Below are 57,671 nucleotides of genomic sequence, written 5' to 3' on the forward strand. Positions count from 1 at the left end.
CCGACACAACACCTACTAGTTCAAAGCTGACTGCCCCAACAGCGAGCTTCCATGAGGTTGCATCTTTTCGAGCAAGAAAAATAGTTGCCACAATATACACCACCGCAGAAATAGCAGAAAGTGTAATAGACACCGGAGCTTGGTCAAACTTACGAATCAGCTGGTATCCAGCTCGGGCAGTTGCAGACAAAGAAAACACCCAATAAATCACGATGAGTAGTCTGCCAAAGCCACGAGACTTTGTTGCGGGGAGATTAGACATATTCTCTTTTTCTCTTCTTATCTTTCGGAAAGAACCCGAGCACCATTATCAGGTGCATGGTAGTGTGACACCCCATCCGCCCTGCACTATAGAGCAGAAACGCTTCGGCCTAATAGTAGTACCAGAGCATATTCATCCGGTGCACCATCACAATCAGAACCGCGCCAGCTAACGCCAACACTAAAGTAGACCAACGGGTGCGTTCTGACAGTGACCAGAAAAAAGTTCCGGCAGGAATGAGCATCGCGGTGATGAGATAACCATAGTATTCTAACCAGTCTCCGCGAGGACCGTCAGTAGTTAGTTGCATGATCACTGAACCGATGAGATATATCACCAGCCATAGCTCAAGGATAAGAACAGAACCTTGAGACCAGTCATCGGGAACACGGCCTCGCAAAAACTGCCAACAACAGATGAGAGAAGATACCCCACCTAAAAGTGCAGTCCCCCAAAACCATAGGTCTAAACCAGCAAACATCATGCTTCTGGATCCTCAAATATTTTTCCTGATTCCCACACCAATAATGGAAAGCTCAAGACCTTTCCACGCTTCTTCTGGTTTTTTACCAACGCCACCAAGGTACCGTCAGGAGCAAAAACGGCTTCTACACCTTCAGTACGGGGGTGCTCATTCGGCTCTTGAGGGGCCACGTATAAAGCGACGTCCTCAGAGCGAGCTTTAATGGCTCGACCAAAAGAAATGTCTGTCGCTTCTTCTGCTAAGAGGGTACGAGAAGGGAAAATAGCTCGAACAGAATCTTCCAAAGAAATCAGCTGTATCTTCCCGTCAGTCTCTTCTTGGGCAGCCAGTTCTTCTAAAGGCACCGATTGTTCTAAGTTCACACTGCCAATGCGGGTACGACGTAATTCTGTCAAATACCCTCCGGTACCAAGACTCTTCCCTAAATCACGAGCCAAAGCACGTACGTACGTACCAGAAGAAACAGACACGTCAACACGTACATCAATGACAGGAACGATTGTATCGTCAGCATATTCTGATACGACATCATCAGATAGTTCACGGGACATCTGTCCGATATGTACCATCTGATGAGATATATCAAGTACCTCAAACGCCGCCACATGCACGGCACGCCCAGCAAGCTCAACGTCTTCACCTTGGTGGGCACGTGCATAAGAACGCACACCATCGACCTTAATAGCAGAAACTGATGAAGGTACTTGAATAATGTCTCCGGTCAGTTTCTGTGTCTGCTGAACAATATCTTCATCACGTATGGTCTTGAGATGTTCAGAAGAACATAACCAACGAAGCTGACCATCAAAATCGTCGCTATGAGTCGTACCACCCAGACGAATGGTTGCCGTATAGCTCTTCGACTCCCCCGTAATCCACGTCAACAGCTTAGTTGCTTTATTAACGCCTACGATGAGAACGCCCGTTGCCATAGGGTCTAAAGTTCCGGCATGTCCAACCCGTCGGGTCTGCGCTAAACGGCGCACTTTCCCAACGACATCATGACTCGTTAGACCTGCAGGTTTATCAATAACAACAATTCCCGAAGGTCCGTTAGGTGCTCGGCGTGCCACCGATTATGCTTCTTCGTCTTCGGTATCTTCAGCAGGTTTTTTATAAGGGTCAGCTTCACCTGCATATTGAGCTTGAGCAGATTCTTGTGCCAGAGCCTCATCACGGCTGCGTGCCTGACGCAACAACTCCTCAATATGAGAAGCATTGACCGGCACCTCGTCAGGAACAAAAGTTAATGTCGGAGTCAGACGAGCAGTAATATTTTTTCCTACCTCAGAACGCAAGATACCACGAGCTGATTCTAAAGCCGCTTTTGTTGATTCTTGTTCTTCGGGGGTGCCGTATACGGTGTAGTACACGGTTGCATGTTGCAAATCGTTGGTAACGCGAGCATCTGTTACTGTCACGAACCCTAGACGAGGGTCTTTAATGCGACGTTCTAGTGCCTGAGCCACAATCACTTTGATACGATCTGCCAAGCGTGCGGCGCGAGCTGCATCAGCCATCAGTCTCTCCTTGAAAAATAGTTTTAATATACCGGTTCTTATCTCAGTCTACCGGTTAAAGGTCAACGCACTCAAAAACTATCAAGGGTGAGAGCACAGATTCCCCTGCACTCTCACCCTTGATAGATTAGCGGAGTGAACCGCCACATCTATCTAACGTAGTGTTCACCCTAGCATCATATGTTTTTTAGACGCGTGGCTTTTCTCGGAGTTCCCACGTCTCAATGATGTCGCCTTCGTGAATATCGTTGAAGGATCCAAGTCCGATACCACACTCGTAGCCTTCACGAACTTCAGTAGCGTCATCTTTGAATCGTCGCAATGACTCGATGTTGAGGTTATCTGCAACAACGGAGCCATCACGAACCAGACGAGCCTTAGCGTTACGCTTGATAATTCCGTCTTTAACAATAGAACCAGCGATGTTACCCCACTTGGAAGAACGGAATACTTCGCGAATCTCAGCAGAACCAAGCTCCACTTCTTCGTATTCAGGTTTGAGCATGCCCTTGACAGCAAGCTCAATTTCTTCGATTGCACGGTAAATCACGGAGTAGAACTTCATTTCTACGCCTTCGCGTTCTGCCAGTTCTGCCACGCGTTCGGCCGGACGAACGTTGAAGCCAATAATCACAGCGTTATCAACGGTTGCAAGGTTCACGTCATTTTGAGTGATAGCACCAACACCACGGTGAATGATACGGAGCTGAACTTCATCTCCGCCAGCTTCAATCTTCATCAAGGACTCTTCAAGAGCTTCAACAGCACCTGAGACGTCACCCTTAATGATGAGGTTCAAGGTGTCCATCTTGCCTTCAGCAACTGCGTCATCGAAGGATTCCAAGGTGACGCGTTTACGACGGCTCGCAAGCTGTGCGTTACGGTCTGCAGCTTCACGCTTTTCAGCAATTTGACGTGCAGTACGTTCTTCTTCGGTGGAGATGAACGTATCGCCTGCACGAGGAACGGTAGAAAGACCAAGTACCTGAACTGGACGTGAAGGCCCAGCTTCTGTAAGGGCTTGACCGTTCTCATCGAACATTGCACGAACACGACCATAAGCCACACCGGCAACAATCGCATCACCAATATGCAAGGTACCGGACTGTACCAGCACAGTGGACACAGCGCCGCGTCCCTTGTCGAGGTTTGCTTCAATAGCAACGCCACGAGCTTCTTTATGGGGGTTCGCTTTAAGGACCATGGTGTTGTCTGCAGTGAGGCAGACAGCTTCCAAGAGAGCATCAATGTTGAGGTTATCGCGTGCTGAGACATCCACAAACATGGTGTCTCCACCGTATTCTTCAGGGATGAGGTCGTATTCAGTGAGCTGTCCACGAACCTTATCAGGTGAAGCGCCCTCTTTATCAATCTTGTTGACAGCCACAATCATAGGAACCTTAGCGGCCTGTGCGTGACGGATAGCTTCAACAGTCTGAGGCATTACGCCGTCGTCTGCTGCAACCACCAAAATTGCGATGTCAGTGACTTTAGCACCACGGGCACGCATTGCGGTGAACGCTTCGTGACCGGGAGTATCAATAAAGGTGATGGCTCGCTTTTCGCCTTCAACAGTCGTGTGAATCTGGTACGCGCCGATGTGCTGGGTAATACCGCCGGCTTCTCCCTCAATCACGTTCGTATTACGGATAGCGTCAAGCAAACGGGTTTTACCGTGGTCGACGTGACCCATAACAGTTACCACTGGAGGACGAACCTCTAGGACATCGTCATCTTCTGCAGCAGTTTCTGCTTCAAGGTTGATGTCGAAGGATTCAAAGAGTTCGCGTTCTTCGTCTTCAGGGGAAACGATTTTAACAACGTAACCGAGTTCTGCGCCGAGCAGTTCAAAGGTTTCTTCATCCAATGACTGAGTTTGCGTTGCCATTTCGCCAAGACGGAATAGCACGGTAATCAACGATGCAGGATTTGCATTGATTTTCTCAGCAAAGTCGGTAATAGATGCACCACGGCGAAGACGAACGAGAGTGTTTCCGTCACCGCGAGGAATCTGAACACCTGCCAAGTGCGGTAGTAGAATCTCTTCAAGGTCACGATTGATGCGTGCACGCTTCTTGCTCTTGCGTTTAGAGCCGGCACCTCCGCGGCCGAAAGCACCCTGCGCATTTCCACGTCCACCACCGGGGCCACCACGTCCTGGTCCGCGGTTGAATCCGCCACCGGAATTGCCGCCACGGCGAGAGTTGCCACCAGCGCCGCCACCACGAGGGCTAGCACCAGGGGTCATCTTCGTCGGCATCATATTAGGTGATGGACGGTTTGCTCCGCTACCTGCGTTAGCTGCAGGACGAGGAGCGTTATTACCCGCTGGGCGAGGAGCATTTGCACCACCGGAGCGAGGAGCATTATTACCTGCGGGGCGAGGAGCACCATTTCCGGCAGGACGTGGATTACGTCCACCACCGGGGCGTGCTCCAGCGTTTGCGCCACCGGGGCGAGGAGCGTTGTTGCCACCACGCTGGTTGCGTCCGCCACGAGCAGAAGCATTACCGCCACGTTCGGGGCGTCCACCGCGTTCAGAGCTCTTGCCCATTCCCTGTTGTGTAGAGAAGGGGTTGTTGCCGGGGCGAGGGCCAGGTTTAGGCCCAGGCTTAGCAGAGACAGCACCTGGTTTAGGGGTATTAGCCGGTGTGGGTGCCTGCTGAGCCATTCCCTGTTGCGTAGAGAAGGGGTTGTTGCCGGGGCGAGGACCAGAGGGCTTTGCAGAGCTCTTAGGCTGAGCGGGTTTCTCTGGCTGCGCTGCAGGCTTAGCAACAGGTGAAGGCTGAGAAGTTTTAGCTTCCGCAACTGGTGCTTTAGCTGGAGGTTTAGGTCCAGGTTTAACAGCTGAGCTGGTAGAAGGTTTAGGCGCAGGCTTCGCTGCACCTGTTGTTTTAGGGGAAGAACTCTTCTGCGGAGCTTTTTCAGCTTTTTCTGCAGAGTTTTCTTTCTTGGGGAACGCTGCACGTAGTTTTTTCTCTACGGGAGGTTCAACGGTCGAAGACGCACTTTTGACGAATTCGCCGAGTTCTTGAAGCTTTGCGACGGCTTCTTTAGAGGTGATACCGAGATCTTTCGCGATCTCGTGTACGCGGGGTTTAGCCACTTTTCTCCTGTCCTGGCTCACGCCGAGGACGGCGCGAACCTTCAGTACTTGAGATAAACGGGTGTATTACGGTTGTAACCACCCATCGTTTTGCCAGTGTCAGAGCACGTAATAGTACTCATCGTGCGGCACTCATAGGGTTTCCATCAGTTTTCTGACTCGCTTTCGAATAAGAAGTCGTCAAACTAGTTGACTTACATTAGTTCGCCACCCGACTCGCCTGATGACGAGCCGAGGAGAGCATCGCTGACGTTGATGTTTCGACAACGAGTTCTACGGCATTGACCCGTGTGCGGAACGCTCGATTGAAAGCCCCTTTTTTCTGGGCTTTATTCAAACATTCATGGTTATGGTGTAACCATGCTCCACGTCCGGGTAGTCGTCGTCGCATATCCCATACCACGCGAGGCGGTTGCCCCACGATGATATTGTCTAAAGCGACTCGGACCAATTCTTCTTGTGCTGTTACTTCACGGCATCCGATACAGGTTCGTTGGGGTTTCACGAGTATGGGCTCATCCCTTCTTGCTATATTCGGATATTCCATACCGTTTTCTAGTGTTAATAACTCACGAAAACGGTTGCGCCGATGGCGCATATTTTTAGTAACACCACTATCAGTCTATCGTTCTTCGTCGATAGAACTGAAACTTTGTTAGTTAACTCGCATTCTGCGTGTTATTCTTCGTCTTCTCCGATGGCTTGGTTATAACGGGATTCTGAAAGAATATCGATACGCCAACCAGTAAGTTTCGCAGCAAGACGAGCATTCTGACCTTCTTTACCAATAGCCAAAGAAAGCTGATCGTCAGGAACTACCGCACGCGCGGAGAAGGTTTTAGGGTCAATCACCGTTACATGTTTAACTCTTGCCGGTGAAAGGGCCGCAGAAATAAATTCTGTGGGGTCTTCAGAATAATCAACAATGTCGATTTTTTCATCGTTCAGTTCGGACATCACAGCACGTACGCGAGCGCCCATTTCTCCGATGCAAGAACCTTTGGGGTTGATACCAGGTTTGGTGGCGCGAACAGCAATTTTTGTGCGGTGTCCGGCTTCGCGGGCAACTTCCATGATTTCGACGAGGCCTTCTTGAATTTCTGGTACTTCGTGTTCAAAAAGTCCGCGCACAAAGTTGGGGTGTGTTCGAGAAAGTACGATAGAGGGGCCTTTAGGTCCACGTCGGGCTTCAAGAATATATGAGCGGAAGCGTAAACCGTGCGGGTAGCGTTCACCGGGGACTTGTTCGGAGGTCGGAAGAACTGCTTCGATAGTTCCTAAATCGACGTGTACCATGCGAGGGTTCGGGCCTTGTTGAACGATGCCAGAAACAATCTCTCCTTCTCGGTCACGGAATACACCGAGAACTTGAGAGTCTTGAGCGTCGCGGAGGCGTTGCTGAATAATCTGTCGAGCGGTAGAGGAAGCGATACGTCCGAAGTTATTGGGGGTATCGTCAAATTCCCCAATTTTTTCGTCGTTTTCGTCTAGTTCTGGTGCCCAGATAGTGACGGTTCCTGTGGTGAGGTCAATTTCTGCTCGTGATTCGCGAATGGCTCCAGGCTGTTTGTGATACGCCAGAAGTAGTGCGTTCTCGATCATGGGAATAACCTCGTCGAGGACGATATCCCCTTCTTTTTCGAGCTTTCGCAGGATGCTCAAATCAATATCCATGGCAGGCCTTTCCTTCTACAACAGACCGGGGCACGCGTGTACCCCGGCTCCGCCTTCTCTTACATTCAGGCGGAAGATACCGCATGAACCTTCGTGTTTAACGTTTTCTCTACTTAGTGATTCTAGCGAATTTTCCCACTAGTGATTGAATTCAATTTCTACTTTTGCGGCAGAAATTGCCTCCCATAGGAGTTTTTCGCTCTCTTTGTACGATTCTTTTTGACCTTTTTTCGTCTGTTTTTTACGGCGGATCACGGCTCCGTCTTCTTCGATGTCGTCGAGTCGAGCTAAAAATTGTTCGCCGGAGTCAAGAGTTATTTCGAGGAGACGGCCTCGAGCACGTTTCCAGTGTCGGAGTTCGGTGAGTGCACGTGTTGCACCAGGAGAGGAAACTTCTAGAGAGTATGGGACGTTTCCGTCTTCTGCTTCGTCGAGTGCACTCGAAAGAGCTCCAGAAATTTCAGCTAGGGTGTCTAAGGAGAGCATATCGGTGCGGTCTTCAGTGTAGTCAACGACAACTTCTAGAGTGCGGTGAGCACCAGAACCTTGAGCTTTAAGACTTTCAAGTACGCAGTCAAATTGTGCAACGACTGATTCGATTGTCTCTTTGACATCCTCGACATTGAGAAATGCGCCGTGTTGTTCGGGTGTAGATACTCGAGCTAAAGCACGTTCAGCTGCGCGACGCTCTCTAGCATTCATAGTATTCTTTTGAGAAGGTTGTACCATCAGCTACTTTCTTTTTCAGATTAAATCGAACTAGCGGTTAAGCCTACCGTCTATGGCGCTACTTTTTCTATGAGAACACCCCTAATACAGTGGTGTGTGAGAGCTAACGCAAAAAGAGAAGGTAGATTGGGCAGGTCGTACACTCTCAACACCAGTTATGACAGGAAAAGGTTGATACCACGATGAAATCTTCTACTTTAGCGAGCGCGTTAACAGGCAGTTCCCTTGCCATAGTTTTAGCGCTCGGGGTGTGGTCTCAGGTTGAGGAGCGTCATCAGGCAGAGTCTTTGGCACCGTACACTCGCATATCTACCGCTCTCATTGAGGTACAAGATTCTTTAGCTTCACAGCAAACTCCCGTATCTGATGAGCTAAAATCTTTGGTTCAACAACAACTAGATTCGTTACCTCATTCGGCAAATATTCTAGCGAGCAAGGATCGCCCCAAGGATGATTCTCCCTCGTGGGAGAAGATCTTTGATTCTTCTGTACAAAAGCTATATCACGAGGTTTTTATCAATGCAGATCAACAATCCGAAGCTCAAAATTTTGTTCGTTCTGAACCGTTAGAGTTTGTTCAGCAGTTACAAGATTTTGCTCAAGAACATCAGATTAAGCTTTCTGAGCTGAAAGCTCCAAAGACAGTTGCTTGCCGTCCTCTTTCAGAGCGTACTCCTGCCCCTGAGAGTATTACGCGTCTTCTGCAGACAAGCTATGCGTATCGTTATGCTAGTGAGGTCATTGGGGCAAGAACTGATGTTGAAGAGTTTTCTGCCCAAGAAATATCAGGTATTGAGCGTTTACAGCAGCAGGCGAAGGTCTTAGAGCAGCGTCTTGTTCAGGCGGTGTCTTGTCAGTATCAGTTACCGGCACAACAGGTTACGTATCCGGTTGATGTTGCACAAGGGTACACCTTTTTAGAAGAGCATTCTGATGCGGTGCAGAAGAATGCTTTGGCAGTTGTTGCTGATAGCACTGTACCTAGTGATGTTCCAGTTTTTCTTCTATCAACTCGTATTTTCTTAGAAGATTAGTTCTTCTGCTATTTTTAGGCGATGGCATAGATAAGGGTGTTCGTGCGGTTGTTATACCGTACGAACACCCTTATTCTAGTGCGTTTTATGCTCATGCACAGAGGTCTTCGGCCGTTATTTCGTGTTGTACTTGTGCAACGGCTTCATCAAGGTTTACTTCACGAGAGGAGCCGGTTCGGCGGTCACGAATTTCGATTTTTCCGTCTGCGTATCCGCGTCCAACAACAATGATGGTCGGTACACCGAGCAGTTCAGAGTCTTTAAATTTAACGCCGGGTGATACCTTCGGGCGGTCGTCAAAGATGACTTCGATTCCTGCAGCTTCAAGCTCATCAACAAGTTTCTGAGCGCCAGCAAGGATTTCTTCACCTTTTCCGGTTGCCACAACGTGTACGTCTGCTGGTGCGATGTTTCGAGGCCAGATAAGGCCCTTCTCATCATTATTTTTTTCTGCGATAGCAGCTAGTGCACGAGTGACGCCGACGCCGTAGGAGCCCATCGTAACGGTTTGTAGTTTTCCATCGTGGTCAAGGACTTTGAGCTCAAGTGCTTCAGCGTATTTACGGCCTAGCTGGAAAATATGTCCCATTTCGATGCCTCGTGCGGTGTATAGTTCGCCAGAGCCATCGGGCGCCATATCGCCTTCGCGTACTTCGCATGCTTCGATGACGGCATCTGCAACGAAGTCACGGCCTACAACAGCGTCATATACGTGGTGTTCAGCTTGGTTAGCGCCAGCAATCCAAGCACTTCCTTCTACGATACGTGGGTCAACATAGAAAGGAATACCTGTAGCAGATTCTTCACCTAAGAGTTGTTGCTCTCGTGATACACCTGGGCCAATATATCCCTTGACCAGTTGTGGAAAGTCTTTGAGGTCGTTCTCGTTTGCTGGTTCTACCTCAACTTCACCGCCAACACCTAGTAGCGTACCAATGTTCACCTCCACACGAGAAAGATCTACGTTACGGTCTCCGGGGATGCCGATAGCAGCCAGACGACGCTCTCCATCAGGCAAAATAACCGCAACAATCAGGGTTTTGAGGGTATCTTTTGCTTCCCATGGGCGGTTCTCACGAGGGTAAAGCTCGTTTGATACCTGCACTAGAGATTCAATGGTGGTCGCTTGAGGTGTTTGGCGGACGCTTGCTGCCGGTGTGTTACTCGCATCTACAGTTTCTAGCGGGTAAGTAGTGACAGCTTCAACGTTTGCAGCATACCCGCCAGCAGAACGTACGAAGGTATCTTCACCGATGGGTGTTGGGTGCAAGAATTCTTCGGAGCGAGAGCCACCCATAGCACCAGATTGTGCTTGGACAATGACGATTTCTAGTCCGAGTCGTTCAAAGATACGCTGATAGGCGCCACGGTGTGCGTTATAGGCTTCTTCGAGTCCGCTGTCGTCAAGGTTGAAAGAATAGGAGTCTTTCATGACGAATTCGCGGCCACGCAAAAGTCCAGCACGTGGGCGTGCTTCGTCACGGTATTTTGTTTGGATTTGGTAGAGGTAGACGGGGAGGTCTTTGTACGAGGTGTAGAGGTCTTTGACGAGGAGTGTGAACATTTCCTCGTGGGTGGGGGCAAGGAGCATATCTGCACCTTTGCGGTCTTTGAGTCGGAAGAGGTTATCTCCGTATTCATCCCAACGGTTCGTGGCTTCGTAGGGTTCGCGTGGGAGCAGTGCTGGAAAATGTACTTCTTGGGCGCCGATAGCGTTCATTTCTTCGCGGACGATGTTCTGTACTTTGTTGAGCACCGAGAGCCCTAGTGGTAGCCATGTGTAAATACCTGGTGCGGCACGGCGAATGTATCCGGCACGAACTAGGAGTTTATGGCTGATAACTTCTGCATCGGAGGGGTCATCGCGCAGGGTGCGCAAAAAGAGTTGTGAAAGGCGAATAGCCACCAAAATCATCCATTCTTATTGTGGGGTGCTCATGAGTGTTTATGACACTTGTTGAGGAATATTTGTACTTATTTTAGCGTAGATGCTCTGTTGATGATGTTCCTTAACGGGGCAAGGCACCGACGATGTTGCGGGATAAGAAACGATAGTTTTTTAGAACGTGATGGTAGCGAAGGTACCATATTGTTCCATACCAAGGCTTTGATATAAGCGGTATGCAGGCTGGTTATGGTTATTGACGTACAAGCTAATATGAGGGAATCGTGGGCGGATTAGTTCAATAGCTTGAGCGAGTAAAGGTGCAGAAAGCCCTACCCCACGATAAGCAGGGTGTAACCAGACCCCTTGTATTTGGCAGAGGTCTGAGTACGCTAACCCAAGGTCTGCTTTGAAGATGACAACACCGTCATCGTTTGTAGCGACGAGACTTCTCCCTGTTCTGATGTATTCTTCAACTCGTTGAGCGTATCCGATGGCGTCTCTGTCCATCGGGTCGTAGCCGATTTCTTCGATGAACATTGCAACGGAGGCTTTGAGCAGTGAGTCTCGGTCGGAGGTGCGCGCCCAGCGGACGGGGTTCTCTGCAATGGGTGGGACGTCAAGAGTTACCTGGAGAGGTTGAATTTTTTGTGTGGTGAGTGTTTCTAAAGATTTTTGTGGGTCGAGGTACAGTAGCGGTTGATTTTCACATACCGAATGTGGTGTTCCTGTTTTAGATTGAAGCAGTGACCATAGCCCCAGTGCATCTTCTGCTTCTCCGATGATGCAAGCAATGTATTTGAGCGAACGAGCAATAACAGTGCTGACGTGTTTACGGTACTCCTTGGGGATTAGGATGGGTACGCAGTTTGACCCTAGCCAGAAGGCTCCAACCATGGTGAAAAAAGTTGCGGGTTGTTCTTGAGAGCCTTTTTCTGCAGAGTCAAGAATCTCGTTGGGTAAAGGAATGGGGCGTAATAGTTCTGGAGTAATTTTTTCGACGAGTTTTCCGGTGATTCTTTTGACGGTATGCCCGATTTTTTCACTACCGCCTAGTGGTTTCCGGTCTTCTTCTGACGTGCCGTAGGTGAGTTCTACACCGTGCTGAGCTAATGGTGCGTTCTCGTAGACGGGGAGGAAGATTCCCATAAACCCATAGTTGTGGCGGTATCCGCTCAGTGCTGAGGGTGTTGGCAGTCCGAAGCGTTCTAGATGTTCTGAGGCATATAGGTTTTTAATGGGGTCAAGGGCTATCATCTTTTCGAGTTCGTCCCAGTCATCGGTGGTCAGTGGACGAATCAAGACATCGTCTGTGTTGCGTTGAAAAAATGAGAGCACTGTAACAGCAGCTTTCTTCGGGTTGGGCGTACAACACTGGTCAGGGTTTTAGTATTTCCCTGACCAGTAGTTGCGGTGTTATTTAACGATGACTTGTGCGCCAGGCCCGTCTTCTGGGATGTATTCGCCGTTAGCTTCCATTTCTTCGGCGATACGGTTGGCTTCTTCGATGAGAGTTTCAACGATTTGGTCTTCGGGTACGGTCTTGATGACTTCACCTTTGACGAAGATTTGTCCTTTGCCGTTTCCTGATGCGACACCAAGATCTGCTTCGCGGGCTTCACCGGGGCCGTTCACAACACAGCCCATGACGGCAACACGAAGTGGCACTTTCATGCCTTCGAGCCCCTTGGTGACGTTTTCTGCTAATTCCCAAACGTTGACTTGTGCTCGTCCGCAGGAGGGACAAGATACGATGTCGAGTTTTCGGGGGCGGAGGTTGAGCGATTCAAGAATCTGTGAACCCACTTTGACTTCTTCAACGGGAGGAGCAGAAAGCGACACTCGGATAGTGTCACCGATGCCTTGAGACAGGAGCGCCCCGAAAGCCGTTGCGGATTTGATAGTGCCTTGGAAAGCTGGCCCAGCTTCGGTAACGCCTAAATGCAAGGGCCAGTCTCCACGTTCTGCAAGACGTTTATAGGCTTCGACCATGACGACGGGGTCGTTGTGTTTAACGGAGATTTTGAAATCGTAGAAGTCGTGTTCTTCAAAGAGTGAGGCTTCCCAGACTGCTGATTCTACGAGAGCGTCGGGAGTTGCTTTGCCGTATTTTTGGAGGAGGCGCTTGTCGAGGGATCCAGCGTTAACACCGATACGGATGGAGGTTCCGTGGTCATTTGCCATCTGCGCGATTTCTTTGACTTGGTCATCGAATTGGCGGATGTTTCCGGGGTTAACGCGAACGGCTCCACAGCCTGCTTCAATGGCGGCGTACACGTATTTGGGTTTGAAGTGGATATCTGCGATAACGGGGATTTGTGATTGTTTCGCAATGATAGGGAGCGCTTCTGCGTCTTTGTCGGTGGGGCAGGCGACACGTACGATATCGCAACCGGCAGCGGTAAGTTCAGCAATTTGTTGGAGGGTTGCACCAATGTCGTGTGTCTTGGTGGTTGTCATTGATTGCACCGACACCGGAGAGTTTGAGCCTACGCCTACGGAACCGACTTTGAATTGTCGGGTTTTGCGGCGGGGCGCAAGTGTAAGCGGGGCGGGTGCGGGCATACCTAAACTGACCGAAGCCAAGATGTTCCTCCAAAGACTTGTCGGTGGTGCGCGATGCGCACCGATACCGTTATCTATTGTGCACTAGATACCGGTGTTTTTTCGAATGCAGTGGGCTTCGCTACGAGTTTCTGCTGTAGATATAGCTCTCAGCGCAATGTTAAGAGCGTCAGTGTTGGTTTGTTCTTCCACGATATACAGCCCTTATGAGAGCGACTGTCGGTTTTGTCACAGATAATATTTTTAGAAAATATTAATGGGCTTGATGAGATCAGCAAGGATGAGCACCACAGACATCAGGATGAATGCTCCAGCAACAACCCATGTCAGTGGAAGAAGCTTTACGGGGTCAAAGGGTCCGGGATCTGCTTTTCCTCTCAGACGTGCCCAGCCTTTTCGGAGGCCCTCCCATAGCGCTCCAGCTACGTGTCCACCGTCAAGTGGCAGAAGTGGGATGAGGTTGAAGACGAATAGCATGAGGTTCATGGAACCGATTAGAGAAATGAGCGTAGCGCTTTTAGAACGTAAATCGATGCGGTCTGTTGCTGCAATTTCGCCAGCTGCTCGACCTACACCAACAACAGAAACCGGTGAGTCTGCGGGGCGTTCGCTTCCTGTTACCAGCGATTCACCCACGGCAAATACGCGTGCTGGCAGTTTGAGAACTGTTGCGCCAATACGTTCGAGGGTGTTCCCCACTTCGGGGAGAACTTGGCTAATATGCCCTGGTGTTAGTTCGCTAGTGGGGCTGACGCCGATAAATCCGACGGTCATAGTTTTGTAGGTTCCGTCGGGGTTCTTTTCATATTGTCCTGTGAGTTGGTTATAGACCGGTCTCACCGTTTCCAACGGGGTGATGGTCAGTTCTCGGGTTTGTCCATCTTTTTCAACGGTTACTGGAACAGCGTGGTTTGCGTTCCGTTGAATGAGAGAGGTGAGCTGTTCCCACGAGGTGACCTGTTCACCGGCAAAAACAGTAATAGTATCTCCAGCTATAAGACCTGCCGCGTGTGCTGGAGAATCGGGATCTGTATTGGTGCAGCTGGCACGGTTGGCTTGGTCTACGTTAGTGGCAGTGACGGTATGTACGCATTGTGAGATGGTTTCGATGGTGGTTGTGGGCTGGTATTTTCCAAAGCCGAGGATGAGCACTGCCATGCAGAGAACCCCAATGAGGAGGTTCATGGTGGGCCCGCCGAGCATGATGATAATGCGTTTGTAGACTGGCAGTTGGTAGAACAATCGGCCGTCGTCGTTTGGCGTGATACGTTCGGCGTCGATATCGCGTGCGTCTTGGTAAATCTGCGATAGGCGGTTGTGACGAGTGGTTTTTGAGGCGGGTGGGTACATCCCAATCATTGATATGTATCCGCCAAGAGGGATGGCTTTGATTCCGTATTCGGTTTCGCCTACTTTTCGGGAGAAGATGGTTGAGCCGAACCCAATCATGTATTGAGGCACTCTGACGTTGAAGAGTTTTGCGGGGACGAGGTGCCCTATTTCGTGTAAAGCGATAGAGAGAATGATGGCGAGTGTCATGATGACAACTCCCCCAATAAATAAGGCGGTACCCATGTTTGTTTCCTCTCTGCGCTGTTCGTGGTGAAATTCTTTAAACTTCACCTATCAAACCATGTTTTCGAGTGTTGTGGCAGTGCTACGCACCGTGCATTGAGCTAGTACACAGTTTTTTCTGGGATGTTAAGCGTAGTTTTTACAGTATTTTTGGTGGTTATTGTGTGCGGGGCCGAGGCGTGAGTGTTATTTGTGCAGGTTGTTCCCCTCCCTCCATAAAACAACACAAGAAAAGATGAAACCATAAGAACACAATCTCCTTATGGTCACAAAAACCCTCTGCGCAACACCTTGCAGAACTTTAACTATATGTCACCAACACAAAAACTTCACAAAAGAACACAATAGACGTTACGTATCACATAAATGCACAATAACATTTTCTAATATTTTTAAAACAGCTAGTCAAAGCATGTTTATTAATGAGATATAGAAATCGTCATTACCGCAAAACCACCACACCTTTTAACATTCAACAGCTCAATAGATACGATAAAAACGTCACATAAAAACACCGCACACACAAATAAACGCGGTACCGCAAACAGGAGTGCAGACATGACCGTTCCCACGGAATCGCACACAGCAGAGCACGACATCTTCGCCGTCGCATGGAAAGATTTCACACCAGGCCCATGGCAAGAACATGTAGACCTCAGAGACTTCATCCAACGCAACTACACCCCCTATGAAGGCGACGCTTCCTTCCTCGCCGGCCCCACCGACAAAACACTCAGAGTCTGGGACACCCTCGAAAAGAAATACCTCTCTGTAGAACGCAAACAACGCGTCTATGACGTCGACACCAACACCCCTGCAGAAATCGACGCATTCCCTGCCGGCTACATCAGCGAAGACGACGACGTCTGCGTCGGACTACAAACAGACGTCCCCCTCAAACGCGCCATGATGCCCAACGGCGGCTGGCGCATGGTCGAAACCGCCATCAAAGAAGCCGGCAAAGAACCCAACCCAGACATCAAAAAAATATTTACCGAATACCGCAAAACCCACAACGACGCAGTATTCGACATCTACACCCCACGTATCCGAGCAGCCCGTTCATCACACATCATCACCGGCTTACCCGATGCCTACGGACGTGGACGCATCATCGGCGACTACCGCCGTGTAGCACTCTACGGCGTAGACTTCCTCATCCGAGAAAAAGAAGCCGACAAACACAAAGTCGCTGACCAAGGATTCTCCGAACACTGGGCACGATACCGCGAAGAACACTCAGAACAAATCAAAGCCCTCAAACGACTCAAGAACATGGCACAAGCCTACGGATTCGACATCTCAGGGCCCGCAAAAAACGCACAAGAAGCCGTCCAATGGACCTACTTCGCATACCTCGCATCCGTCAAATCACAAGACGGCGCCGCTATGTCCATCGGACGACTCTCTGGCTTCCTCGACATCTACTTCGAACGAGATCTCGCCAACGGAACCATCACCGAATCTGATGCACAAGAAATGATCGACGCGCTCGTTATCAAACTACGCATCGTCCGCTTCTTACGCACCATCGACTACGATCAAATCTTCTCAGGAGACCCATACTGGGCAACATGGTCCGATGCAGGATTCGGAGACGACGGACGAACCCTCGTCGTCAAAACATCCTTCCGACTCCTACAGACTCTACGCAACCTCGGACCAGCCCCAGAACCAAATATCACCATCTTCTGGGACGAAAAACTTCCCGCAGGATATAAAGAGTTCTGCTCCGCTATCTCCATCGAAACATCCTCCATCCAATACGAGTCCGACCCACAAATCCGAAACACTTGGGGAGACGACGCCGCCATTGCATGCTGTGTATCCCCCATGAAGGTCGGAAAACAAATGCAATTCTTTGGTGCTCGTGTCAACGCTGCTAAAGCATTGCTTTACGCAATCAACGGTGGACGAGACGAGATGAGCGGGAAGCTCATCGTTGAAGGGTACGAACCCATCACCGGTGACGGGCCTCTCGACTTTGACGAAGTCTGGCAAAAGTATGAAGAAATGCTCGATTGGGTGATTGCAACATACGTTGAAGCACTCAACATCATTCACTACTGCCACGATAAATACGCTTATGAAGCTATTGAGATGGCGCTTCACGATTCCGACGTCATTCGAGCTATGGGATGCGGTATCGCTGGGCTATCCATTGTTGCGGACTCACTATCAGCTATTAAATATGCGAAAGTTACTCCAGTCCGCGACGAAACAGGACTCATCGTTGATTACATCACCGAAGGAGACTTCCCCGCATACGGAAACGACGATGACAGAGCAGACGATATTGCTGCAACAATCGTTCACACTGTCATGAGCAAGATTAAAGCTATCCCGCTTTATCGTGATGCTATCCCCACCCAGTCAGTGCTCACGATTACCTCAAACGTTGTCTACGGTAAAGCTACCGGAAACTTCCCTTCCGGACACCGTGCAGGAACACCCTTCTCCCCCGGCGCAAACCCCGAAAACGGTATGGATACACACGGCATGGTGGCTTCCATGCTTTCTGTTGGCAAACTTGACTATCAAGATGCTCTCGACGGTATCTCGTTGACCAACACCATCACCCCCACCGCATTGGGACGCACCAAAGAAGAACAGGTTCAGAACCTTGTAGGAATCCTTGATGCAGGATTCTTACCAGAAGAAGACTAACCGCATATAACGGTCACCCCATGGGTTACCTCGTGTTGGTATATGCCCTCATGCTGAGGCATATACCAACACATCACTTGAAAAATCTAAGGAGAAAATTATCATGGCAGTCAAAACCTTTGAAGAACGTCTTGCAGAGATGAAAGCTAACCGAGCTAACGTCCCGGCAGATCAGCATGGCCTATACCATGCAAATATCAACGTCCTCAACCGTGAGACCCTCGAAGACGCAATGGAAAACCCCGATAAATACCCAAACCTCACCGTTCGAGTCTCTGGGTATGCCGTAAACTTTGTGCGTTTGACACGTGAGCAGCAACTTGACGTTCTCTCACGGACTTTCCATCAGAGTGCATAACTCTCTTCCGCTGGTTAATGATGTCTACATCAACAGTAGAAACGATGCCGTTGGGGGAACAAGGCTTTGCTCCCCCAGCGTCTCGTCATGCAGGAGCTGGAACGTGGGGTCTTGGTGAACTCACCGATTTAGAACGAAGCGAACAGCTTAAAAGAATGAGAGAAGGGAAGTTAGGTTCTGTTCATTCTTGGGAGTTGGTTACCGCGGTAGATGGGCCTGGCACCCGTATGACAGTTTTTATGAATGGTTGCCCGTTGCGGTGCGTGTACTGTCATAATCCAGATACGTTTAACATGCGTGATGGTCAGCCAGTTGAGGCTCAAGAATTGCTCAAACGTATCAAGCGTTATCGCAAAATTTTTAAATCTACCGGTGGTGGTTTGACCATTTCTGGTGGAGAAGTTCTCATGCAACGTGCTTTTGCGTGGAATGTTCTTATGGGCGCTAAATCTTTAGGTATCCATACATGTATTGATACTTCTGGTTATTTAGGTGCAGCAGCTACCGATGATTTTCTTGAGTCAGTAGATTTAGTTCTTCTTGATGTTAAAGCTGGCGATGAGGAAACCTACCATCGTGTGACAGGACGACGTTTACAACCAACTATTGATTTTGGTGATAGGCTCAATGCTCTGGGCAAAGATGTGTGGATTCGTTTTGTGTCAGTGCCTGGTTACACCGACTCTTATGAGAATGTTGAGAACGTTGCAGATATTGTATGCCGTTGGCCTCGTTCTGTTCGCAGAGTTGAAGTTTTACCTTTTCACCAGATGGGAACAGATAAATGGCGTTCTTTGGGTCTTGACTACAAGCTTGAAGAGGTGCGTCCTCCTAGCAAAGAAGAAACAGAGCGGGTACGCCAACAATTTCGGGACCGCGGACTTACCGTCTACTAAGGTGAGTGTTACTGGGATTCCGCATTTTTTGGATAGCTCAGGCGAATAAGTATTGTTAAAGACCACGGCGGCAAGTTCTCAAGGAGCTTGCCGCCGTGGTCAACACGTTTTGGTACATCTACTATTGTGCCAGTATTTCGCCGGCACGTATACGTGCCCAGCGCTCTGCTTCTAAAACTGAGTCCAAGGTCAAGTTTTTTTCGGAACAATATGCACTTGAGGATTCGTGTTCGTCCAGTACTTTTTGAACAGTATCAATCATCGCGGTAAAAGAAATTTTCTTCGCATGGAAGGCTTCTACAGCTTCTTCATTCGCAGCATTAAATACCGCAGGGAAGGTTCCTCCACGACGTCCAGCTTCTTTAATGATACGAACAGCTGGGAACGCTTCTTCATCAAGAGGTTCGAAAGTCCATTTCTGTGCGGTATTCCAGTTACAGGCGGGTGCAACGCGAGGGATACGATACGGCCAGGTAAGACCTAACGCAATGGGTAAAAGCATGGTCGGTGGGCTAGCTTGGGCAATGGTCGTACCGTCAATAAATTGGACCATAGAATGTACCACTGATTGCGGGTGTACCGTCACATCAATATGGTCAAGGTCTATACCGAACAGGTAGTGTGCTTCTAGTACCTCAAGAGCTTTATTGACCATCGAAGCAGAGTTTGTAGTGACCACTTTGCCCATGTCCCACGTAGGGTGAGCTAGGGCTTGCTCAGGGGTCACATGTTGTAGTTGTTCTTTGGTCATGCCACGAAATGGCCCGCCCGATGCGGTGAGGATTAAACGTTCAATTTCGCTATCGTGACCAGCGCCTAGTGCCTGCGCCAAAGCAGAATGTTCAGAATCAACAGGGATAAGTGGCTGTTCAAGGGATGATTGATCTACTGCTTGGCGGACTAAAGCTCCACCAGCGATGAGAGACTCTTTATTTGCTAATGCAACCTGAGCACCAGAGGCTAAGCCTGCTAGGGTGGGGCGTAAACCGATGGAACCGGTGATTCCGTTCAGTACTATATCTGCACCGCAGCTCGCAGCTTCAGAAGATGCGTTTTCGCCGCAGATAATCTGTGGGCTGTACCCAGATAATCCATGTGCTGTGCTGTGCTGTTGGATGAGTTCTTGTAAGGTGATACGGTCTTGTTCTGTTCCGCTCGTTGCAACCAGTTCTGCACGGGTCTCTACCGCTTGTTGTGCTAATAGTTCTAGGGAGTTTCTTCCGGCAGAGAGAGCTTTGACACGAAGGGGGGCACCCTCATCGTGTAGGTGCGTTTGAGAAAGGGTGCATAAGTGCCGTAGTACTTGAAGGGCTTGAGTTCCGATAGAACCGGTTGAGCCAAGAATACTGACAGTTCGACCTATTCCAAGATGTTGTAGGTATTCGTCAGTGAGAGTTTCTAGGGGATGTGTATTTGTTCGCGGTTCAGCTGTGCCACCAAATTTCATAGTATGTAGTTTACCGTCTTTGCCGAAACACTTTGAGGACGCTAGGACCAGTAGCCATGTTTAAAATGACGATGCGAGGGTGCTAGCATCTCGGGTGAGAGCTATCAGCCTCGCATCGCACGGTAGTGATAAGTTTTTAGTTTTTTGCGCCTAGTTTGCCCCAGATGAAGAGAGCAATAAGAGAACCAATAACAGCTGTGACAATAGTGCCGAAGCTTAGTTGAGTGATTCCGTTAGAAAGGCCGGGGATGAAGGTTCCCAACCATCCGCCGATGAACGCACCAACAATACCCAATGCGGTGGTGACAATAAATCCTCCACCTTGTTTACCGGGCATGATGAACTTAGCGAGTGCACCAGCGATGAGGCCTAAAATAATCCAGGTAATAAGACCCATTTTTATCTCCCTATTTTTATGAGAGTTTCCGCTCTCTGAAAGTATGATGACAGAAAATGCTTCAACCATTAGTCATTATACCTAGATAGTCAGCAGGGTGATATTTTCTTAAGAAATTATGTTTGTGGTGAGTAATGAAAGCGACACAAAACTACTTTAAATCCAGCATAAGCTCAATACAGCGGTCCATAAATGCGTCAACTTGCGTCTCTTCATAACATAAAGAACCTACAGCGCTACGAAAAACTGCCCGACGAACCAGACTCGCAGAAAGTTCTCCCTCGCCTTGGAAATGCTGACGCAGCTTCTCACATAAGGCATCCACATCATCGACAAAATACCCTTGTACCCGTGTAGAGCTAGGGCGGCGAAAACGCTCACCCGGAGCACGGTTGATACGCCCCATCACCAATTCAGCACTTTCTTCTACCGCCTGACGCCATGTCTGACGACCATATTTTTCAATATAACGACGACGTTCCAAAGACGCGAAACGGTCTTCAACACGATCTAAGGTCGCGTCAACGTCAGCCGGATAGTAACCGCCCTGCACCGGTGTAAAACTCATGGTGCGAATAGTCGTTGAGGTCATCATCCCAGGGTGAGTTCGTCCGGCACGCAAATTTTCAAAATCCTCAACCAGCTGAACAAAGAAAGCGTCTACTTCACGCGCAGAATACCCCTGTTTCTTCGGCTCAACCAAACGAAATTCACGAAGGCGCTGACGTCTTTCTCCCATATAAACCACCTCAAAATACCTGTGAAGAAAATGTTATTCCATCACGTGTAAAACCTTAAAAAAGGAATTCAAAACCAGTAAATAGCACGTATCCAACAGCTAAACAAAAAACAATAGAATCTAACCGGTCCATCACTCCACCATGACCAGGAAGAATATTTGACATATCTTTAATGCCGATTTCACGCTTAATCATCGACTCAGAAAGATCACCAGCGGTTGCTGTTATTACCAGCGCACATGCCAAGATAACACCGAACCACCACGGATACCCTAAAAAGAAACACGAAATAACAGCCGTCAATGCAGCCCCTATCAAGGAGCCAGCAAAACCTTCCCATGTTTTTTTCGGAGAAATCGTTGGCGCCATCGGGTGTTTGCCCCAGCGTACCCCCGCTAAATACCCCCATGTGTCATTTGCAACTGCCATCAACAAAATGAGAAATATTTTGCCTGAGCCACCGTCTGTCCTAAATAACAGCAACGCTAATGCCACCATAAAAGGAACCCAAGAGGTCACAAAGATAGATCCCATCACTGACATAATCATGCCGTCTTTAGGACCAAAAAGACGCCAAATAATCTGCGCTAAAATAGCGCACACCATTGCAGTAATCATCCATTGCCCACCCCCGATATAAGCAATAAGGGGTAGGAATAATGCGCTTGCTACTGTAGGAAACAGGGGTATTCCCATACCGCGTTTCTTATTGATACCAGAAGTTACTTCCCACGTACCAACTGCAGCAGCAAGCGCACCAAGAATGACAAGAAGCCAAGGGTAGCAAAACAAACCAATGATAAGAAGAGCACCTAAAAAGGTCCCTACGAAGATAGCAGCAGGAAGGTTACGTCCCGCTTTAGAATTCTTTGACCCAGTTTGCTGTTTAACCCGAGTACCCATCAAATTTAGACCTCAAGAAGCTCCGCTTCTTTGCGCTTGAATAGCTCATCAATCTGATCAATATGCTTTTTGGTCAAAGCGTCTAGTTCTTTTTCTCCGCGAGAGCCTTCATCTTCGCCTACTTCGCCATCTTTGACCAGCTTGTCGATAGCGCTCTTTGCAGTACGACGGATATTGCGTACGGAAACACGTGCTTCCTCAGCTTTATTGCCAACAATCTTGATGTATTCTTTACGGCGTTCTTCTGTCATTTCTGGCATCACAACACGGATGACGTTACCGTCATTTGCAGGGTTAGCACCAAGGTCAGAATTACGTAGAGCCTTTTCAATATCACCAAGCGCAGACTTATCGTAAGGAGTGATAAGGATAGTGCGAGCCTCAGGAGTCTGGAAGGATGCAAGCTGCTGCAAAGGGGTAGGAGTTCCGTAGTATTCTACGGTCAATGAAGAGAACAATGAAGGATTTGCACGACCAGTACGCACATTTGCAAATTCGTTCTTAGCGGCTTCTACTGCCTTGTCCATCTTTGTTGTTGCTTCTGCTAATGATTCCTCGATCAACGGTATCTCCTTTTAATACGGTATTTTTATCAGTCACAATGACCAATAGGTATGCTCCCTATTAGTCTAGTTGATTTACTCTCTTCTTGCTTAAGACATCTCGAAGAACCAAGTGTTAATTCCGTGAAGGTGCAAAGAGCTATCAACCCAAAAGAGGCTCCCCTGCTCTCATCTGGTGTTGACAAACCAAATGAGCAGAAGAGCCTCTCATCAATATCGTTCCTCACATTGATTAAGCGGTAACGAGCGTTCCCATCTTTTCGCCAAGAATAGCTCGAGTCACATTACCATCACCTTGCATACCAAATACGCGCATCGTGACGTTGTTATCACGGCAAAGAGAGAACGCCGTCTGATCCATCACACGGATATTCTTACGCATTGCCTCATCATAGGTAAGGCTATAAAGACGTTCAGCATCGGGGTTAGTCTTTGGGTCTGCAGTGTAGATACCGTCAACACCATTTTTTGCAACGAGAACCTCATCTGCAGAAATCTCAAGAGCACGCTGAGCAGCAACTGTATCTGTCGAGAAATAAGGTAGACCAGCGCCAGCACCAAAAATTACGACGCGGTCTTTTTGCATATGGCGAATCGCACGACGGGGAATATAGGTTTCGGCAACCTGAGGCATAGTAATAGCGGATTGAACACGGGTGTCAATACCAGCTTGTTCAAGGAAATCTTGAAGAGCCAAGGAATTCATGACCGTACCTAGCATGCCCATGTAGTCTGCACGGGAACGATCCATGCCAGCGTTTGAGAGCTCTGCTCCGCGGAAGAAGTTACCTCCACCAATCACAATAGCGGTCTCTACTTTTCCAATAGTTGCAGCGATTTGTTCAGCAACTCCACGAACGACGTCAGTTGCAATACCAACTTCTCCGCCACCAAAGACTTCCCCAGATAGTTTAAGAAGAACTCGACGGCGTCCTGTGTCATCGCGATAAGTGGGGGTAGTAGCGGGCTGAGTCATGATGGAGCCTCCAAAAAGTTCTGTATTTATCATGCGTCATAAAACGCGTTCTCGTCTAATAGCATACGACAAGGGGAAGTACCGTTCTAGGTACTTCCCCTTGTTATGTTCGGCTCAATCTAAAATATTTCTATTTTTTGAGAGCAAAACAGTGAAGATTTTATTTATGCACCAACGCGGAAACGCTTGAAAGCGGTAGCGGTAGCGCCAGCTTCTTCAAGAACCTTAGCAACAGACTTGGAAGAATCTTTTGCGAAGTCCTGATCAAGCAAGGTGTTTTCCTTGTAGAAAGCTTTGAGCTTGCCTTCAACAATTTTTGGAATAATCTGCTCAGGCTTACCTTCAGCAGCAGCGGTTTCTTCAGCAACGCGCTTTTCTGCTTCAACATCTTCAGCTGGGATAGCTTCAGAGTTCAAGTATTTAGGAGACAATGCTGCAATGTGTACAGCAACATCGTGCGCTACGGTATCGGTGTTTTCACCGGTGACAGCCAAAAGAACGCCAACCTGTGCAGGAAGGTCTTTGGAGGTCTTGTGCAAGTACACAGCAATGTTTTCACCTTCAACGCGTGCTACGCGGCGAACAACAATTTTTTCGCCCAAGAGTGCGCCAGCTTCGGTGGTGAGTTCTTCAACAGTCTTTCCGTCTACGGTAGCTGCCTGAAGTTCTTCCAAAGTAGAAGCGCCAGCTGCAATAGCTGCTTCAAGAACGTTGTTACCGAATTCTACGAAAGGATCAGATTTTGCTACGAAGTCAGTTTCAGAGTTGACTTCTACCATGTAGCCGACGCCGTTTTCAACGCGTGCAGCGATAAGACCTTCAGCGGTTGCACGGCCTTCACGCTTGGTAACGCCCTTGAGGCCTTTAACGCGGATGATTTCCATTGCTTTCTGCTGGTCGCCGTTAGCCTCGTCGAGAGCTTTCTTGACGTCGAGCATACCTGCGCCGGTCTTTTCGCGCAGTGCTTTAATGTCTGCTGCGGTGTAGTTCGCCATTGTGAACTCCTTGATTGTTTTAGTTCAAAGATTTTTATACATACACACTGTCTGGGGTGTTACAGTGTGGTTTTTGCTAATGGCGCCCACCCAAAAACTTAGGTGGGCGCCATTAGTTTTATGTGAAATTACTCTGCAGATGCTTCGGTAGTTTCTGCGGTCTTTTCAGCTTTGTGCTGTTCAAGAAGCTCGCGCTCCCATTCAGCCATAGGTTCTTCAGCAGTGTTTCCCTTGCCGGCTTTTTTGTTGTTGCGTTCTAGAAGACCTTCTGCAACTGCGTCAGCAATGACGCGGGTGAGGAGGTTAACGGAGCGAATCGCGTCGTCGTTACCGGGGATGGGGAAAGCAACTTCGTCAGGGTCGCAGTTGGTGTCAAGAATTGCCACAACAGGAATGTTGAGCTTCTGAGCTTCGTCAATTGCGAGGTGCTCTTTCTTGGTGTCAACAACCCACAAAAGGCTAGGGGTCTTGGTGAGGTTGCGAATACCGCCGAGGGTGCGCTCGAGCTTTTCGTGTTCGCGACGGAGCAAGAGGAGTTCTTTTTTGGTGAACTGTGAGCCTGCAACATCGTCAAAGTCGATCTGCTCTAGTTCTTTCATGCGGTCGATACGCTTAGAAACAGTCTCGAAGTTGGTGAGCATACCGCCAAGCCAACGGTGGTTAACATAAGGCATGTTAACTCGAGTAGCCTGTTCAGCGATAGCTTCCTGAGCTTGCTTCTTGGTACCAACGAAGAGGATGGTGCCACCGTGAGCAACGGTTGCTTTAACAGCTTCGTAAGCTTTATCGATGAAAGCCAAAGACTGCTGCAAGTCGATGATGTAAATGCCGTTACGTTCGGTGAAGATGAAGCGCTTCATCTTGGGGTTCCAGCGACGGGTCTGGTGACCAAAGTGAACACCAGAGTCAAGAAGCTGGCGCATAGTTACGACTGGCATGTCGTCTCCTTTTATATAGATGTGCCGTGGCGATCCCTGATTCCAGGCTAACCGTCCACGCGCATAGTAGTTATCGGTTTACATTGGAGTAAAACACTCCCCTGGTAAAACTCATATTGTTCGAGGGAGGATACCCTGAACAATACTCAGACCTTCACCACCTCATTTGATGGACCGAAAGTTCTCAGTCTTCACATAAACCCCAGAATATATTTGAGAGGCTTTATGAAGATATTGTTTTACGCGTTGTCAGACCACTTCTACAGCGGTAAGTCACTATGTATGGTGACTTCTCGAAACCTCTCAATAAGAACCTAAGCCATAAGACTCAAAGTTTTTAGGCAGGAAGTATCGAACTGCAATAGCCAACTATACCGCATCGACACCGTCAAAAACATACGGAATACGGCGAATGTGAGCAAAAAACCAAGGTTTTCTAGAGGCAGCAGAAAACAACAACCCAGCTCATCAACAACCAGTGCACCACACCACGGTTTCTTAGCCTCTACCCCACACTGAGACAGGCACCAATATCAACCAAAATAGCGCCTTCATCAGCGAACCTAACCCTCTCAATATTAATACAGCAAAACTTACAACTATCCACAATTTTGGCCAAGCCAACGACAACGCTTCTCACCTCATTCAGCCTCGAAGAAGATAGTATTTTGCCTCTTCATACACGAAAGAACCTGACCAGATGAAAACTATGCGCGTTACCTCCCAAAGATTCACAACCCTATTCACCATCATCATGGCGATGTTCTACAGTGCCGCGAGCGCAGCCCAATCTTTCGAAAGAGCGGAACACTCACCGACTAGCTCCACCTCCGTGCATCACCGTGAACGCCAGTGGGTTTCCCCTGTTTCCGAACCATTAGAAGTTTTGAGAGCTTTTCAAAAACCTCAACAGCGTTGGGCTAAAGGTCATAGAGGAGTAGACATCGTAGCTCACGGTTCAATACGGGCACCAATGAGTGGAAAAATCATTTTTTCAGGAAAAGTTGTTGATAGGTATGTCATCACTATTGAACATGAGGATGGTTATAAATCGAGTTTTGAGCCCGTCACCCAGGCAAAAGAAACAGGTGAGACAGTATCTATTGGAGAAGTTATTGCGCAGGTAGATGAAACAGTTCAGCATTGCCCGCAACGATGTATCCATTGGGGAGTCCGCCAGAATATTGCAGGAGAGTGGGAATATATTAACCCGTTAACATTATTGTTTCTCGAAAAGCCAAGTATTCTCCTACCTGTTGCAGAAGACTTTTTAGCCTCGCACGCTCCACGAGCAAACGTTGAGGCACCTTCTATCAGCTAAGTTACCTAATTCCTGCATAAAAACACCCCACACCTACTCGCAAAAATGGTTTTGACAAGGCATAATAATAGCATTGAGGGGTGTCGAGAGACTCATACTACATATATATCACTCGCTTATTTAAGGGGGACGGAGCAACATGCTCCGCCCCTTTTGTCGTCTCCTCTACACGCCCTCACTACTCCCCTTCCCCCTATATATGTAGAGAGAACACGTGAAAAAGATATCCCCCATCTTCATCACTGCAGCTCTTATGCTCAGCAGTATCACACCAACACACGCTACGTCCTTATATGAAACACCTGAACAGCAACTAGACCAACAAGCCACTCTCCAAGAACTTACCCAACGGCACCCCTACGTAGCCGAAGAAACAGACAGGCTCATCGTCAGCTTCGCAGAAGACACCGATGCAGAAGAAAAAGCTCAAGCGCTCGATATCGCGGAAGATAAAACAGACACCCTTGAACATACTCAAATTGTTAAAGACTCAGTACTCGACGACGAAAACACCACAGTTATCCAAGTAGAGTCCCCACTCAGTCAAGAAGAACAAAACGTTGCCGTTCAAACCTTGGAAGAAGATCCTAGAATTGTAGATGCTCGGCCCGACCCCATCATCCATAACGCTCTTTCATCACAGAAAAAACGCATCACCCGCGACACATCACTTTCGACGTGGACAGCTCAACAAATTAACGCTCACAACGTAGAGCACCTCGCCACAGGAAAAAACATCATCATCGGCATCGTTGATTCAGGCGCAACACAACACCCCTCACTCCTTGCACATAGACTCAGAGGGCTAGACCTCATCAGCGACGAATTCTATGGGCGTGACGGAGAGCCTGGACGTGATTGGGACGAAACCGACACCGGAACGTACTCCCGATTTAGGTATTCTGATTGGCACGGAACTCACGTCGAAGGCGACACCAAAATTACAGCCCCAGAAGTATCCACCAAACACTTCAGAGCCATAGGAAATTCCGGAAGCGGATACCTTGCCGATTTTGCGGACGCCGTCTTTGCTGCAGCCGGTGGAAAAGTATCGGGCTTCCCTGAACAACCACCGGTAGATGTTATTAATATGTCATTAGCGTGGAAAGGCAAATGCGATCCATACCTGCAAAGAGCTATCAATTACGCTCATGCACGAGGAATCCCAGTAGTCGTTGCAGCAGGAAATTTCAGTGAAAATACAAAAGACTATGCCCCTGCTAACTGTTATCGGGCAGTAGTCGTCGGTGCAACCACATCATGGGGCGCACTAACCGCATATACGAATAAGGGGCAAGAAATAGATGTGATTGCTCCCGGAGGAACAGTAGGCGAACCTGTTATATCAACCTCAAACACGGGCCTATATCAACAAGAAAAACCAACCTACGCGGCACTAAATGGCACGTCTATGGCAGCACCACATGTTGCAGGCGTCATTGCCATGATGAAAGAAGTCAACTCTGAACTGACGGTAGAGCAAATACGGCGAATTCTTAGGGAAACCGGAACATGGACACAAGGCTATCCTCTTGTACACGCCTATAAGGCAGTGCTCACAGCAAAATCACTGGCGCCACCGGTCTACCAACTCAAAGAAAATTCGGGTATCGAGAATACTTATCGAACAACTGGTGGAATACAGGTCTACGGTGAACCAACGTCCCACGAGATCCCCCTAGCAGATGGCGCAGTAGTCCAACATTTTGAAAACCAATACTCAATTTATTGGACGTCTCAGCTGGGCGCTCACCCCGTCAAACGTTCGGGCGCTATCGGCTCATACTATACTGAGCATCATCAAAAACTTGGCTATCCAGCAATGAGTGAACAAAGACTGCCCGATGGCGGATACTATCAACGTTTCCGCAATAAACAGGGAAAAAGCACCGCAATCTACTGGTCAGCACACACCGGAACCTATACCGTATGGGAACCGGGCGCAATTGGAGTTAAACATACTCACAATGGTGGCATACGCGGCTGGGGCTACCCAACAATGAACGAATCCACGTTTAACCATGGAGCCAAACAAACATTCAAAAATATCGGAACGGGCCGAGAAACTGTTGTGTACTGGTCTGAACAAACCGGCGCACATTCTATGAACGCCCGCGGTGGCATTTTCAATACATGGGCAAAACGAGGCGGCGCCTTAACCTTAGGTTTCCCTGTCACTGATGAGAGCGACCTAAGTTTCGGCGGTGCTCAAGTAATGTATCAAGCAACCGGAAGCCAGCATCGAACCGCTATCGTGTGGCATTCCAGTACTGGGGCGAAAGTACTTAACGCCCGAGGCGCTTTTTATAATACGTGGATTAAAGATATACGGCGGTACGGGTATCCGGTAACTGACGAGATTGTACGTCATGGGCAAGCACGTATTGAATTCTCTCGCGGATATGTGTTTACGTGGTCAGAATCAGGTGGGCTCAGTATCACTCGATAAGTATTTTCCATTTGAGGTCACATACTCATGAATTTTAGCGGAGCCTCGAGACGAGTATCTGGCTCGTGCCAACGACAGGAGAAAATGGGTAGCAGAATCTGTACCTAAGGTTTATCAGCCCAACAAAATTACTGAACAGATATGAGTATCCAAGTCAGCCGCTGGACGGTATGTTCAGGATGACGAACAACCTGATAGTTAAATGCTTGTAGGGGGGAGCAAAAAGATTTTTGCTCCCCCCCCTACAAGCATTTAATATATTGCCACCATATTACAAGTTTTTAATTCAAATCCTTCTTTAGCCAAATTTTCCGCCAACCTGATATATTCTCGACCAATTTAGGTAGTTTTGCATACTCATGACGTGTATTCTTCTTTTGTTCTTTCGCTCATTGGGCGCGAAGAGGAAGGTTAGAAGTACCCAAACTGAAGTCGTAGTTATGCAGGTCTGAGCTGGAGTGAAATGCGCTTGGGTTGTCACATATGGGCTCACAAATCTCAATCAGAGTATTACGCGCCCCTCAAACATCTTAATGACACCACTGGTGTGATGTACGATATATTTCAGTTATGTGGAAGGAGCCCTATGCATAAGACTCTATTGTTCTTGGGACTCCGCTCTTCTTCCAAGACAGCCCAAAACTTAGAAGTTAAAGGCTTGAACACTCGTCAGAAGATTTTCGTTATTGCCGTCTCCCTGCTTATGTCGGCAGCCGTTTTCTACACTTCTCATTTAATAGTTAAGGATATGGGTAGCAATTTTAAGTTAGTTCCCATCTCCTTGTCTTTGTTTTCTTTAATCTTGTTAGTTCGTCAAGGAAACCAGTTTTATTCATCAGCCAAAGGGAATCCTAAAAAGGAAGACTAAAATCTAGGGAAGGTTGCTGTTGCTGAGTTTGCTACCACTTTTCTTTTTCAGCTACTGCTGCTCTTAGCCGGCTCCAATCGGAACAGTTCCTATTCAAAATTCCACCGTTGCAGAACAAACAGCTTATTCTGAAATGCTCGATGACATAAAGCAGTTTCAGAGACATCTCATCGTCATGAAAATACATAGGCACAGGACAGCCCTCCGCTTTAGAGCATGAAAAGACGCCGAAGGAGGCTTCCCTAGCTTTTCACAAGTCGTAAGAGTCTATCGTTTCTTAAATAAATCTCTATGTGAAGGATCAACTTCTACATCACGATATTTTTCCTCTATATAGCCTGCTTGAATCATGTCTTTAGTTTGCTCATATCTCTCACGAATCTCAGCACGAGACAGACCTGGCGTCCACGGTTTAGACAACAAACCTGCAACCCCAAAAACAATAAAGAACGCAAGCGCGCACACAAGACCAGCTGACAGCTCACGAGAGATGAGAAATGCTCCTAATCCAGCCAGACAAGGGAGCACTAGAAACTCCGGTAAAGCATAACCCCACCCACCTGGGTCACTGTGAGAAGCCTTGATAATAAAGGGGCGTTGAATCAGTACCACCATCAACTCACCCACAATAACCACAGCAATGATAAAGATAACGAGGTTTTGAATCCCAAAATTGAGGACAGGGAAGAAGAATGAGAGTAACCCGTACATAAGGCCTGCAAGAGATGCTAGAAGACTACTTGTCATCAGGTGCCCTACATACGCTGCGGATAGAGAAACATATTCTCGATGGTCCTGATCGTAAACATGCTTCGAGGCCATGAGTAACACTCCTATTGATTTTAAAAAACGGGTGGAGGGATGTCTGCGATTACATCCCTTCTCTGTTGAAAACAGTTTAGTTGAAGCAGTTATTGAGGACGTCACCGTATCCCAATATGTCTTCAAGAACGGTTGCTACTTCACTACCGATTTCAGCTGCAGCTGTGTCGCTTCGAATGGCGCACCAAATACCTCTGACGCCACCCCATAGATGGCAAGCTCTCTTAACCCATCCGATAATCTTGGCCACGGGAATACCAGTGTTGATGATGAAACCAGCTAATGAACTAGCGCACGCCCACCCGTTGAATTAAGGAGTAGCTGTCCCTGCTGAGGTTGAGACAGGGGATAGAATCGTAACACCTCCTATATACTGTCGTATCTCCTGAGCATAATTAGGGTAAGTCTTTGGATCTATTTCTTTAAGGTGTTCGGGGAGTAATTCTAACTTGAATAGAATTAAGTTAAGCTGTTGATTTCGGGTCATAAATTTTTGAGATGAACGAAGATTTAGCGCGTTTGTAGGGGTGATACCACCTAGGGCTAGAAGCGCACTGGTAGCGCCAATTCCAATGAGAGCTGTAGGCGATCCATCATTTCTCACTTCCTTGGGAAAAATAATCTACGGAATTCGAACGAGTCCCGTATTGCATACGTTAACTGTACTGCTTCATCATTTCTACATGTTTCGGAATATTTCCCCAGACTGGATCAAATTTTCTAACCACTCATGTGCATAATCTTAGGGTTAGTGCCCATAGGTAGTCTAAACACGGTCCCTTGAAACACTGCAATCTATTCAAGTCTATACGGACTGCACGTTATGCTACCTGCCCCAAACAAAGCTTCAGTCAGGGGAATCACAGAGGGTTTTTGACTGCGGTTTAGAGCAACTTGGATTTATCTTTGAACAATATGTAAGGTTACGAGCCATCCAAGCTTCCATCCACATGTACGTATAGTGGACTGTTCAACAATGTGATGGATAATATCCAGAGCTCGTTCCGGTGACCCTCTTGAACACGTCAAAAGCACGATAGCCTCCCCTAGTTGCATACTGTGTACCAACTCAGATTACATACACAGCAAAGGCACTAACAGCAAGGGCGGGCACTCTTTCCGCTGCTCCAATATCAATACCCACAAGAAGGAGCGGATTAGTAGCTACAGGGAAGACCATACCTACTACATCAAATTAGCACTTTTAAAATCATGTCGAGTCAGCCTCGAAGATTTTCAGGCAAAGTATAACCTGTCCTAAACTAAGCGCTTAGAGAAGATTCTAAACTATGATGCCTTACGATCCCGAATACTCACCCAACCAACCAGTACAGCAACAACCATGACAAATCCAGCCACAGCCAAAATAGATGACACCGAACTTGTTCTCCAGTCTTAGCCAGAACTTTCCGCCAAGACTCAACACCAGATACGTTCTAGTCCTGTAGAAAAAGAACTCTGCTGAATGGTTCCCATTCCTCCGTTGCCGAGGCTTCTTACTCAGCAATAGTTGTTCCTACAACGATCTTCTCAGCAACATTTTCAATACTCTCCCCAGGAGCATCAGAAACAACATCTTCAGACACAGCCTCAACAGGCGTGGGCACAGGAGCGTTTTGAACAAGCTCAGGCATACTTGGTTCAGGCTAAGGAACAGCTGGAGCAGTATGGGCAGACTTGATACAGAGGATACTCAAGACCAGTAGCTCGCGTAACAAAAACATGAATGAAGCTGACTAAGCTGCAAGAGACTATTTAAGCGCGTCAATACCGTAAATAGGTAGATTGCTTAGCGCTGGGCTCTCAGCTCAAGGGGCACCGCACCAGTAACCGTTTGATTCGTCAGAATAATGAAGAACTTAGAGGAGCGACCCGTTAGAAGATGTTTATTATTGGTAGCTATGGTAGATTCACGTGAAATCTATCTATGCAACACTGCGTATATGAGTTGCAAACTAAAATAGGAAATGAGATAATGTGGATGTAGGATTTCCAAGTAACGGGACTCCCGCATTGCCTTAGCCCCCGCCAATAGCGGGGGTTTTGTGCATCCATGGCTTAGGTGGCCAAATCCGACCACGCCCCACATCCGGAGTATATGGATTATGGTCAAAAATATCCCACAAGTCTCTCTTGGCCTGAGTTGCCTTACTATTACTCTCCTGAACAGTCATCAGTCGGTTATAGATATAAGTTACCATATCGGAAGCTTGAAGCATCCTCTCATCTGCCGAAGAGCTAAAAATAAGATCAGGGTTAATTCCCGTTAGCCTATTGGGCTTGTAACCATACGTACCTTGATCCATATACCGAGAGAGATTACTGCGGCTTGTCTCAGCAGTATGATGTTCATCGGCAATAACACGAAGCAGTTTTTGAGGTGAGCCATAATAGTTAATCTGCTCAAAAAGATGACTAAAAGCTCGCTCTCTTGGGTGAAGGTTTTTGTTTGCGACAGGGTTAAGGGCAGCGTAATGGATGCCTTCCACAAAGACTCTTGCACCTGCTACATGGATTGCTTTGAAGACTTTACGAAACATCGCAATTTTAATACGAAATGGAACATCTGCCCACACACCGTGGCCATTCATCATCTCGCTACCGTGAAACTCAGTCTGTGGAATCAACACTTGAACGCTTTGAGAGAACTCCTCCATGATCAAGTCCATAGCAGTAGCTATTTCTTTTATTTGCGGGGCAGACGCTACGATCGCACCCATAAAGTAATGGGTTTGAGCACGTTCAGACTCATCGATAAAAGCAAAAATCTCTGAATTCTTTGAACCTAGCTGGTTTTGGCATTTTTTATGGGGCGGGCCGTCACAATATTGAAATTTTTTCTCGTTCTCGTAGTAGTAGTGGTGGTGGAATTGCATAAGGACCTTCGTTTATGAACTATCTCTATCCTCGTTAATCTAACAACCAGTATTAAACGAGAGGGGCATCTCACAGGTTCTATGGGCTACCCCGACTATTAGCAGCAAGGACCATCTCAGGTCTCATCCCAATCAGTCTTCACAAAAGAAACATCTTTAATCATGTCCACCATCACAAACCTCTCTTTCTTTAGGATAGTTATAAAATCTGCCGTATAACTCACATTGTTACAGAACAACTCTTATAGAGTCAACACTATAAACAGAATTAAACAGTAACAAATAATAAGTTAATTATATTTTGACGAGTGGTACGGCAAAGACCAAAGAGTAGAAAAATACCTCCGCGCATACGGAGAAAATGGCATAGTAACAAAAAATAAAGAAATACCCCCGAGAACTTCAGGGAAAGCCAATAGCGTCTAGTTTAGCACTTCTTTATAGCTACAAACCAAGAAAGGAAGCTATATCCCATGAGCACAAGTGTTCATCTTACAAAGTTCACCGTTCATATCGCTCTTTCTCGTGCGAGTAAGCAATAGCTCCCCCCCCTCATCTCAGGGGTTGTTTCAACCAGGCTACGACCTGCACCTGAGATACGGCAGGCGGACCCGAAGCTGGAGCAAGTTACTCAGCTCAGATACCGACATAGGCTCTTTCCTCACAGCAAGAAATAGAGGTTGAGGTAGCCCCGGTGTTGGTTCCACCCACACCGAACGATTAGGTGAAGCTCTCACCGCTGAGCATATACTTATGTCCAACGTTGCAAGAAGACAAAAGGTAAGAAAAAAGTCGTCCCTATCGGCTTTATACCGATAGGGACAACTTATCAAATGATTGCCAGCACCGAAGCGGAACTAGCTCTTGTAGGGCCTGCGGGACTTGAACCCGCGACCAAGGGATTATGAGTCCCCTGCTCTGACCAGCTGAGCTAAGGCCCCAAAGCGTCGCTACCAAAAGAGCAACGGTTAATAGCGTACCCGATAATACCGTAGAGAAAAAATCTACAGCACTATTTTTTCTGAGAAACCACGAAATCGTAATATATCTGGTTAGAAAGATAGAGAGATTCGAAAGTTTCCCACGTCTTTTGAGCAGAATGGATTTCAACCATTTGTCTGCTGCACTGCCCCATACGGCGACGTTCCTCTTCCGGTGCAAGAAGTACCTGCGCCAGTTTTTGAGCTAAATCTGCAGCGTTATTCGGCTCAAACAGGTAACCGTTCTCTCCTTCCTGCACCAGATGAGGTAGAGCTAGCGCATTAGCCAAAACAACGGGGCAAGAAGCGCTCATCGCTTCAAGGGTCACTAAGGATTGTAATTCTGCTGTTCCTGGTTGGCAGAATACATCAGCTCGGAGATACCCTTCTCTTAGCTGTTCATCGCTAACGTAACCAAGGAAACGTACACGATCTGCAACGCCACATTCTTGTGCTTTCTCTTGGAGTTCTTCATGCTTTTCACCTTCACCGGCAAGTTCAAGAACAGTGTGGTTCAGTTCTTGAGGCAGTAACGAGAGAGCTTCAATCAGCACGTCAATATTCTTTTCAACAGCAAGACGGCCGGCGAAGAAAATACGAAGCTCCTGCAGGTGAGGGTCGAAATGCTCTCCCTCGCGAAGCTGGTAATCGTCAGAGTTAATGCCGTTAGAGATAGGAATAACTGGTTTTTTAAAATTGCCGGCTTCCTTCATCGCGCGCGCAGCAATCGGGGTGGGTGTCGTAACAACCTGAGCACGTTCAAGGACGAAGCGCATGTCCTTCCAGCTGAGTTTTGCAAACGCATCGTTAAACCAGCGGGGAAAGGGCAAGAATGGGTCGAGGTTCTCGGGCATAAAATGGTTTGTTGCGATAACGCGAATGCCACGTTTGCGGGCTTGAAGAAGCAGTACTCGTCCCACGATGTAGTGGCATTGGACGTGCACGACATCAGGTTTAACGTCATCGAGTATCTCGCCTACTCGTTTCCAGATACCCCAAGGTGTACAAATACGGATAGTAGGGTGGGTTAGTGCTTTATGCGAGATGAGACGATGTTCAACGACGCCGTTAACCGTGCGAGTATAGTTTTTACGTTCCTTAGGGTTTGCCGCAACCACATGGACTTGATGTCCGCGGTGATGCATTGCTGTTGCCAAACGATAACCGAATTGAGCAGCACCGTTAACATCTGGAGGGTACGTATCAGCACCAATCATGATGGTTAGAGACTGTTGTGTCATATCGTATGGAACACCTATTCGCGTTGTATTTTCCTTGCAGAGTTGTTCTACAAGTGACCGTATCTTGCGTATCAATGAAGAAAGCTTATTGTTATTCCTCTATAATCTCATATTTTTGTCTCAGAGTCGGGGAGCTTTAAAACACAAAAAGCGTCTTATTTCCTATGAAGACTAGGATGAATAAGACACCTTTTAGTGGGTGGTTCTTAGCACGTACTTAGCTTAGAGAACCTTTGTTAGGAGTTACGGCGTAGAAGTTTTTTCAAGAAAATGAAGAAGACGCCTACAGCTCCGATGAGCAACGCGAAAGAACCGCCACGAGCTTTGAGGACGTCGGGGTCGCTTGCGTTCTTTGCTAGACGATTACCTGTTTCAGAGATAGTCGCAGGCAAAGAAACTACGCTACTCTTTGTTTCGTCTAAAAAACCCGTGAATTGCTCCTTAACGTTGCCGCTGTAGGTTTGAATGTCATCACGTAGGCTCTTGAGGTGTTCACGACGCTGTTTGGTGCGTTGTTTGAGTTGCTCTTCATTGGGTGCAGAAGCAAGAACTGCGGTAGTTGAAGGGTCTGCGGCAGCTTTTTCTTTCTCTTCAGCAGCAGCTTTCTTTGCGTTTGCTTTGGCTTTAGCTTTCTCTTCTTGTTCACGTTTCAGACGAGCAGAGTCCATCTGGGAGCCGTGTTTGAGAACGCCGAGGTCATACATGAGTCCGAAAATTGCGGATTCAGGTTTTAGAGGAAGTTGTTTCTTAATCTTTTTGACACCGATAAGGGCGAAAATAAGTAGAAGAAGCAGGAACACTAATGCTAGTGTCAGCGCAGCGTAGACAGGCTTCATGACGGTACCTAGAGCAAGAATGCCTGCAGTAATCAGTGAGATAATGAGGAATAGTCCAAAGACCACACCAACGACAACGAATGCGGCACCTTTACCGAATGCAACGCCTTTGTTCTTGAGCTCAAGTTTAGCAATTTGAACTTCGTCTTTAATCTGCTTCGGGGTGAGGCGAGTAACTACTTTAGTTGCATCGATAGTGCTGGTGACGTTGGACTTCAAGTTAGAAAATGTAGCTTTAAGACCAGAAGAAGATTTCTTCTGAGCCCCGTTGCTGATAGGTGTACCGTTATCGGTCATACTCAACCTCTCCAAAAGTAAGTGTGCTTTCCGGTGCAAGTGTACCAGTTTCTCTCATTATTCTACTGTTAGAGACTTTCTTCAATCTATGAGATTGAGTCGTGTCACATCGTCGACGAAGTATCTAGATAAGCTGCTAGTTCACTCCTGCCAAATGGTTTAAGAGTATTGGTACTTGCCAGGTGAGAGAAGTAAGCTTTTGAGGAGTTTTTACGCAAAAAAAGAAACACCTAACAAATTATCTTGTCAGGTGTTTCATCTATGCTCCCCCGACTGGACTCGAACCAGTAACCCTTCGATTAACAGTCGAATGCTCTGCCAATTGAGCTACGGGGGAATATTCATTACGGCTTATCACCGCAACGAGTAATAACTATACACAGATTTTTTTCTCTTCACAAATCAAAAGCATGTAATCTGCAACACGTTTATAGGATGTTTTCTATCCCCTGACGAATCTTACGCCGATGAGATTCTAACTCCATCAAACGACGCTGAATCTGCTGAAACTGCTCGTACTCAGTACGTGCGTCCAAACGCTGAAGATGCAACAATAGCTCAGACTTCTGACGATTCACATCTTCCTCCAACAAACGTCTCAAAATATCGTGCACGTAACGAGTCAGCTGCTCAGCAGAGGAAGCAGGAATAGGAGATACGCTCAACTCCGCCAAAAACGTATGAGCAGCCTCAGGAATATGCGAACGCACCTGATTCAGCCAAGCATGACCGGCAGCAGGAACAACCTCAGCAGCAGCAGACATCACTCCCTGCGCCAGCACCGTATGTAAACGATATCGATACTGCACCTGAACCAACTGTTGCCAAAAATCTACAGGAACCTCCTGCGGCACCTGAACTAAGACCTCTAAAGCAGTGCGCTCCAAACGCGCCAAAGGATCATGACTATCAGGAACTTCAAACGGCACAGCAACGGACTGGACAACAACCTCGCCAGAACTATCAGGCCCGCCAGTATGATCTATTTGTTGCAGCGAAGAAGACTCCGCTGAAACCTGTTGAGCAGCTAGAACAACAGCACGTTGAACCTCATCCGCACCTAAACCTAGCCACCCAGAAACCTCACGGATATAAGCTGGCTTCAACGCAGAGTCTTTAATACCAGCAAGGATAGGAGCAACAGCACGCATAGCCTGCACACGCCCTTCCAAGGAATCCATATCAAATTTACGGATAGTACTACGAAGAGCAAACTCAAAAAGGGGCTGCTTATGTTCAATCAGAGAACGAACCGCATGATTACCCCGACGGATACGAAGCTCACATGGATCCATATCCTCCTGCGCCACCGCAACAAAAGTTCTCGCCATAAAACGCTGGTCCTCTTCAAAAGCAGACAACGCAGCCTTCTGACCAGCAGCATCACCGTCAAAGGTAAAGATCACTTCCCCGCCAGAACCGTCATCTCCCAAAATACGACGCAAAATACGAATATGGTCAACACCAAAAGCAGTACCACACGTTGCTACCGCCGTATCAACACCAGCAAGATGAGCAGCCATCACATCGGTATAGCCTTCAACCACAACAACCTGACGACGCTTTGCAATATGACGTTTAGCAAGATCCAAACCATAAAGAACCTGAGACTTCTTATACAGCACCGTCTCAGGCGTATTCAAATACTTTGGGCCTTTATCATCATCAAATAAACGGCGGGCACCAAAACCAATGGTCTCCCCCGCAATACCTCGTATAGGCCACATAATACGCCCACGGAAACGATCATATAAACCACGCTGCCCACGCGAAAACATTCCGGTGGCTTCAAGCTCTTCATCAGAAAAACCCTGCTTACGCAAAAAATTCAGTAGATTGTTCCAACCTTGAGGCGCAAAACCCACACCAAATTGAGCAGTTGATTTTGCGTCAAAACCACGACCACCCAAAAAACGTTGAGCCTCAACGGCAGAAGGCATATAAAGATTCTTCTGAAAAAACTCTGCCGCAATTTTATGGGCGTCTAAGAGGCGTTGCCGACGCCCCACCTCTTCACGAGATAAACCGCTCCCCTGCTCATAATGCAACTCATAATTGATACGAGCCGCCAACTTCTCAACCGTCTCTGTAAAAGAAGTATGTTCAACCTGCATCAAAAAAGCGATAACATCGCCAGACTCCCCACACCCAAAACAGTGATAGGTACCCATCTGTGGACGCACATGAAAAGAAGGGGTGCGCTCATCATGAAAGGGACACAGCCCTTTAAACGACCCAATACCGGCGCTCTTGAGGCGTACATAGCCCTCAATAATTTCGCGGATATCAGTACGAGAACGAACCTCATCGATATCTTCACGTCGAATTAAACCAGCCACTTAAAACATCATATCCATCATCAGCACGAGGACAAAGACCTCGAATTCCCTAACTTATAACTTTTCCGAACTCACCACAGAGGCTTATCGCCATGATGCCATTGATTACCCGTAATACGCTTATACAACGCCACTGCAGAACGGTCTGTTAGTGAAGCAACCTGATCAATTACTAAACGTAAACGAGCATCATCATCACGTGTACCAAGCTCCTGCATATCAGCGGCAAAAGAAGACGCCAAATACTTTGGTTCGTCTAAGAGAGCTTCTACCAGCACACTCAAAATTTCACGCTGGTTCTCATAATGAGGTTGAGCGTCACGAACACTCATCACGAAAGCTGTAGCAATACCCTTAAGAACAGCAATCTCATGCACCGTAGAATTAGGGATGATGAGCTCCGCAGTATAACGGACAAGAGGTCGATCCTTACCGTACTGTGCACGCGTAGCTTCCATTGCAGAAGCCGCAAAACGACCAATCAGTTTAGAAGTCAACGCCTTAAACGCAGCCATCGACGAACGAGTACCACTCATATATTTCACCCATTGAGGCAGGCCCTCAAGACGAGACAACGCCTGCTCAAGCTCCAACTCAGAAACATGCGGAAGATACCACTGTTGAGTCTTTGAAAAAACTTCTTCACGTTTTGCGGGGTCTAATAAATCTTCTAACTGAATATGCCCACCAAAAACAGCGTCCTCAACGTCATGTACCGAATACGAGATGTCATCGGCTAAATCCATCACTTGAGCTTCCATACACTTAGCAGGCAAAGAAGAGCCGTCCTGCGCAATAGCACCCCGACGAATCCACTCAAAGACAGGTTGATCGTCCTGATACACACCAAATTTACGATTAGGTCGCCCATCAGCACGCGCAGGAGCCTCGGCAAGAGTCCAAGGGTACTTACAACACGCGTCCAAAGAAGCACGAGTAAGATTTAACCCAGCAGAAGAACCATCATGACCAATAACCTTCGGCTCAAGACGGCTGAGCAAACGTAAAGTTTGCGCGTTCCCTTCAAACCCGCCAGCATCTGCTGCTAACTCGTTTAAAGCAGTCTCCCCATTATGCCCAAAAGGAGGGTGCCCCAAATCATGAGCTAAACAAGCAGTATCAACAACATCAGGGTCACAGCCAAGCATCCGACCCACTTCACGACCAATCTGAGCAACCTCAAGAGAATGCGTCAAACGCGTACGAATAAAATCATCCGTATCAGGGTCCATCACCTGTGTTTTAGCGCCTAGACGACGTAACGCAGAAGAATGCAAGACGCGGGCACGATCCCGTTCAAAAGCAGAACGATACACATTACGATGATGCTCAGGCACCCAACGCTCCACATCCTCAGCCACATAGCCGGGAGTCTCCGTCAACTCGTTGCCTTCAACTAAACCGTCAACAGGTACATTCTTCATCGTTACCAGCCCATCACTATTGCAATATTATCCACCCGAAATGTCGAGCTCTGCCCCGACCAAACCAAGACGTTCTGCATCACCAAGGATACGCGAATCTAACCATCCATGGGGAAGATGAGGTTTCTTCGGATTACCGGCACGACCACGTGGACCCTCCACAGCAGCACCAGGATAACCAATACTGTGGTCCAACTCAGCCAGATATTCACGAAAACTCGCTAAATCAGGAACAGTAGCCATCTTTTGACGTAGCTGACCGCCCACAGGATACCCATGAAAATACCAGCCCACATGTTTACGAATCTCGCGAAGCCCCTTGAGCTCATCACCAAAAGTCTCAACAAGAAGCTCAGCATGACGATAAATCATCTGCGCAACCTCAGAAACACCAGGTTTAATACGCTCAGCAGAACCTTCAAAAGCATTCTGTAAATCACCAAAAAGCCACGGCCTACCCTGACAGCCACGACCCACCACAATACCGTCAACACCGGTCTGCTCGACCATAGCAATAGCATCTTCCGCACTAAAAATATCGCCGTTACCAAGAATAGGAATATCGGGGATAGCCTCACGTAGCTGAGCGATAGCATCCCAATCAGCATGACCAGAATAATGTTGCTCCATGGTACGACCATGCAACGCAATAGCAGCAACACCACTATCACGAGCAATCTTCGCAGACTCCAAAAAGGTCAGATGCTCATCATCAATGCCTTTACGCATCTTAATAGTGACAGGAACATCCGCACGAGAAGCTTCATCAACCGCAGTTTTTACGATGGCAGTGAACAAATCAGTCTTCCACGGTAAAGCAGAACCTCCACCAAGCTTCGTCACTTTAGGAACAGGACAACCAAAGTTTAGATCAATATGGTCAGCACGATCTTCTTCCACCACAAGACGAACCGCTTTACCCACATTCACGGCATCAACACCATAAATCTGAATAGAACGAATCTGCTCATCATCGTCATGTTCAATAATGCGTAAAGACTCAGGACGACGCTCCACCAAAGAACGAGCCGTCACCATCTCTGTCACATACAAACCGCCACCATATTCACGGCACAAACGACGAAAAGCCTTATTAGTTACCCCAGCCATAGGAGCAAGAACAACCGGCGTCTGTACCGTGAACTTACCTAATTGTAAGGGCGGAAGTTTTAGCTGTTGAGTCTTTGAAAAAGTCTGCGATATTTCAGTCACCTAGCAATTGTGACACAAATACGACAAACACTCAGCCAAGCACGCATCACAGCGGCCTAGCAGAAAAGCAGAAGACTGCTAGTGTGCAACCACCAACGTTGTATCAAGAACCTGAGCAGAACCCATCTTCACCAGCTGATTAATCATCACCTGCAAGTCTTCCATCGACTCATCTACCTCTAAGATGACTGGGTACTGATGAACTAGAACATACAGCAACTGCATAATAGCCTCACGTGCAGCAACATCATCAAAGTCATAGCCTAAGAGAATCTCAGTCGCCTCATCATCAGCTAGTTGACGCCCCGGTAACTCTTGCTCTAACGGGCGGTAACTCACCACAAAAGCCTTGATGGGGGGCTTCCCCGAAAAATCATCAGACGAATCAAAGTCACGTAGCACAATTGCACCAAGCGCTTCAGCCTCATCTGATAAGAACAAACGGTTAACCTGCCCCAAAGAAATCTCAGCAGGAGGATCCCAACGGTGAGAACGAGAATAGAACTCCCACATCTTTTGTGTTAGCTCAACAGAGCCCGTAGCAATATTTTCAATAACCTGCATAGGCTGCCCCGAAGAATCAACGCGCAAAGGAACCTCAGGCACAGAACCCGAAGCAACTTTCACCATCTGACTACGCTGAATAACACCCAACCCCATAGCCTGAGCGAAGGAAGCACCAGCAGAGCCTTCTTGCACCTTAGAACGCAAAGCCTGAACACCCGAAGGCGAAGATGAAGCAAGCTCTTGCAAACGGCGAAACAGTTCAGCACCAAGCCCCTGCCGACGATGATCAACGGCAACCTCAATATACGCCCACAACCGTTGAACATGTAAAGACGTCTCATAGACAGTGGCGGCAGCAACCGCAACACCCTGATGTTCCGCTACAAGAGTACGAGACCACGGGCCAGAATCCTGATCAGGGCGAAACATCGCACGAAAAGAATCGTACCCCGAAGATTCAGCGTCACCCCAAAGCTGAAGAAGTTCTAAATCATCGCCCTCACGCCACGGACGAAAAGTATAATTATCCACCAAAAACCTGCCTCAAAATCATCGAATTATTAATATGTTCTGTACACCACCATAGCGCAGAAGCACACCGGAACAACATCTAGAATCGTTCAGAAAAAATTCATCCAAGAGAATGAAAACCCACACCAACAGTTGAGGTAAAAATGCACTTATCTGACTTAAAATGAGAACATGCGCACACAAGTTAACACACCCACCAACATGTTCGCCACCAAACCCACCCTCACCGGAAAACTCGTCGAACTACGCCCCTTCAACGAGGAATCAACCCAAGCAATGATGAACATCCTCGCAGAACCAGAAGTCCTCATCAAAACAGGGGCAGTACACTCCACACAAGAAGCACTAAACCGCAATGAACGTACCGTCAAACACGCAAAAAGCTGGTACGACACACGAAACAACCAAAACAACAGACTCGACTTAGCAATATATTCACTCAAACACAACGAATACGTAGGCGAAGCCGTATTCAACGACTACTCACCTCAAAATAAGTCCGTCAACTACCGAATCATCATCGGACAAAAAGGACGAGGCCACGGGCTCGGCACCGAAACCACACAAATGATGGTCAACTACGCCTTCGCGGTGCTCAAGCTGAACCGCATCGAACTCGAAGTATTCGACTTCAACGCACGAGCACGATACGTGTACACCTCATGCGGCTTCGTCTGCGAGGGACGCCGCCGTGAAGCACTCTACTACGACGGCAAATACCACGACTCCATGATTAAAGCGATTCTCAGAAAAGACTGGGAACAAGCACATTCCCCTGCCTCACTCAGCACTGCGTCACTACCCGTCGTAAAAATCTAAAGACACACCAGTATGCGCGTTGTTTGAGAACGTTCCATAAATATCTATTCCTTGGAGATACATAAATGCAGCTAAATATCAAAAACTTTGATATTTTCGCTTTTCCTATGGAATAATTACTAGCCAGATAGTCTCTTCCCCGTACACACGAGGGTATTTCCAGGCGTTAAAAATGGAGCCTCCAGTCAGAATCCTCTTCCCCGTACACACGGGGGTATTTCCGCCGATAGCGGTAAATTCATAGCCTTTTTCCTCTCTTCCCCGTACACACGGGGGTATTTCCTACGCCCCCGCCTAATGATGGCGAGAGCGTAGCTCTTCCCCGTACACACGGGGGTATTTCCTTATGCGAACGTGGATCAAGAATGGCTAGGGTCTCTTCCCCGTACACACGGGGGTATTTCCAGTGCAAGTTATAGCATGGGCCACGGTTCAAGCTCTTCCCCGTACACACGGGGGTATTTCCTAGATGTGCTTCTATCTGAACATCTATTCGTGCTCTTCCCCGTACACACGGGGGTATTTCCGCTTATCAAAATAAGCTACGCGGCTTGCAAATCTCTTCCCCGTACACACGGGGGTATTTCCGGATTTGCGGGCTAGGCATTGCTTTGCTCCTCCTCTTCCCCGTACACACGGGGGTATTTCCGCTTTCTGGGAATGGGTGCGTGAAGTAGCACACTCTTCCCCGTACACACGGGGGTATTTCCAGGGCCGCCCTCTGATGGATTTAAACGGCACGCTCTTCCCCGTACACACGGGGGTATTTCCGCACTTGGCGCGGGTATATTACCGCTGGATGGCTCTTCCCCGTACACACGGGGGTATTTCCCTAAGTTCCGGCTATTGGTTCCTCATTACAACCTCTTCCCCGTACACACGGGGGTATTTCCTGCCATGGGGTCCCAAATGAAGGCTTTTCCGGCTCTTCCCCGTACACACGGGGGTATTTCCGTTACGATATGGAAAAAAGACACGCGCGGGGACTCTTCCCCGTACACACGGGGGTATTTCCGGTAAAACGCCTCATCTAGTGTGTGTTGATGACTCTTCCCCGTACACACGGGGGTATTTCCCGATGGCAATGAAATCACCCTCATTAGCTTTTCTCTTCCCCGTACACACGGGGGTATTTCCCTGACCCAAAATCAAGCGCCGGGCTCTCGTGGCTCTTCCCCGTACACACGGGGGTATTTCCGGTTCTAAAATATCGCGTGCTAATGCCATATCCTCTTCCCCGTACACACGGGGGTATTTCTGTGCGTACTATCCCTATGGGGCAGGTGCAGGACTCTTCCCCGTACACACGGGGGTATTTCCATCGGTCTGCCCCTCTAACACTTCGGGGGTATCTCTTCCCCGTACACACGGGGGTATTTCCGCTACTGCCCGCATTTTTCAGGAATGGCAGAGCTCTTCCCCGTACACACGGGGGTATTTCCAAAGAGAATGACTACTTCACGATTGAGGCTAGCTCTTCCCCGTACACACGGGGGTATTTCCCTTGGCGAGAGAGATAATTCGCCACATCATCACTCTTCCCCGTACACACGGGGGTATTTCCTCCTAACTCTGATGGTGTGATGGTTTGGAGGGCTCTTCCCCGTACACACGGGGGTATTTCCCCCTCCTTCTGTAACATCAATCTTGCCAGTGACTCTTCCCCGTACACACGGGGGTATTTCCCATTATTAGATATGGCTCGCAACGGTCTTCTCCTCTTCCCCGTACACACGGGGGTATTTCCATTCTTCTTTGAGATTGAAATCCTCTGAATAACTCTTCCCCGTACACACGGGGGTATTTCCCTACTCGAAGTACTAGCACCAGCATTCCAAGTCTCTTCCCCGTACACACGGGGGTATTTCCGAAAAATGCTTATCACAACGTGGCTTCTGGCTCTCTTCCCCGTACACACGGGGGTATTTCCTACTGGAGAGTGGGAGAGCGGGCGTTCGGCATCTCTTCCCCGTACACACGGGGGTATTTCCCCCCATAAAAGAATTGTGAGGGTCTAGCTTTTCTCTTCCCCGTACACACGGGGGTATTTCCCCCCGCCCCTCTGGCTTCAACCTCGGCGCAATCTCTTCCCCGTACACACGGGGGTATTTCCAACATTGATAAAGGAGAAAAATAATGAGCTTACTCTTCCCCGTACACACGGGGGTATTTCCCATGGGGAAAGCCCTGTGCGCTGTTTTACCTTCTCTTCCCCGTACACACGGGGGTATTTCCCACGAGAATTAACTTTTGCAAAACGTTTGAAACTCTTCCCCGTACACACGGGGGTATTTCCGCTATCCTGTCGCATCGTTTTTCGATTTTGTTCTCTTCCCCGTACACACGGGGGTATTTCCCGTCAAAGCTTGCCCCATCTGCAAGCTGGCTACTCTTCCCCGTACACACGGGGGTATTTCCGAAGTGCTTAAAGCTTTCGCGGAAGTCCTAAACTCTTCCCCGTACACACGGGGGTATTTCCGTGCCGGTGTTTTTCAGCTGAGCCCCAATGAGCTCTTCCCCGTACACACGGGGGTATTTCCGTGAATTCATGCTGAGATAATTCTAGGCTTGGCTCTTCCCCGTACACACGGGGGTATTTCCATTTTCTTCGGCACGCAAGAGCAACTAGGCGCCTCTTCCCCGTACACACGGGGGTATTTCCAGAGGTTACTCATGGTGGTAATGGTTGGCATCCTCTTCCCCGTACACACGGGGGTATTTCCGGGATACGCTCTCCATTATTCTTGCTGTGCGTCTCTTCCCCGTACACACGGGGGTATTTCCAAGCCGATGCACAAACACCCCACCAAACCCCTCTCTTCCCCGTACACACGGGGGTATTTCCTCCAAAAGCTAGAAGAGGAGCTATTCGGATGCCTCTTCCCCGTACACACGGGGGTATTTCCGTGCCTAGCACATCCTGACGAGTTGGAAGACTCTTCCCCGTACACACGGGGGTATTTCCCAAACACTCGCCAGAATCTAAATTTACATCCTCTCTTCCCCGTACACACGGGGGTATTTCCCACCCCAGAGGGTGCTAAAAGTTTTACGCCCTCTCTTCCCCGTACACACGGGGGTATTTCCAAGAAAGGACCCCAAAAAATGTCTCAGCCCAGCTCTTCCCCGTACACACGGGGGTATTTCCTGGACAAGATGCCGGTGATAGCATGCGTGGCACTCTTCCCCGTACACACGGGGGTATTTCCTGGGTAGCAGGGGAATACACCTTTACAGGGCTCTCTTCCCCGTACACACGGGGGTATTTCCTGAATATATGGTGGACAAACCGTGTCTGGTGTCTCTTCCCCGTACACACGGGGGTATTTCCGTGGAGCAGGTTAAGGTGAAGCTCTTAGCTCACTCTTCCCCGTACACACGGGGGTATTTCCATCTTGCACAGCCTTATTGGTGCTCTCAGCCACTCTTCCCCGTACACACGGAGGTATTTCCATCTTGCACAGCCTTATTGGTGCTCTCAGCCACTCTTCCCCGTACACACGGGGGTATTTCCTGCCTTTAGGTCTACTTCTGTTTTCGTGATATCTCTTCCCCGTACACACGGGGGTATTTCCGACCCTTGTAGCTGTTGTTGTGAGGCGTTGTTCTCTTCCCCGTACACACGGGGGTATTTCCGAAAGCAGAGAATCTGGAAGAGACCCAGCCTTCTCTTCCCCGTACACACGGGGGTATTTCCAAGCGAAACCGGTAAGTAAAACCCTCCCGCTCCTCTTCCCCGTACACACGGGGGTATTTCCCATTTCGGTCTTTTGCGCTCTTGCACCAAAGCCTCTTCCCCGTACACACGGGGGTATTTCCGTTACGATATGGAAAAAAGACACGCGCGGGGACTCTTCCCCGTACACACGGGGGTATTTCCTAAAATCAATAAAAAGAGCTTGCTATATAAAACTCTTCCCCGTACACACGGGGGTATTTCCCACCTGGTCAAGCCCTAATTACACGCCCGGCGCTCTTCCCCGTACACACGGGGGTATTTCCCAGCGGTCTTCGCATAAGTCGTATTGGGCTAACTCTTCCCCGTACACACGGGGGTATTTCCCCGAAAATCTGGTGTGCCAGCTTGCATGTCATCTCTTCCCCGTACACACGGGGGTATTTCCTTTGACAGTGACGGCATGGTGAAAATGAACGCCTCTTCCCCGTACACACGGGGGTATTTCCCATCACCGACCGCGTGGATGCCCTAAGATTCTCTCTTCCCCGTACACACGGGGGTATTTCCGGATTATCTAACGCTTAACGCCGGCGCGGCTGCTCTTCCCCGTACACACGGGGGTATTTCCTCCAGTCTCTAACCAGACTCGGTCTATACCTGCTCTTCCCCGTACACACGGGGGTATTTCCCAATGAGTATCCAACAGGGGTTAGCACCGAGACTCTTCCCCGTACACACGGGGGTATTTCCTTATTCATAACAGAACCAACACCAACCTCACCCTCTTCCCCGTACACACGGGGGTATTTCCAGCCTAGGCGTTACGCTTTCCGAGCAGGAAACCTCTTCCCCGTACACACGGGGGTATTTCCTGACCTGAGCTCTATATCAACAGATGAATCACCTCTTCCCCGTACACACGGGGGTATTTCCCCTGATTCAAGCCGATATTAGCCTGACGCACCCTCTTCCCCGTACACACGGGGGTATTTCCCTAGAATACCTGAGCGGACCACTTCGTCTGGTCTCTTCCCCGTACACACGGGGGTATTTCCTCGATGCCCCTGAATGAGTGCTCAAAATATCACTCTTCCCCGTACACACGGGGGTATTTCCAACCTACGGATTCAAAAGAAATCCGACACCCTCTCTTCCCCGTACACACGGGGGTATTTCCGCACAAGGTGGATTAGCTACTGAAATGATTGCTCTTCCCCGTACACACGGGGGTATTTCCCGCTTCATCTCATGCTCCGGCGGCTGTAGCACCTCTTCCCCGTACACACGGGGGTATTTCCAACATTGATAAAGGAGAAAAATAATGACTCTTCTCTTCCCCGTACACACGGGGGTATTTCCCTTTTAGCCTTCCTCTCAGATTATGAGGGCATCTCTTCCCCGTACACACGGGGGTATTTCCTCCTGATTTTGATTCTCGTGCGTGGCTAACCACTCTTCCCCGTACACACGGGGGTATTTCCTCCACTTTTTGCCCTCATCTCTATCCTCTGGGCTCTTCCCCGTACACACGGGGGTATTTCCTGATAGTGAACCTCTGGAAATCGTTATTACTGCTCTTCCCCGTACACACAGGGGTATTTCCTGATGATAACACCCTCACCGCTACCGAAGATTCTCTTCCCCGTACACACGGGGGTATTTCCCAGAAGACCAGCCATAAAACACCTCGAAACCCCTCTTCCCCGTACACACGGAGGTATTTCCCTCTAGCCCTAAAGTGGTGGTCTTGCCTTGAGCTCTTCTCCGTACACACGGAGGGTATTTCCTCAAATTAGTGCGGTAATTCCAGAAACTGCCGAAGATACCGCTGAGGCAATCCCGCCCTGGTCGAAGCCCTCAAAGAAGCAGGATACGCTTTTGCAGGTGAGCCCACCGATGAAGCGGGCGAAATCGAGCTAATCGGATTCTAAGAAAGAAAGGCGTGCCACTCCTAGAAATAGGGTGGCACGCTGTATATTATCTAGAAATTATGAAAAATGAACCGACTTTTTCTAAAGCCGGCGCAGCGCGTCGAATAGGGCTATCTAGGAGAGGATTCTTAGATAGACTTGCCAAGCACCCTCTAGAAGCAAGGGGTGTGCATGATGGAAAGCCCGTATATCTAGAATCAGATTTGCTGGAATGGGATAATCTCATTGCCATTAGCGCAAACTCACATAAACCTAAATTAAAGGTTTAAACTCACACGACTATAGGCAAGCATAAATTATCGATAGCCTCTCGCCACCTCTCAGAAGTGACCCGCGTATAAATCTGGGTTGTGGCTAAACTCTCATGCCGCATAAGCTCTTGGAGAGTGCGCAAATCTACCTCCCCCGATTCTAAGAGGGCCGTACCGTACGAATGGCGGAGTTGGTGGGCTGTGCCTTCTACGCCGGCGCGACGCATGGCACGGCTTATTGCTTGCCCGCAAGATTTGCCGGAAATGGGTTTATCAACATCGGAAAGGCTAGGAAACCACCACCCAGATTCAGGCATGCTTTGGGCGGTATCCACGATGATTTCATGAAGTGGGATAATGGAGCGTTTATTGCCTTTGCCAATCACTGCAGGGGTTCTTTTCTCTAAATCTAAATCACTACCTCTAATTTTGGCTATTTTATGCACTCTGAGGCCACATAAGGCAGCTAATAGCACCATGACGCGAGTATTTTTAGCCGAGTTTTTCAGGATTTTTGCGAGCTGGATATTTTCAACCGGCCGCGGCGCGTATTTTGGGCGCTTTCGCACTGGCACGCCGTCCATAGGGGATTTCTCTATTTTAAATCTTGGCTCTTCCCCGTACACACAGGGGGTATTTTCCTGCAGTGGTAGTCGCTGGGCAAGGAGAGGGAGCTCTTCCCCATACACACGGAGGTATTTTCTAAGCAACTGGCGCGTATCGGGGCCCTTTCTCCCATGCACAGGGTCCGCAGCAAAATTATGCAACAGCTACCCACTCCAGCCTAAAAGTCTGTAGCGGGTAAGAAAAATAAAAATCCGCTGGTAAAACAGTAACGGCACTGCGTGCATACCTGTACTAGTTGCACCCCTCCCTACACGCCTAAAAACAGGACGTTATGGAGAAGAGGAAATCTTCCAAGGCATTCCCGATGCAATGTTTGAGGCAGATATTACGTTCATATCCGAGGTATGGTAGTTCGCGTGTGCGCGGTTCCTATTCTTGCCATGATTCGCGGTTCTTTTGGGTTATTCTTAGGGTTATGGAAAGCGGAGAAAATTATTTAAATTTATCTGGCTTCGCTAAAGCCATAGGGAAAGATTTAAGCCATTTGTCAAAAGCTAAGGATCTTCCCCCTGCCGACGCATGGCTCAAAGGCGCGGGAGAAAAGAAAAGCCCGCTATGGCTAGAAAGCACCGCGCTCGCTTATGGGCAAGCCATCGAAGCCCGAAGAATAAAATTCACGAAGAAAAATAAATAACCTAACGCCCCTTATGCGCTTGCATAGGGGGCGTTTTCTTAGCTGTAACGCGACTTAAAAACTTTTTACAAACCCACCTGAACTTTGAGTGAAACTTCCCTAGACACCCCAAGCATGTTTTCTATTCAGCCCCCCACATCAGAGAATCCAATAAGTTCCTTGAACACCCCACACAAGTAGTGTATAGTGACTTGCATCTCATTTGATGGTTTGCAAGAACCGATACTTATAGATATTCGTCAAGCCATCAAAAATGACTAAGGAGCGAATAAATTTATGACTCACCTTGTTATTTCCATTCTCGCCCTAATCAGCATAATCGTATCTTTAGCAATAGTTGTATTGGTGATTCGCTTTCTCTACTACGGGTTCAAGAAACTTTATAGAGAAGACCAAGAATGGCAGTCGAACAGGAAAATGAAACAAAACCCGAATCATCTCGACCCCAAGCAATAACGAGAAGATACACAAGGTTAGAGCAGTATCTCTTAGTAACCCCATAGAACATCACCCATAGATGAGGCTTAGAGTAGGGGGTTCTATTGAGCTAACCCAGAAAATTTAAGAGATAGATACAAATGACAGGTAATTGGTTGCATCTAAGCTATTTTCTGTATCAGAATCAAAAAATAAACTCAGCAGTCCTGAAGCCGTCAATATAAACGTAAGCATAAATAAGGTTGCGACAATTATTGATATGACGTATAAGTTTTTTGTCTCTTTTTTCATTCTTTATCCTTAGATATAAAAATGGTGTCTGACACCACCACGAAGATAGCACCAGACACCATAAGAATTATGAATTTCTATAAGAATGAACCTAGGTTTTACCCTAGAAGTTTTTCAGCAAGATAGCTTTGTACCTTGTCCAAAGAAACACGTTCTTGATTCATTGTGTCACGTTCACGAATCGTCACTGCCTGGTCTTCAAGAGTGTCAAAATCTACAGTGATGCAAAACGGTGTACCAATCTCATCTTGACGGCGGTAACGACGTCCAATAGCGCCAGAGTCATCATAATCAACATTCCATTGACGACGAAGCTGCTGTGCAAGGTTCTTTGCTGTTGGCACCAAATCTTCTTTTTTAGATAGTGGCAACACCGCTGCTTTAACAGGTGCAAGACGAGGATCAAGTTTAAGCACAGTACGCTTGTCTACTCCACCTTTAGTATTAGGTGCTTCATCTTCTAGATACGCATCTACAAGGAACGCCATCATAGAGCGGGTGAGTCCGAAGGACGGTTCAATAACATAAGGTACGTAGCGTTCGCCGGTTCCTTGGTCAAAGTATTCAAGCTTAGCGTTTGAGTGTTTGTTATGCACACCAAGGTCGTAGTCTGTACGGTTTGCAACACCCATGAGTTCGCCCCAAGGGTTGCCTTGGAAACCAAATTTGTATTCGATGTCGATGGTTCCGGCAGAGTAGTGGGCACGGTCGTCTTCAGGAACATCAAATTTCCGCATGTTATCTGGGTTGATACCTAGGTCAACAAACCAGTTCCAGCAGTCTTCAACCCATTGTTCAAAGTGTTGTGGTGCTTCTTCAGGGTGGGTGAAGAATTCGATCTCCATCTGTTCAAACTCGCGGGTTCGGAAGATGAAGTTTCCTGGGGTGATTTCGTTGCGGAAGGCTTTACCAATTTGTCCGATGCCGAAGGGTGGGCGTTTGCGTGCAGCAGTTACCACGTTGTTGAAGTTTACGAAGATTCCCTGCGCTGTTTCGGGGCGGAGGAAGTGTAGGCCTTCTTCGTTATCGACTGGTCCGAGGTAGGTTTTCATCAGACCAGAGAAGTTTTGTGGTTCGGTCCATTGTCCGCGTGTACCGCATTTGGGGCAGGCGATGTCTGCCATGCCGTTTTCTGGTGCGCGACCTTTTTTCTCTTCGTAGGCTTCGATGAGGTGGTCTTGTCGTAGGCGGGTGTGGCATGAGAGGCATTCGACTAATGGGTCGGTGAAGGTTTCTACGTGACCGGATGCTTCCCAAATTTTGGTGGGGAGGATGACGGAAGAGTCGAGTCCAACCATGTCTTCGCGTCCGCGTACAAATGTTTGCCACCATTGTTGGCGAATGTTCTCTTTGAGTTCAGCACCTAGGGGGCCGTAGTCCCACGCTGATCGTGTTCCGCCGTAGATTTCGCCGGCTTGGAAGACGAAGCCTCGGCGTTTTGCCAAGGTGATGACGTTATCGAGAACTGTTTTTTCTGCCATTATTACTCCTAGTGCCCCGCCGCTGGAGACGACGTGCAGGGGTTGTTTTATAGTGTCTGTGCGTATCTGTACGCGTTGTCTAAGAGTACCTTATTATTATGGTTCGTTCTGTGACTGAGCGGTGTGATACGTCTTGAGTTAAAGCGTAGGTCTTTTGCCTGCTGGTTCATCGGTTAGAGTATTAGTTATGAGTAATGTTGAACGTATTTTTATTCGTGATGAGAGTATCCGGCTAGGGCAGTTTCTTAAACTTGCTGCTTTAGTAGAGAACGGTGTTCATGCCCGTGAACTCATTCAAGATGGTCTTGTGAAGGTTAACGGTGATATTGAAGAGGCCCGCGGAAAGCAGCTACGCCATGGCGACACGGTAACGCTCAACGGTATTACTGTTGAGGTCGCCTCTGAAAGTAAACAGTAAATTACTGTATATACCGGTTGCAGTTAAGATTCGGTACACGTGTAGCGTAGCTGTTTTCCTCACTATAGCTACGTTAAGGCGAGTATATTTTTCTGGATAAATGACGCTACGTGCTGTATTTCTTGCGGGCAGATACTGTGAGCCATTCCAAAGTATTCGTGTAATTCGAGGTTAGTGTTTTCTTCTAACCATAAGCGAGTATATTCTTCTTTTCCGGTAGGAATAATGGGGTCTTGGTCGCCGTAACCGTAGAAGACTGGTATTTGTCGTTGTTTGAGTTGTTGTGTGGTTTTAGCCCATTCTTCTGTTTCAATGATGTATCCGCTAAGGCCAATAATTGCTGATATTTTTTCGGGATAGCGTCGCGCAATACTTGTTGCTAACGCCATACCTTGTGAGAAGCCGAGGAGCGTTATCCCATCGTAGTCTGCACATTCTTTGTCTAACCATTGGTTCACGTAGTCGCAGGCTAGGTTAATGCTGTGTAAGGAACTGTCTAAGAGCTGGTTGAGTGGAAACCACTGGTACCCGTAGCTGACGGCGGGAATATGTGCGGTGGTTGCGGTGTCGTCGATGGTTGCGCCGACGGGCTGAGGTGCTCTCATGCTCGCCCATGTAATGTTTTCTGAGCCGATGAGTTTGGCTATTTGCAGGAGGTCTTGTTCGTTAGAACCATACCCGTGTAAGAGAAGAATGAGATGTGTTCCAGCACGTTTTTGTGCGGGGTGTAGGTATTCAACGGTATAGGTCATGTTTTTCCTTAGTAATGGGTATGGCAAAAGAACTCGTTGTGGTGCGCCCAAAATAGGCGTGGCACACCACAACGAGTTCTTGCTGTTTTATATGAGCGTTTTACGTCGTTTGAGAAGTTCTGCTGTTTTCTCTAACCACATATTGCGGTCTTGTACGACAGGAACTCTAGTCTTTGACGGTGCTACGGGAGTATCGTCAACAAATTGATAGATTGTCACTGTTGCCGATTCTTCTGCGCCCGCCTTTTGCACAGTGGAGCGTCGCTCTCTTCGTTGTTTCCTCTTGACCGTAGGGATTTTATAGATCTCGTCTGAGTCCCCTACTCCTAAGTAAAAAGGAAACACTGCAGGAAACGCTTTACGCCCTAAATAGGTGCTGAATTGGGGGCTTCTTAGGGCCGCATCTATTTCTTCAGTTTTACCTTCTGCGGTGATACGTACAATAAATTCGCTATCTGCAAGATATGTACGGTTCACGATAGAAGTTCCAGATTGCGCGTCGGGAGTAAACACTAAGCTTTTTGCGCTTGATGCTTTTTGCCCTTGTGCAAGGAGGATACGACGGCGGAAAGTTTCTTCTCCTGTACGCGGATTAATCGTCTGAAAATCATCAGTGTATTGCACGGGGCGTTCCATACGGATAGTAAACTCTACGTTTTCTAACCATTGTGGCCATTGCCCTCGTTGATACCCCAATGCACCTGCGAGAAGCCCTCGTAGGGCACTTGGTGTAGGGATTTTACCTGTGTTGACGATATTACCGGTGACGGAGGCACCAGCCCAAGACTGTAAGGGGCCAGCTAATCTCAAATACACCGATGATGTCATTGGCAGATCCATTCCACGATGTTTTCTACGAATTCTTTGCGGGAGACAGCTTTGAGGTCACCAAACTTTCCGTCAAGGTTGGTGTATGTTCCGGTGAGGGATTCTACTGGGCCGAAGTTGTCTGGGTCGAAGCGTCGTGCTGCAGCATATTGTTGAGCGAGCTCGTCGATTGTTGCGCCAAGATATCCGCCTTCAGCACCATTTTTTACGGGCGTTTCGAAGTCGTATGCGGTACGGTACTGTTGTTCTTCTGCTAGAACGAGAGCAGGCTGAACATAAGGTGCTGTACTGTTTTCTTTACCGCGGGGCATTCCGTAGAGAATTGCGGTAATGAGTTGGCGTAGGTTCTCTTTAGAGTCTTCTTGGCCAAATCCTGCCCAGCTTTTCTTGAGCTGTTCACGGTCGATGCTCACAGTGCGGTAGAAGACACCGTTCGTGTATTGTGCAACGCCAAGGAATGTTGCGCCAGAGTCACCGTTACGTTCTTTAATATCGTCGACGGTGGAGAAGTAGTCTGTTTCGATGGTTGCGGGGTGTGTTGTCACTCCGGGTGAGACGCTGAGAGCTGCTTCAGTGTTTTTGGTGGGTGCGTTAGCGAACATGCGACCAAAAGCTGCGATAGCAAGAGATCCGGTACGTCCGTCTTCGATGAAGGTTTCGTCGGTACGTCCTAGTGCCGTGTATGCTGCGGTGGTGAGTTCCTCTTCGCTGAGCCACGAGGAACGGTCGGAGCCGCCTTCTGTTTCTTTTTCTGCACCTTTGGTGAGTGTTCCAATAATTTTTTTAGCTTCCTTAGTCAAGGATTTTTCATCTGCATCGGGTTGAAGTTCTAATGCTTTTGCTACAACTTCATTTACGAGGGAGCCTGAACGTACAGAGTAATCCAAAGAGGCATTCTCGTAGGCAACACGGATTCCTCGCTTGATGGATTGTGAGGAGTGCAGTGCACGTAAGCTTCCGCCGATGGTTGCACGTTTTGGTGTTCCGCTGTCATCGCGGTTGAGGTTGGAGTAGGGTACGGTTGAGACGATGCTCAAGGTCAGGTGACGAGACATGTCAATGTCCTTTCAATAGGTAGTGTTAAGAAAATACTTGGTATGTATAAAAGGTTTATGCTTCTGTTTCTTCAGTTTTTTCTTTTTTAGGGAAAACTGCCGAATAATAATCGCGCATCATGGTGAGGCGGTGTTCACGTGATTCCTCAGAAACACCGTTCCCCCAATAAGTGAACATATTGATGAGTGCGCCAAAATGCATTGCCGGAACGTTGTTAAGCTTCCCTGACATTTGCATGATGCGGTATAAAGTGCGAACTGCCTCTTCTAAGTTTTGTGTGTGCAGATACGCTAAAAGCTGGCCTATCCTATCTGGGTTATCGGGGTTTAGCTCTATATCTCTATCGTTGGCAAGCGCACGACTTACTTCTGCCGCCCACGTTCCCACGCTCTTCCACTGGTATTTCCCGTCGTTATCAAAGTTTTGAGGGATATTGTTGAATTCAGAGATGACCCCAATGGAACGGAGCACTGCCGTTCGATGATGGGAGTTGTCTATATAGGGCAACACGTAAGGGTACGCATAATGTTCCATGGTAGACACTAAGCCTTTTCGGAGAGCTGACCGTGCCTTCTTTGAGTTGGACTGGGGTTCTCTCACCCTTAGCGTAAATCTAAGGAGATTATAATAAGATTCCTGAGCCATAAAAGCTCCTTTCTATCAATAAAAATTAACTTTGCGAGAACAACGCAAAATGTAAACGACGGTCTAAGATTCCTCGTACGTAAACCGCGCGTTCTGGATGCTGACTTATATGAGGCGCGATAGTTTTGTCGTACGCTCGCAGTGCAGCAGCTTGCGCTTTTTCAAGAACTTCCCGTGGAATCTTTTTTTCGCCTTCTTTTACAGAAATAACGAATTCTTCATACACTGGCCCAATTTCACGCCAGAAGTACGCAGAGGCATCTTTTCTGCGATGTTCCAAATCGTCAAAAGCCACAACACCTTTTCCTGTATCTCGGCGTTTTTTGTCTCCTTCAGTCATACGTCTGAAGGGAGCACGCACGATGTTATGTAACTCTTGAATAGTCTTTGCATGGGTTTGGATA

Annotated in this window: 47 protein-coding genes, 2 tRNA genes and 1 CRISPR repeat array (2 of these 50 cut by a window edge); of the genes, 10 read left to right on the plus strand and 39 right to left on the minus strand. The window is 48.1% G+C overall.

Features of this window, described 5'->3' with window-relative positions; translation table 11 throughout:
* From ACN08Z_RS03800 to rimP, 8 genes are all read right to left on the minus strand, one after another.
* Positions 1–262, minus strand: the 5' portion of a protein-coding gene (locus tag ACN08Z_RS03800; protein WP_419103267.1) for a hypothetical protein. It extends 149 nt beyond the left edge of the window; the window shows 262 of its 411 coding nt (coding positions 1–262); it begins with the start codon at positions 260–262; its stop codon lies beyond the left edge, outside the window.
* Positions 263–371: 109 nt separating this feature from the next.
* Positions 372–746: a hypothetical protein gene (locus ACN08Z_RS03805; RefSeq protein ID WP_419103268.1), complete on the minus strand. Its 375-nt coding sequence runs from the start codon at positions 744–746 to the stop codon at positions 372–374.
* Complete coding sequence (gene truB / locus ACN08Z_RS03810; protein WP_419103269.1) at positions 743–1,819, minus strand: tRNA pseudouridine(55) synthase TruB; 1,077 nt, start codon at positions 1,817–1,819, stop codon at positions 743–745. The genes ACN08Z_RS03805 and truB overlap by 4 nt, the downstream gene beginning before the upstream one ends.
* Positions 1,820–1,822: 3 nt before the next feature.
* Positions 1,823–2,266, minus strand: a complete 444-nt coding sequence (rbfA, locus tag ACN08Z_RS03815; protein ID WP_419102167.1) for a 30S ribosome-binding factor RbfA — start codon at positions 2,264–2,266, stop codon at positions 1,823–1,825.
* Positions 2,267–2,453: 187 nt separating this feature from the next.
* Complete coding sequence (infB, locus tag ACN08Z_RS03820; protein ID WP_419103270.1) at positions 2,454–5,372, minus strand: translation initiation factor IF-2; 2,919 nt, start codon at positions 5,370–5,372, stop codon at positions 2,454–2,456.
* A 199-nt stretch (positions 5,373–5,571) separates the two neighbouring features.
* A complete protein-coding gene (locus ACN08Z_RS03825) occupies positions 5,572–5,877 on the minus strand; it encodes a YlxR family protein (RefSeq protein WP_419103271.1) in 306 nt (101 codons plus the stop codon).
* Between the two features lie 173 nt (positions 5,878–6,050).
* Complete coding sequence (nusA, locus tag ACN08Z_RS03830; RefSeq protein ID WP_419103272.1) at positions 6,051–7,046, minus strand: transcription termination factor NusA; 996 nt, start codon at positions 7,044–7,046, stop codon at positions 6,051–6,053.
* Positions 7,047–7,184: 138 nt separating this feature from the next.
* Positions 7,185–7,775 carry a ribosome maturation factor RimP gene (rimP, locus tag ACN08Z_RS03835; protein WP_419103273.1) on the minus strand — a complete coding sequence of 197 codons (591 nt, stop codon included), beginning with the start codon at positions 7,773–7,775 and terminating at the stop codon, positions 7,185–7,187.
* A 182-nt stretch (positions 7,776–7,957) separates the two neighbouring features.
* Here rimP and ACN08Z_RS03840 point away from each other — a divergent pair, with 182 nt between their 5' ends.
* The gene (locus ACN08Z_RS03840) at positions 7,958–8,809 is read left to right on the plus strand and encodes a hypothetical protein (protein ID WP_419103274.1); all 852 of its coding nucleotides are present in this window, start codon (positions 7,958–7,960) and stop codon (positions 8,807–8,809) included.
* 91 nt (positions 8,810–8,900) lie between these two features.
* On the opposite strand, the gene ACN08Z_RS03845 is transcribed toward ACN08Z_RS03840, so the two are convergent.
* From ACN08Z_RS03845 to ACN08Z_RS03860, 4 genes are all read right to left on the minus strand, one after another.
* Positions 8,901–10,715 carry a proline--tRNA ligase gene (locus ACN08Z_RS03845; RefSeq protein ID WP_419103275.1) on the minus strand — a complete coding sequence of 605 codons (1,815 nt, stop codon included), beginning with the start codon at positions 10,713–10,715 and terminating at the stop codon, positions 8,901–8,903.
* A 153-nt stretch (positions 10,716–10,868) separates the two neighbouring features.
* Positions 10,869–12,032, minus strand: a complete 1,164-nt coding sequence (locus ACN08Z_RS03850; RefSeq protein WP_419103276.1) for a GNAT family N-acetyltransferase — start codon at positions 12,030–12,032, stop codon at positions 10,869–10,871.
* A gap of 78 nt (positions 12,033–12,110) precedes the next feature.
* The gene (gene ispG / locus ACN08Z_RS03855) at positions 12,111–13,280 is read right to left on the minus strand and encodes a flavodoxin-dependent (E)-4-hydroxy-3-methylbut-2-enyl-diphosphate synthase (RefSeq protein WP_419103277.1); all 1,170 of its coding nucleotides are present in this window, start codon (positions 13,278–13,280) and stop codon (positions 12,111–12,113) included.
* A 222-nt stretch (positions 13,281–13,502) separates the two neighbouring features.
* Positions 13,503–14,834: a M50 family metallopeptidase gene (locus tag ACN08Z_RS03860; RefSeq protein WP_419103278.1), complete on the minus strand. Its 1,332-nt coding sequence runs from the start codon at positions 14,832–14,834 to the stop codon at positions 13,503–13,505.
* Between the two features lie 558 nt (positions 14,835–15,392).
* On the opposite strand from ACN08Z_RS03860, the gene pflB reads away from it, so the two are divergent.
* The 3 genes from pflB (at position 15,393) to pflA (ending at position 18,755) form a co-directional block, all read left to right on the plus strand.
* Positions 15,393–17,501, plus strand: a complete 2,109-nt coding sequence (gene pflB, locus ACN08Z_RS03865; RefSeq protein WP_419103279.1) for a formate C-acetyltransferase — start codon at positions 15,393–15,395, stop codon at positions 17,499–17,501.
* A 103-nt stretch (positions 17,502–17,604) separates the two neighbouring features.
* Positions 17,605–17,859 (plus strand): autonomous glycyl radical cofactor GrcA2, encoded by a 255-nt coding sequence (grcA2, locus tag ACN08Z_RS03870; protein WP_419102155.1) that lies wholly within the window; start codon positions 17,605–17,607, stop codon positions 17,857–17,859.
* A gap of 17 nt (positions 17,860–17,876) precedes the next feature.
* Entirely contained in the window at positions 17,877–18,755 is an 879-nt protein-coding gene (pflA, locus tag ACN08Z_RS03875; protein ID WP_419103280.1) for a pyruvate formate-lyase-activating protein, read from the plus strand.
* A gap of 121 nt (positions 18,756–18,876) precedes the next feature.
* Here the strand turns inward: pflA and dxr are convergent, their stop codons facing one another.
* From dxr to rpsB, 8 genes are all read right to left on the minus strand, one after another.
* Positions 18,877–20,202, minus strand: coding sequence for a 1-deoxy-D-xylulose-5-phosphate reductoisomerase (gene dxr / locus ACN08Z_RS03880; RefSeq protein WP_419103281.1), 1,326 nt, complete (start codon positions 20,200–20,202; stop codon positions 18,877–18,879).
* 136 nt (positions 20,203–20,338) lie between these two features.
* On the minus strand, positions 20,339–20,599 hold the full coding sequence (locus tag ACN08Z_RS03885; protein ID WP_419103282.1) for a GlsB/YeaQ/YmgE family stress response membrane protein: 261 nt from the start codon (positions 20,597–20,599) through the stop codon (positions 20,339–20,341).
* A 151-nt stretch (positions 20,600–20,750) separates the two neighbouring features.
* On the minus strand, positions 20,751–21,338 hold the full coding sequence (locus tag ACN08Z_RS03890; RefSeq protein WP_419103283.1) for a cell division protein DivIVA: 588 nt from the start codon (positions 21,336–21,338) through the stop codon (positions 20,751–20,753).
* A 55-nt stretch (positions 21,339–21,393) separates the two neighbouring features.
* Positions 21,394–22,242: a phosphatidate cytidylyltransferase gene (locus ACN08Z_RS03895; protein WP_419103284.1), complete on the minus strand. Its 849-nt coding sequence runs from the start codon at positions 22,240–22,242 to the stop codon at positions 21,394–21,396.
* Positions 22,243–22,247: 5 nt separating this feature from the next.
* Positions 22,248–22,805, minus strand: a complete 558-nt coding sequence (gene frr / locus ACN08Z_RS03900) for a ribosome recycling factor (RefSeq protein WP_419103285.1) — start codon at positions 22,803–22,805, stop codon at positions 22,248–22,250.
* Between the two features lie 232 nt (positions 22,806–23,037).
* Positions 23,038–23,781: a UMP kinase gene (gene pyrH / locus ACN08Z_RS03905; RefSeq protein WP_419102148.1), complete on the minus strand. Its 744-nt coding sequence runs from the start codon at positions 23,779–23,781 to the stop codon at positions 23,038–23,040.
* A gap of 164 nt (positions 23,782–23,945) precedes the next feature.
* A complete protein-coding gene (gene tsf, locus ACN08Z_RS03910) occupies positions 23,946–24,776 on the minus strand; it encodes a translation elongation factor Ts (protein ID WP_419103286.1) in 831 nt (276 codons plus the stop codon).
* Positions 24,777–24,904: 128 nt separating this feature from the next.
* Entirely contained in the window at positions 24,905–25,714 is an 810-nt protein-coding gene (gene rpsB / locus ACN08Z_RS03915; RefSeq protein ID WP_419102146.1) for a 30S ribosomal protein S2, read from the minus strand.
* A gap of 700 nt (positions 25,715–26,414) precedes the next feature.
* Between rpsB and ACN08Z_RS03920 the strand changes: the two genes are divergently transcribed.
* The 3 genes from ACN08Z_RS03920 (at position 26,415) to ACN08Z_RS03930 (ending at position 30,352) form a co-directional block, all read left to right on the plus strand.
* Positions 26,415–27,035: a M23 family metallopeptidase gene (locus tag ACN08Z_RS03920; RefSeq protein ID WP_419103287.1), complete on the plus strand. Its 621-nt coding sequence runs from the start codon at positions 26,415–26,417 to the stop codon at positions 27,033–27,035.
* 214 nt (positions 27,036–27,249) lie between these two features.
* Positions 27,250–29,484 carry a S8 family serine peptidase gene (locus ACN08Z_RS03925; protein WP_419103288.1) on the plus strand — a complete coding sequence of 745 codons (2,235 nt, stop codon included), beginning with the start codon at positions 27,250–27,252 and terminating at the stop codon, positions 29,482–29,484.
* A 586-nt stretch (positions 29,485–30,070) separates the two neighbouring features.
* On the plus strand, positions 30,071–30,352 hold the full coding sequence (locus ACN08Z_RS03930) for a hypothetical protein (RefSeq protein WP_419103289.1): 282 nt from the start codon (positions 30,071–30,073) through the stop codon (positions 30,350–30,352).
* Positions 30,353–30,619: 267 nt separating this feature from the next.
* On the opposite strand, the gene ACN08Z_RS03935 is transcribed toward ACN08Z_RS03930, so the two are convergent.
* The 12 genes from ACN08Z_RS03935 to ACN08Z_RS03990 all read right to left on the minus strand — a co-directional run bounded on the left by ACN08Z_RS03935 (position 30,620) and on the right by ACN08Z_RS03990 (position 43,417).
* A complete protein-coding gene (locus tag ACN08Z_RS03935) occupies positions 30,620–31,174 on the minus strand; it encodes a hypothetical protein (RefSeq protein ID WP_419103290.1) in 555 nt (184 codons plus the stop codon).
* A gap of 76 nt (positions 31,175–31,250) precedes the next feature.
* Positions 31,251–31,424 carry a hypothetical protein gene (locus ACN08Z_RS03940; RefSeq protein WP_419103291.1) on the minus strand — a complete coding sequence of 58 codons (174 nt, stop codon included), beginning with the start codon at positions 31,422–31,424 and terminating at the stop codon, positions 31,251–31,253.
* Between the two features lie 1,246 nt (positions 31,425–32,670).
* Positions 32,671–32,808: a hypothetical protein gene (locus ACN08Z_RS03945; protein WP_419103292.1), complete on the minus strand. Its 138-nt coding sequence runs from the start codon at positions 32,806–32,808 to the stop codon at positions 32,671–32,673.
* A gap of 384 nt (positions 32,809–33,192) precedes the next feature.
* The gene (locus tag ACN08Z_RS03950) at positions 33,193–34,050 is read right to left on the minus strand and encodes a DUF3800 domain-containing protein (protein WP_419103293.1); all 858 of its coding nucleotides are present in this window, start codon (positions 34,048–34,050) and stop codon (positions 33,193–33,195) included.
* A gap of 867 nt (positions 34,051–34,917) precedes the next feature.
* Positions 34,918–34,991, minus strand: a tRNA-Ile gene (locus ACN08Z_RS03955).
* A 71-nt stretch (positions 34,992–35,062) separates the two neighbouring features.
* Positions 35,063–36,271, minus strand: coding sequence for a glycosyltransferase (locus ACN08Z_RS03960; protein WP_419103294.1), 1,209 nt, complete (start codon positions 36,269–36,271; stop codon positions 35,063–35,065).
* Positions 36,272–36,507: 236 nt separating this feature from the next.
* A complete protein-coding gene (locus tag ACN08Z_RS03965) occupies positions 36,508–37,404 on the minus strand; it encodes a phage holin family protein (RefSeq protein ID WP_419103295.1) in 897 nt (298 codons plus the stop codon).
* A gap of 264 nt (positions 37,405–37,668) precedes the next feature.
* Positions 37,669–37,741: transfer RNA gene (locus tag ACN08Z_RS03970), tRNA-Asn, on the minus strand.
* A gap of 91 nt (positions 37,742–37,832) precedes the next feature.
* Entirely contained in the window at positions 37,833–39,743 is a 1,911-nt protein-coding gene (gene dnaG / locus ACN08Z_RS03975) for a DNA primase (protein ID WP_419103296.1), read from the minus strand.
* Between the two features lie 71 nt (positions 39,744–39,814).
* Entirely contained in the window at positions 39,815–41,167 is a 1,353-nt protein-coding gene (locus tag ACN08Z_RS03980) for a deoxyguanosinetriphosphate triphosphohydrolase (RefSeq protein WP_419103297.1), read from the minus strand.
* 27 nt (positions 41,168–41,194) lie between these two features.
* Positions 41,195–42,370 (minus strand): tRNA dihydrouridine synthase DusB, encoded by a 1,176-nt coding sequence (gene dusB / locus ACN08Z_RS03985; RefSeq protein WP_419102228.1) that lies wholly within the window; start codon positions 42,368–42,370, stop codon positions 41,195–41,197.
* An 87-nt stretch (positions 42,371–42,457) separates the two neighbouring features.
* Positions 42,458–43,417: a GNAT family N-acetyltransferase gene (locus ACN08Z_RS03990; protein ID WP_419103298.1), complete on the minus strand. Its 960-nt coding sequence runs from the start codon at positions 43,415–43,417 to the stop codon at positions 42,458–42,460.
* 171 nt (positions 43,418–43,588) lie between these two features.
* On the opposite strand from ACN08Z_RS03990, the gene ACN08Z_RS03995 reads away from it, so the two are divergent.
* Complete coding sequence (locus ACN08Z_RS03995; RefSeq protein ID WP_419103299.1) at positions 43,589–44,236, plus strand: GNAT family N-acetyltransferase; 648 nt, start codon at positions 43,589–43,591, stop codon at positions 44,234–44,236.
* A 132-nt stretch (positions 44,237–44,368) separates the two neighbouring features.
* Positions 44,369–49,640: a CRISPR direct-repeat array (repeat unit 29 nt; unit sequence CTCTTCCCCGTACACACGGGGGTATTTCC).
* Between the two features lie 477 nt (positions 49,641–50,117).
* On the opposite strand, the gene ACN08Z_RS04000 is transcribed toward ACN08Z_RS03995, so the two are convergent.
* Positions 50,118–50,672: a tyrosine-type recombinase/integrase gene (locus ACN08Z_RS04000; protein WP_419103300.1), complete on the minus strand. Its 555-nt coding sequence runs from the start codon at positions 50,670–50,672 to the stop codon at positions 50,118–50,120.
* 467 nt (positions 50,673–51,139) lie between these two features.
* Between ACN08Z_RS04000 and ACN08Z_RS04005 the strand changes: the two genes are divergently transcribed.
* Complete coding sequence (locus ACN08Z_RS04005; RefSeq protein ID WP_419103301.1) at positions 51,140–51,358, plus strand: hypothetical protein; 219 nt, start codon at positions 51,140–51,142, stop codon at positions 51,356–51,358.
* Positions 51,359–52,185: 827 nt separating this feature from the next.
* Here ACN08Z_RS04005 and ACN08Z_RS04010 read toward each other — a convergent pair.
* Entirely contained in the window at positions 52,186–53,568 is a 1,383-nt protein-coding gene (locus ACN08Z_RS04010) for a glycine--tRNA ligase (RefSeq protein ID WP_419103302.1), read from the minus strand.
* A 187-nt stretch (positions 53,569–53,755) separates the two neighbouring features.
* On the opposite strand from ACN08Z_RS04010, the gene ACN08Z_RS04015 reads away from it, so the two are divergent.
* Positions 53,756–53,986: an RNA-binding S4 domain-containing protein gene (locus ACN08Z_RS04015; protein ID WP_419102135.1), complete on the plus strand. Its 231-nt coding sequence runs from the start codon at positions 53,756–53,758 to the stop codon at positions 53,984–53,986.
* A 68-nt stretch (positions 53,987–54,054) separates the two neighbouring features.
* On the opposite strand, the gene ACN08Z_RS04020 is transcribed toward ACN08Z_RS04015, so the two are convergent.
* The 5 genes from ACN08Z_RS04020 to ACN08Z_RS04040 form a co-directional block, all read right to left on the minus strand.
* Complete coding sequence (locus ACN08Z_RS04020) at positions 54,055–54,738, minus strand: alpha/beta hydrolase (protein ID WP_419103303.1); 684 nt, start codon at positions 54,736–54,738, stop codon at positions 54,055–54,057.
* Between the two features lie 87 nt (positions 54,739–54,825).
* Positions 54,826–55,566, minus strand: a complete 741-nt coding sequence (gene cas5e / locus ACN08Z_RS04025) for a type I-E CRISPR-associated protein Cas5/CasD (protein ID WP_419103304.1) — start codon at positions 55,564–55,566, stop codon at positions 54,826–54,828.
* Positions 55,563–56,621: a type I-E CRISPR-associated protein Cas7/Cse4/CasC gene (gene cas7e / locus ACN08Z_RS04030; RefSeq protein ID WP_419103305.1), complete on the minus strand. Its 1,059-nt coding sequence runs from the start codon at positions 56,619–56,621 to the stop codon at positions 55,563–55,565. Before cas7e ends, cas5e begins: the two co-directional genes overlap by 4 nt.
* A 55-nt stretch (positions 56,622–56,676) precedes the next feature.
* On the minus strand, positions 56,677–57,267 hold the full coding sequence (locus ACN08Z_RS04035) for a type I-E CRISPR-associated protein Cse2/CasB (protein ID WP_419103306.1): 591 nt from the start codon (positions 57,265–57,267) through the stop codon (positions 56,677–56,679).
* 25 nt (positions 57,268–57,292) lie between these two features.
* Positions 57,293–57,671, minus strand: partial view of a type I-E CRISPR-associated protein Cse1/CasA gene (locus ACN08Z_RS04040; RefSeq protein ID WP_419103307.1) — the 3' end only. Its footprint extends 1,208 nt past the window's final position; only the last 379 of its 1,587 coding nucleotides appear in the window; the start codon falls outside the window, past its right edge — the gene reads right to left on this strand; its stop codon occupies positions 57,293–57,295.

Origin of the sequence: Rothia sp. P7181, from assembly GCF_048513015.1 — a bacterium.
Taxonomy (GTDB): domain Bacteria; phylum Actinomycetota; class Actinomycetes; order Actinomycetales; family Micrococcaceae; genus Rothia.

Bases quoted from the DNA above. Each gene is read 5' to 3' on its own strand.
- ACN08Z_RS03805 (WP_419103268.1), bottom strand. From the start codon at position 746: ATGATGTTTGCTGGTTTAGACCTATGGTTTTGGGGGACTGCACTTTTA.
- rbfA (WP_419102167.1), bottom strand. From the start codon at position 2,266: ATGGCTGATGCAGCTCGCGCCGCACGCTTGGCAGATCGTATCAAAGTG.
- nusA (WP_419103272.1), bottom strand. From the start codon at position 7,046: ATGGATATTGATTTGAGCATCCTGCGAAAGCTCGAAAAAGAAGGGGAT.
- rimP (WP_419103273.1), bottom strand. From the start codon at position 7,775: ATGGTACAACCTTCTCAAAAGAATACTATGAATGCTAGAGAGCGTCGC.
- ACN08Z_RS03840 (WP_419103274.1), top strand. From the start codon at position 7,958: ATGAAATCTTCTACTTTAGCGAGCGCGTTAACAGGCAGTTCCCTTGCC.
- ACN08Z_RS03860 (WP_419103278.1), bottom strand. From the start codon at position 14,834: ATGGGTACCGCCTTATTTATTGGGGGAGTTGTCATCATGACACTCGCC.
- pflB (WP_419103279.1), top strand. From the start codon at position 15,393: ATGACCGTTCCCACGGAATCGCACACAGCAGAGCACGACATCTTCGCC.
- grcA2 (WP_419102155.1), top strand. From the start codon at position 17,605: ATGGCAGTCAAAACCTTTGAAGAACGTCTTGCAGAGATGAAAGCTAAC.
- pflA (WP_419103280.1), top strand. From the start codon at position 17,877: ATGATGTCTACATCAACAGTAGAAACGATGCCGTTGGGGGAACAAGGC.
- dxr (WP_419103281.1), bottom strand. From the start codon at position 20,202: ATGAAATTTGGTGGCACAGCTGAACCGCGAACAAATACACATCCCCTA.
- ACN08Z_RS03885 (WP_419103282.1), bottom strand. From the start codon at position 20,599: ATGGGTCTTATTACCTGGATTATTTTAGGCCTCATCGCTGGTGCACTC.
- ACN08Z_RS03890 (WP_419103283.1), bottom strand. From the start codon at position 21,338: ATGGGAGAAAGACGTCAGCGCCTTCGTGAATTTCGTTTGGTTGAGCCG.
- ACN08Z_RS03895 (WP_419103284.1), bottom strand. From the start codon at position 22,242: ATGGGTACTCGGGTTAAACAGCAAACTGGGTCAAAGAATTCTAAAGCG.
- pyrH (WP_419102148.1), bottom strand. From the start codon at position 23,781: ATGACTCAGCCCGCTACTACCCCCACTTATCGCGATGACACAGGACGC.
- tsf (WP_419103286.1), bottom strand. From the start codon at position 24,776: ATGGCGAACTACACCGCAGCAGACATTAAAGCACTGCGCGAAAAGACC.
- rpsB (WP_419102146.1), bottom strand. From the start codon at position 25,714: ATGCCAGTCGTAACTATGCGCCAGCTTCTTGACTCTGGTGTTCACTTT.
- ACN08Z_RS03920 (WP_419103287.1), top strand. From the start codon at position 26,415: ATGAAAACTATGCGCGTTACCTCCCAAAGATTCACAACCCTATTCACC.
- ACN08Z_RS03930 (WP_419103289.1), top strand. From the start codon at position 30,071: ATGCATAAGACTCTATTGTTCTTGGGACTCCGCTCTTCTTCCAAGACA.
- ACN08Z_RS03935 (WP_419103290.1), bottom strand. From the start codon at position 31,174: ATGGCCTCGAAGCATGTTTACGATCAGGACCATCGAGAATATGTTTCT.
- ACN08Z_RS03945 (WP_419103292.1), bottom strand. From the start codon at position 32,808: ATGCCTGAGCTTGTTCAAAACGCTCCTGTGCCCACGCCTGTTGAGGCT.
- ACN08Z_RS03950 (WP_419103293.1), bottom strand. From the start codon at position 34,050: ATGCAATTCCACCACCACTACTACTACGAGAACGAGAAAAAATTTCAA.
- ACN08Z_RS03960 (WP_419103294.1), bottom strand. From the start codon at position 36,271: ATGACACAACAGTCTCTAACCATCATGATTGGTGCTGATACGTACCCT.
- ACN08Z_RS03965 (WP_419103295.1), bottom strand. From the start codon at position 37,404: ATGACCGATAACGGTACACCTATCAGCAACGGGGCTCAGAAGAAATCT.
- ACN08Z_RS03980 (WP_419103297.1), bottom strand. From the start codon at position 41,167: ATGAAGAATGTACCTGTTGACGGTTTAGTTGAAGGCAACGAGTTGACG.
- ACN08Z_RS03995 (WP_419103299.1), top strand. From the start codon at position 43,589: ATGCGCACACAAGTTAACACACCCACCAACATGTTCGCCACCAAACCC.
- ACN08Z_RS04005 (WP_419103301.1), top strand. From the start codon at position 51,140: ATGGAAAGCGGAGAAAATTATTTAAATTTATCTGGCTTCGCTAAAGCC.
- ACN08Z_RS04010 (WP_419103302.1), bottom strand. From the start codon at position 53,568: ATGGCAGAAAAAACAGTTCTCGATAACGTCATCACCTTGGCAAAACGC.
- ACN08Z_RS04015 (WP_419102135.1), top strand. From the start codon at position 53,756: ATGAGTAATGTTGAACGTATTTTTATTCGTGATGAGAGTATCCGGCTA.
- ACN08Z_RS04020 (WP_419103303.1), bottom strand. From the start codon at position 54,738: ATGACCTATACCGTTGAATACCTACACCCCGCACAAAAACGTGCTGGA.
- cas5e (WP_419103304.1), bottom strand. From the start codon at position 55,566: ATGACATCATCGGTGTATTTGAGATTAGCTGGCCCCTTACAGTCTTGG.
- cas7e (WP_419103305.1), bottom strand. From the start codon at position 56,621: ATGTCTCGTCACCTGACCTTGAGCATCGTCTCAACCGTACCCTACTCC.
- ACN08Z_RS04035 (WP_419103306.1), bottom strand. From the start codon at position 57,267: ATGGCTCAGGAATCTTATTATAATCTCCTTAGATTTACGCTAAGGGTG.